This window comes from Chryseobacterium sp. UYP7, assembly GCF_056279225.1.
In genome coordinates this window covers 402,661-460,331 of sequence record NZ_JBWBQW010000001.1, presented here as the reverse complement: position 1 = coordinate 460,331, position 57,671 = coordinate 402,661, and the positions used below count along the sequence as shown (strand labels likewise).

General features: G+C 36.5%; 57 protein-coding genes and 1 tRNA gene (2 of these 58 only partly in view). 25 read left to right on the top strand and 33 right to left on the bottom strand.

Translation table 11 applies throughout. The features are described from left to right. Positions 1-54, top strand: the 3' end of a protein-coding gene (locus tag ACZ9HT_RS02185) for a YkgJ family cysteine cluster protein (RefSeq protein WP_476039197.1). 438 nt of this gene lie to the left of the window's left edge; the window shows 54 of its 492 coding nt (coding positions 439-492); the start codon falls outside the window, past its left edge; the stop codon is at positions 52-54. Positions 55-163: 109 nt separating this feature from the next. Then, the gene (locus tag ACZ9HT_RS02180) at positions 164-436 is read left to right on the top strand and encodes a hypothetical protein (RefSeq protein ID WP_476038793.1); all 273 of its coding nucleotides are present in this window, start codon (positions 164-166) and stop codon (positions 434-436) included. Positions 437-619: 183 nt separating this feature from the next. On the opposite strand, the gene gdhA is transcribed toward ACZ9HT_RS02180, so the two are convergent. The 3 genes from gdhA to ACZ9HT_RS02165 all read right to left on the bottom strand — a co-directional run bounded on the left by gdhA (position 620) and on the right by ACZ9HT_RS02165 (position 4,074). Continuing rightward, a complete protein-coding gene (gene gdhA / locus ACZ9HT_RS02175; protein ID WP_476038792.1) occupies positions 620-1,978 on the bottom strand; it encodes an NADP-specific glutamate dehydrogenase in 1,359 nt (452 codons plus the stop codon). Positions 1,979-2,164: 186 nt separating this feature from the next. Further along, positions 2,165-3,274, bottom strand: a complete 1,110-nt coding sequence (gene dprA / locus ACZ9HT_RS02170) for a DNA-processing protein DprA (RefSeq protein WP_476038791.1) — start codon at positions 3,272-3,274, stop codon at positions 2,165-2,167. Positions 3,275-3,306: 32 nt separating this feature from the next. After that, the gene (locus ACZ9HT_RS02165; protein ID WP_476038790.1) at positions 3,307-4,074 is read right to left on the bottom strand and encodes a rhomboid family intramembrane serine protease; all 768 of its coding nucleotides are present in this window, start codon (positions 4,072-4,074) and stop codon (positions 3,307-3,309) included. A 149-nt stretch (positions 4,075-4,223) separates the two neighbouring features. On the opposite strand from ACZ9HT_RS02165, the gene ACZ9HT_RS02160 reads away from it, so the two are divergent. Then, complete coding sequence (locus tag ACZ9HT_RS02160; protein WP_476038789.1) at positions 4,224-5,336, top strand: DUF3078 domain-containing protein; 1,113 nt, start codon at positions 4,224-4,226, stop codon at positions 5,334-5,336. A gap of 92 nt (positions 5,337-5,428) precedes the next feature. Further along, positions 5,429-5,935: a hypothetical protein gene (locus ACZ9HT_RS02155; RefSeq protein WP_476038788.1), complete on the top strand. Its 507-nt coding sequence runs from the start codon at positions 5,429-5,431 to the stop codon at positions 5,933-5,935. A 142-nt stretch (positions 5,936-6,077) separates the two neighbouring features. Here ACZ9HT_RS02155 and ACZ9HT_RS02150 read toward each other — a convergent pair whose 3' ends face one another. Both ACZ9HT_RS02150 and ACZ9HT_RS02145 read right to left on the bottom strand, forming a co-directional pair. Further along, positions 6,078-7,613, bottom strand: coding sequence for a YifB family Mg chelatase-like AAA ATPase (locus ACZ9HT_RS02150; RefSeq protein WP_476038787.1), 1,536 nt, complete (start codon positions 7,611-7,613; stop codon positions 6,078-6,080). A gap of 62 nt (positions 7,614-7,675) precedes the next feature. After that, positions 7,676-8,338, bottom strand: coding sequence for a murein L,D-transpeptidase catalytic domain-containing protein (locus ACZ9HT_RS02145; RefSeq protein WP_476038786.1), 663 nt, complete (start codon positions 8,336-8,338; stop codon positions 7,676-7,678). 188 nt (positions 8,339-8,526) lie between these two features. On the opposite strand from ACZ9HT_RS02145, the gene ACZ9HT_RS02140 reads away from it, so the two are divergent. Continuing rightward, positions 8,527-9,198 (top strand): hypothetical protein, encoded by a 672-nt coding sequence (locus ACZ9HT_RS02140; RefSeq protein WP_476038785.1) that lies wholly within the window; start codon positions 8,527-8,529, stop codon positions 9,196-9,198. 205 nt (positions 9,199-9,403) lie between these two features. Here ACZ9HT_RS02140 and ACZ9HT_RS02135 read toward each other — a convergent pair whose 3' ends face one another. The 8 genes from ACZ9HT_RS02135 to ACZ9HT_RS02100 all read right to left on the bottom strand — a co-directional run bounded on the left by ACZ9HT_RS02135 (position 9,404) and on the right by ACZ9HT_RS02100 (position 14,113). Then, positions 9,404-9,646, bottom strand: a complete 243-nt coding sequence (locus ACZ9HT_RS02135) for a GIY-YIG nuclease family protein (RefSeq protein ID WP_476038784.1) — start codon at positions 9,644-9,646, stop codon at positions 9,404-9,406. A gap of 118 nt (positions 9,647-9,764) precedes the next feature. Then, positions 9,765-10,007 (bottom strand): GIY-YIG nuclease family protein, encoded by a 243-nt coding sequence (locus ACZ9HT_RS02130; RefSeq protein ID WP_476038783.1) that lies wholly within the window; start codon positions 10,005-10,007, stop codon positions 9,765-9,767. 50 nt (positions 10,008-10,057) lie between these two features. Next, positions 10,058-10,132: transfer RNA gene (locus ACZ9HT_RS02125), tRNA-Val, on the bottom strand. A 53-nt stretch (positions 10,133-10,185) separates the two neighbouring features. Beyond that, a complete protein-coding gene (locus tag ACZ9HT_RS02120) occupies positions 10,186-11,424 on the bottom strand; it encodes a bifunctional folylpolyglutamate synthase/dihydrofolate synthase (protein WP_476038782.1) in 1,239 nt (412 codons plus the stop codon). A 191-nt stretch (positions 11,425-11,615) separates the two neighbouring features. Next, entirely contained in the window at positions 11,616-12,461 is an 846-nt protein-coding gene (locus tag ACZ9HT_RS02115; protein WP_476038781.1) for a ferric siderophore ABC transporter substrate-binding protein, read from the bottom strand. Positions 12,462-12,482: 21 nt separating this feature from the next. Further along, complete coding sequence (locus ACZ9HT_RS02110) at positions 12,483-12,878, bottom strand: ExbD/TolR family protein (protein WP_476038780.1); 396 nt, start codon at positions 12,876-12,878, stop codon at positions 12,483-12,485. Continuing rightward, the gene (locus ACZ9HT_RS02105) at positions 12,878-13,558 is read right to left on the bottom strand and encodes a MotA/TolQ/ExbB proton channel family protein (RefSeq protein WP_476038779.1); all 681 of its coding nucleotides are present in this window, start codon (positions 13,556-13,558) and stop codon (positions 12,878-12,880) included. The genes ACZ9HT_RS02110 and ACZ9HT_RS02105 overlap by 1 nt, the downstream gene beginning before the upstream one ends. A 93-nt stretch (positions 13,559-13,651) precedes the next feature. Next, entirely contained in the window at positions 13,652-14,113 is a 462-nt protein-coding gene (locus tag ACZ9HT_RS02100; RefSeq protein ID WP_476038778.1) for a hypothetical protein, read from the bottom strand. Positions 14,114-14,359: 246 nt separating this feature from the next. Here ACZ9HT_RS02100 and ACZ9HT_RS02095 point away from each other — a divergent pair, with 246 nt between their 5' ends. The 3 genes from ACZ9HT_RS02095 to ACZ9HT_RS02085 all read left to right on the top strand — a co-directional run bounded on the left by ACZ9HT_RS02095 (position 14,360) and on the right by ACZ9HT_RS02085 (position 18,979). Next, positions 14,360-16,150, top strand: a complete 1,791-nt coding sequence (locus tag ACZ9HT_RS02095) for a DUF885 domain-containing protein (RefSeq protein WP_476038777.1) — start codon at positions 14,360-14,362, stop codon at positions 16,148-16,150. 209 nt (positions 16,151-16,359) lie between these two features. Then, positions 16,360-18,597 (top strand): PAS domain S-box protein, encoded by a 2,238-nt coding sequence (locus ACZ9HT_RS02090; protein ID WP_476038776.1) that lies wholly within the window; start codon positions 16,360-16,362, stop codon positions 18,595-18,597. A 22-nt stretch (positions 18,598-18,619) separates the two neighbouring features. Next, complete coding sequence (locus ACZ9HT_RS02085; RefSeq protein WP_476038775.1) at positions 18,620-18,979, top strand: response regulator; 360 nt, start codon at positions 18,620-18,622, stop codon at positions 18,977-18,979. A 51-nt stretch (positions 18,980-19,030) separates the two neighbouring features. On the opposite strand, the gene ACZ9HT_RS02080 is transcribed toward ACZ9HT_RS02085, so the two are convergent. Next, positions 19,031-19,648, bottom strand: coding sequence for an endonuclease III domain-containing protein (locus ACZ9HT_RS02080; RefSeq protein WP_476038774.1), 618 nt, complete (start codon positions 19,646-19,648; stop codon positions 19,031-19,033). A 33-nt stretch (positions 19,649-19,681) separates the two neighbouring features. Between ACZ9HT_RS02080 and bcp the strand changes: the two genes are divergently transcribed. Continuing rightward, entirely contained in the window at positions 19,682-20,131 is a 450-nt protein-coding gene (gene bcp / locus ACZ9HT_RS02075) for a thioredoxin-dependent thiol peroxidase (RefSeq protein ID WP_476038773.1), read from the top strand. A 191-nt stretch (positions 20,132-20,322) separates the two neighbouring features. Here bcp and ACZ9HT_RS02070 read toward each other — a convergent pair whose 3' ends face one another. Further along, on the bottom strand, positions 20,323-21,543 hold the full coding sequence (locus ACZ9HT_RS02070) for an aminotransferase class V-fold PLP-dependent enzyme (RefSeq protein WP_476038772.1): 1,221 nt from the start codon (positions 21,541-21,543) through the stop codon (positions 20,323-20,325). Between the two features lie 133 nt (positions 21,544-21,676). Continuing rightward, on the bottom strand, positions 21,677-22,816 hold the full coding sequence (locus ACZ9HT_RS02065) for a serine hydrolase domain-containing protein (RefSeq protein ID WP_476038771.1): 1,140 nt from the start codon (positions 22,814-22,816) through the stop codon (positions 21,677-21,679). A gap of 111 nt (positions 22,817-22,927) precedes the next feature. Here ACZ9HT_RS02065 and ACZ9HT_RS02060 point away from each other — a divergent pair, with 111 nt between their 5' ends. After that, on the top strand, positions 22,928-24,241 hold the full coding sequence (locus ACZ9HT_RS02060; RefSeq protein WP_476038770.1) for a M48 family metalloprotease: 1,314 nt from the start codon (positions 22,928-22,930) through the stop codon (positions 24,239-24,241). Positions 24,242-24,255: 14 nt separating this feature from the next. On the opposite strand, the gene ACZ9HT_RS02055 is transcribed toward ACZ9HT_RS02060, so the two are convergent. From ACZ9HT_RS02055 to ACZ9HT_RS02030, 6 genes are all read right to left on the bottom strand, one after another. Further along, positions 24,256-25,788, bottom strand: a complete 1,533-nt coding sequence (locus ACZ9HT_RS02055; protein ID WP_476038769.1) for a hypothetical protein — start codon at positions 25,786-25,788, stop codon at positions 24,256-24,258. Between the two features lie 108 nt (positions 25,789-25,896). Beyond that, on the bottom strand, positions 25,897-27,438 hold the full coding sequence (locus ACZ9HT_RS02050; protein WP_476038768.1) for a glycine--tRNA ligase: 1,542 nt from the start codon (positions 27,436-27,438) through the stop codon (positions 25,897-25,899). A gap of 51 nt (positions 27,439-27,489) precedes the next feature. Further along, a complete protein-coding gene (locus tag ACZ9HT_RS02045) occupies positions 27,490-29,019 on the bottom strand; it encodes a T9SS type A sorting domain-containing protein (protein ID WP_476038767.1) in 1,530 nt (509 codons plus the stop codon). A 111-nt stretch (positions 29,020-29,130) separates the two neighbouring features. After that, on the bottom strand, positions 29,131-29,622 hold the full coding sequence (locus tag ACZ9HT_RS02040) for a hypothetical protein (RefSeq protein WP_476038766.1): 492 nt from the start codon (positions 29,620-29,622) through the stop codon (positions 29,131-29,133). 46 nt (positions 29,623-29,668) lie between these two features. Beyond that, positions 29,669-30,355, bottom strand: a complete 687-nt coding sequence (locus tag ACZ9HT_RS02035) for a potassium channel family protein (RefSeq protein ID WP_476038765.1) — start codon at positions 30,353-30,355, stop codon at positions 29,669-29,671. A 12-nt stretch (positions 30,356-30,367) separates the two neighbouring features. Next, entirely contained in the window at positions 30,368-32,119 is a 1,752-nt protein-coding gene (locus ACZ9HT_RS02030) for a TrkH family potassium uptake protein (RefSeq protein WP_476038764.1), read from the bottom strand. A 162-nt stretch (positions 32,120-32,281) separates the two neighbouring features. On the opposite strand from ACZ9HT_RS02030, the gene ACZ9HT_RS02025 reads away from it, so the two are divergent. Both ACZ9HT_RS02025 and ACZ9HT_RS02020 read left to right on the top strand, forming a co-directional pair. Further along, entirely contained in the window at positions 32,282-33,289 is a 1,008-nt protein-coding gene (locus ACZ9HT_RS02025) for a quinone-dependent dihydroorotate dehydrogenase (RefSeq protein WP_476038763.1), read from the top strand. Between the two features lie 74 nt (positions 33,290-33,363). After that, positions 33,364-33,717 carry a four helix bundle protein gene (locus ACZ9HT_RS02020; protein WP_476038762.1) on the top strand — a complete coding sequence of 118 codons (354 nt, stop codon included), beginning with the start codon at positions 33,364-33,366 and terminating at the stop codon, positions 33,715-33,717. 59 nt (positions 33,718-33,776) lie between these two features. On the opposite strand, the gene ACZ9HT_RS02015 is transcribed toward ACZ9HT_RS02020, so the two are convergent. Then, positions 33,777-35,021, bottom strand: coding sequence for a DUF445 domain-containing protein (locus ACZ9HT_RS02015; RefSeq protein WP_476038761.1), 1,245 nt, complete (start codon positions 35,019-35,021; stop codon positions 33,777-33,779). A gap of 297 nt (positions 35,022-35,318) precedes the next feature. Between ACZ9HT_RS02015 and msrB the strand changes: the two genes are divergently transcribed. Beyond that, positions 35,319-35,834 carry a peptide-methionine (R)-S-oxide reductase MsrB gene (msrB, locus tag ACZ9HT_RS02010; RefSeq protein ID WP_476039196.1) on the top strand — a complete coding sequence of 172 codons (516 nt, stop codon included), beginning with the start codon at positions 35,319-35,321 and terminating at the stop codon, positions 35,832-35,834. A gap of 117 nt (positions 35,835-35,951) precedes the next feature. Next, positions 35,952-36,134 (top strand): CPXCG motif-containing cysteine-rich protein, encoded by a 183-nt coding sequence (locus tag ACZ9HT_RS02005; RefSeq protein ID WP_476038760.1) that lies wholly within the window; start codon positions 35,952-35,954, stop codon positions 36,132-36,134. Between the two features lie 194 nt (positions 36,135-36,328). Here ACZ9HT_RS02005 and ACZ9HT_RS02000 read toward each other — a convergent pair whose 3' ends face one another. The 3 genes from ACZ9HT_RS02000 to ACZ9HT_RS01990 form a co-directional block, all read right to left on the bottom strand. After that, the gene (locus tag ACZ9HT_RS02000; protein WP_476038759.1) at positions 36,329-36,811 is read right to left on the bottom strand and encodes a hypothetical protein; all 483 of its coding nucleotides are present in this window, start codon (positions 36,809-36,811) and stop codon (positions 36,329-36,331) included. A gap of 33 nt (positions 36,812-36,844) precedes the next feature. Further along, positions 36,845-39,511 carry a TonB-dependent receptor domain-containing protein gene (locus tag ACZ9HT_RS01995; protein WP_476038758.1) on the bottom strand — a complete coding sequence of 889 codons (2,667 nt, stop codon included), beginning with the start codon at positions 39,509-39,511 and terminating at the stop codon, positions 36,845-36,847. A gap of 67 nt (positions 39,512-39,578) precedes the next feature. Beyond that, complete coding sequence (locus tag ACZ9HT_RS01990) at positions 39,579-39,953, bottom strand: hypothetical protein (RefSeq protein WP_476038757.1); 375 nt, start codon at positions 39,951-39,953, stop codon at positions 39,579-39,581. A gap of 141 nt (positions 39,954-40,094) precedes the next feature. Between ACZ9HT_RS01990 and ACZ9HT_RS01985 the strand changes: the two genes are divergently transcribed. Then, positions 40,095-40,856 carry a murein L,D-transpeptidase catalytic domain family protein gene (locus ACZ9HT_RS01985; RefSeq protein ID WP_476038756.1) on the top strand — a complete coding sequence of 254 codons (762 nt, stop codon included), beginning with the start codon at positions 40,095-40,097 and terminating at the stop codon, positions 40,854-40,856. Positions 40,857-40,910: 54 nt separating this feature from the next. On the opposite strand, the gene ACZ9HT_RS01980 is transcribed toward ACZ9HT_RS01985, so the two are convergent. Continuing rightward, positions 40,911-41,726, bottom strand: coding sequence for a GLPGLI family protein (locus ACZ9HT_RS01980; RefSeq protein WP_476038755.1), 816 nt, complete (start codon positions 41,724-41,726; stop codon positions 40,911-40,913). A gap of 146 nt (positions 41,727-41,872) precedes the next feature. Between ACZ9HT_RS01980 and ACZ9HT_RS01975 the strand changes: the two genes are divergently transcribed. The 9 genes from ACZ9HT_RS01975 to ACZ9HT_RS01935 all read left to right on the top strand — a co-directional run bounded on the left by ACZ9HT_RS01975 (position 41,873) and on the right by ACZ9HT_RS01935 (position 48,694). Continuing rightward, positions 41,873-42,202 carry a HesB/IscA family protein gene (locus ACZ9HT_RS01975; protein ID WP_476038754.1) on the top strand — a complete coding sequence of 110 codons (330 nt, stop codon included), beginning with the start codon at positions 41,873-41,875 and terminating at the stop codon, positions 42,200-42,202. A gap of 29 nt (positions 42,203-42,231) precedes the next feature. After that, positions 42,232-43,689, top strand: a complete 1,458-nt coding sequence (gene sufB / locus ACZ9HT_RS01970; protein WP_476038753.1) for a Fe-S cluster assembly protein SufB — start codon at positions 42,232-42,234, stop codon at positions 43,687-43,689. Between the two features lie 29 nt (positions 43,690-43,718). Then, positions 43,719-43,925: a DUF2683 family protein gene (locus ACZ9HT_RS01965; RefSeq protein WP_476038752.1), complete on the top strand. Its 207-nt coding sequence runs from the start codon at positions 43,719-43,721 to the stop codon at positions 43,923-43,925. Further along, on the top strand, positions 43,916-44,188 hold the full coding sequence (locus tag ACZ9HT_RS01960; RefSeq protein ID WP_476038751.1) for a Txe/YoeB family addiction module toxin: 273 nt from the start codon (positions 43,916-43,918) through the stop codon (positions 44,186-44,188). Before ACZ9HT_RS01965 ends, ACZ9HT_RS01960 begins: the two co-directional genes overlap by 10 nt. Before the next feature lie 4 nt (positions 44,189-44,192). Then, positions 44,193-44,936 (top strand): Fe-S cluster assembly ATPase SufC, encoded by a 744-nt coding sequence (gene sufC / locus ACZ9HT_RS01955; protein WP_476038750.1) that lies wholly within the window; start codon positions 44,193-44,195, stop codon positions 44,934-44,936. A 30-nt stretch (positions 44,937-44,966) separates the two neighbouring features. Next, positions 44,967-45,371, top strand: coding sequence for a four helix bundle protein (locus ACZ9HT_RS01950; RefSeq protein ID WP_476038749.1), 405 nt, complete (start codon positions 44,967-44,969; stop codon positions 45,369-45,371). A gap of 52 nt (positions 45,372-45,423) precedes the next feature. Further along, positions 45,424-46,743 carry a Fe-S cluster assembly protein SufD gene (sufD, locus tag ACZ9HT_RS01945; RefSeq protein ID WP_476038748.1) on the top strand — a complete coding sequence of 440 codons (1,320 nt, stop codon included), beginning with the start codon at positions 45,424-45,426 and terminating at the stop codon, positions 46,741-46,743. A 320-nt stretch (positions 46,744-47,063) separates the two neighbouring features. After that, on the top strand, positions 47,064-47,570 hold the full coding sequence (locus ACZ9HT_RS01940; protein ID WP_476038747.1) for a hypothetical protein: 507 nt from the start codon (positions 47,064-47,066) through the stop codon (positions 47,568-47,570). 197 nt (positions 47,571-47,767) lie between these two features. Then, complete coding sequence (locus ACZ9HT_RS01935) at positions 47,768-48,694, top strand: DUF4349 domain-containing protein (protein WP_476038746.1); 927 nt, start codon at positions 47,768-47,770, stop codon at positions 48,692-48,694. Between the two features lie 50 nt (positions 48,695-48,744). Here ACZ9HT_RS01935 and ACZ9HT_RS01930 read toward each other — a convergent pair whose 3' ends face one another. The 6 genes from ACZ9HT_RS01930 to ACZ9HT_RS01905 form a co-directional block, all read right to left on the bottom strand. Next, positions 48,745-49,731, bottom strand: coding sequence for a M28 family peptidase (locus ACZ9HT_RS01930; protein ID WP_476038745.1), 987 nt, complete (start codon positions 49,729-49,731; stop codon positions 48,745-48,747). A gap of 172 nt (positions 49,732-49,903) precedes the next feature. Continuing rightward, positions 49,904-52,021, bottom strand: a complete 2,118-nt coding sequence (scpA, locus tag ACZ9HT_RS01925) for a methylmalonyl-CoA mutase (protein WP_476038744.1) — start codon at positions 52,019-52,021, stop codon at positions 49,904-49,906. 144 nt (positions 52,022-52,165) lie between these two features. Then, positions 52,166-52,450 carry a hypothetical protein gene (locus ACZ9HT_RS01920; protein ID WP_476038743.1) on the bottom strand — a complete coding sequence of 95 codons (285 nt, stop codon included), beginning with the start codon at positions 52,448-52,450 and terminating at the stop codon, positions 52,166-52,168. A gap of 51 nt (positions 52,451-52,501) precedes the next feature. Beyond that, positions 52,502-53,587, bottom strand: coding sequence for a peptide chain release factor 1 (gene prfA / locus ACZ9HT_RS01915; protein ID WP_476038742.1), 1,086 nt, complete (start codon positions 53,585-53,587; stop codon positions 52,502-52,504). A 351-nt stretch (positions 53,588-53,938) separates the two neighbouring features. Then, entirely contained in the window at positions 53,939-54,226 is a 288-nt protein-coding gene (locus tag ACZ9HT_RS01910; protein ID WP_476038741.1) for a hypothetical protein, read from the bottom strand. Between the two features lie 136 nt (positions 54,227-54,362). Then, on the bottom strand, positions 54,363-56,429 hold the full coding sequence (locus ACZ9HT_RS01905; protein WP_476038740.1) for a choice-of-anchor L domain-containing protein: 2,067 nt from the start codon (positions 56,427-56,429) through the stop codon (positions 54,363-54,365). Between the two features lie 250 nt (positions 56,430-56,679). Between ACZ9HT_RS01905 and fumC the strand changes: the two genes are divergently transcribed. Next, positions 56,680-57,671: the 5' portion of a class II fumarate hydratase gene (fumC, locus tag ACZ9HT_RS01900; protein WP_476038739.1), read on the top strand. 391 nt of this gene lie beyond the right edge of the window; the window shows 992 of its 1,383 coding nt (coding positions 1-992); it begins with the start codon at positions 56,680-56,682; its stop codon lies off the right edge, out of view.

Sequence of the window (57,671 nt, the reverse complement as noted above, 5' to 3'; positions counted from 1 at the left end):
CCGGCTGCATTTGAGTTTGTAGAAAGAATTCAAAAAAATATAGAGAAGAAATAGATTAAAAAAACCTCTTAAAGTCTTATAATTAAAGTTAAAGTTAGCTTTTTGAAATACTTGCCTTAATTTCTCAGCGTTATTGGTGTATTAAAATTAAAAAAATAGGATTATGAAAAAGTTATCAATCGCAGTAGTTTTATTTGCTGCAAGTTTTACATTCGCGAAGGCACAAGTAACAGACTCAACAAGCAAAGTAAAAGTAGAAACGGCAGTAGTAGCTCCAGCAGAGATGGAAGCAGACACAACTGTAATGGCTCCAGCCACAGATGATGTTAAAATGGAGGCGATGAAGGAAGACCAAATGGAAGTTAAAGCAGACGTTACCGCGGACAAACAAAAAGCAAGAAAAGAAAAAAGAGAAGCTAAGAAATTAGTAGAGTAAAAAAATCAGAGAAGTAAAAAGAAAGAAGAATTCCTGCAGTTTTGCAGGAATTTTTTTGGATTTAGCGCAAAAATAAAAAGCATTGATCAACAATGCTTTTTATCCTTTCACTTTACTTTGTTCCCCTTAACCCGGGACAGGTTTTATCATAAAAATGTCCGGGAAATTTCCCGGACTTTTTATTTATACTACTCCTTGAGCTAACATAGCTTCTGCTACTTTTACGAAGCCGGCGATATTTGCACCTTTCACGTAATTTACATAGCCATCGTCCTCTTTACCGTAATCTCTGCAGGCTTTATGAATTCCGATCATAATTTCTTTTAATCGCGCATCAACCTCTTCAGATGACCAGTTTAAACGAATAGAGTTTTGCGTCATTTCTAATCCGGAGGTTGCAACACCACCCGCGTTGGAAGCTTTACCCGGAGAGAACAGGACTTTGCTGTCTAAGAAATAATTAATAGCTTCTAAAGTCGATGGCATATTTGCCGCTTCAGTCACACAAACTACTCCGTTTTCAACTAATTTCTGAGCGTCCTCTAAGAATAATTCATTTTGCGTTGCAGCTGGAATCGCGACGTCACATTTTACATCCCAAGGTCTTTTTCCTGCATGGAATTCTGCTTCCGGATGTTTTTTAATATAATCTTCGGCTCTGTTGTTCCCAGAAGAACGAAGTTCTAACAAGGTGTGAATCTTATCACCGCTAATGCCGTCTTTATCATAAATATATCCGTCTGGACCAGAGATCGTAACAACTTTTCCACCTAATTCTTCTACTTTTTTTACAACGCCCCAGGCAACATTTCCAAATCCAGAAACGGTAACGATCTTTCCTTTAAAGTCTTCGCCAATTGTTCTTAACATTTGCTCTGCAAAATAAACAACACCATAACCGGTTGCTTCCGGACGAATAAGGGAACCACCGTATGCTAAACCTTTTCCGGTAAGCACTCCTGTAAATTCGTTCTTGATTTTTTTATACTGTCCGAATAAATATCCAATTTCTTTCGCTCCAACACCAATGTCTCCAGCAGGAACATCGGTTTCAGGTCCTATATATTTGCATAATTCCGTCATGAAAGCCTGGCAAAAACGCATCACTTCCATGTCTGATTTTCCTTGTGGATCAAAATCAGCGCCTCCTTTTCCACCACCCATTGGCAATGTTGTTAAGGAGTTTTTGAACGTTTGTTCGAAAGCTAAAAATTTTAGAACAGATAAATTAACGGTTGGATGAAAGCGGATTCCACCTTTGTAAGGTCCAATCGCAGAGTTCATTTGAATTCTAAAGCCTCTGTTTACCTGAATTTCGCCTGAATCATCAACCCATGGAATACGGAAGATGATGGTTCTTTCCGGTTCCGCCATTCTTTCCAACAGTTTCATACCGTTATATTCTGGCCTGGTCGCAATAAAAGGAATTACAGTTACTGCAACTTCTTTTACGGCCTGCAAAAATTCCGGTTCGTTGGGATTTTTAGCTTCAATTTTGGCAATAAACTCCTGAATCTTTTGCTCTACGTTATAGTGTTCCATAAATGGGTGATTATTATTGTTAACAAATTTAATTTTTTTTTCAAAACTTGCAAGATAAAATTTCCAAATTGACAAAATATTAATAAAAATCCGTTTTATTTTTATTAAATTGATAATTTAGAGACTTATAATAACAATAATTGAATGTTAAGCCAATATCAATAAATTTTTAAAAATGCTTCAACGCTAAAGCGTAAGATATTGTCTTCCCGAAAGTGCTTTAATAAATCCCGAAATCTCAAGTTGAAGCAAATCAGGTAATATTTTATAGGCTGCAATATCAATTTTTTCCGAAAGTTCATCCAAAGAAATTGGACTTGTTTTATTGATTGCGTTTAAGATATTTTGTTGACTGTCTGAAAGTTGGATCCTAATTTCGGAACTCGGAAAAAGGTCTCCGGTTTTTTCGGTGTCTTTCATAAAACCAAGCTGTTCTGCTAAACCAGAAACGGTAGAAATGACGCCGGCTTTATTTTGAAAGATCAGTTGATTACAACCCTGGCTGAATTTGTCGGAAATTTTTCCGGGCAGTGCGTAAACTTCTCTGTTATAATTGAGTGCAAAAGTTGCAGTGCTTACAGAACCGCCACCAAAAGCCGTTTCTACCACAATCGTAGCCGGAGATAAACCTGCAATAACGCGGTTTCTCTGGATGAAGTTTTCCCGATCTGGTTTCTGCGAAGAGTTAAATTCGGAAAATAAAACACCGTCTTCCTCCAGGATTTTTTCTGCTAATTTTCGGTTTTTCGAGGGATAAAGGGTATGAAAGCCATGCGCCAAAACCGCAACTGTTGGTATTTTATTTTCGATAGAAACCAGATGAACTTCAGTATCAACTCCCAAAGCTAATCCGCTTACGGTGATAATGTTCTTCGTTTTTATCTCCTCAAAAAAATCGTGGATAAAATGTTTTCCGTAGGAAGTAATATTTCTGGTTCCAACTAAACTTAAAGGTTTCAAAGCAGCGTTGTAAATTCCTTTCTGGTATAAAATTGCGGGCGCATCTTCGCATTCATTAAGTAATGAAGGCAAATGATTTTGATGACGAAGATTGATCCTTATGTTTTCTTTCTCGCAAAATTTTAGTTCTAATTCCGCGAATTTTAAATGCTCCGGATTTCCTATCTCCAAAGAAATTCTTTTGCCGATTCCGAAAATGTTCTTCAGACCGGATTTCGAAAGATCCCACACTTCTTTTGCGGAACCAACTTCACCAATTAGTTTACGGAAAATAATATCGCCAATTAAAGGGCAATGTCGAAGGGCAACAGAATAAAGTGTTTCTTCCGAAAACATGCAGAATTTTTATCAAATTTATCAAAAAATATCTATTGTTTGCGGATTTCATCTAAATGATCCCAGATGTCATCTTTCTTTTTGTAAGGCAGATCCAGAAAATCATCAGGATGGTTTTCTTTGTAGTCCTGCCACAGTTTATCATCCTTTTCACTATAATAATTCGGAAATTCCCAAATGAAGCGGATGTTTTTCTCGCCACTTTTACGAAAAATAAAGGCCATAATTATTCCTACAATTGCTCCGGAAAGATGTGATTGCCAGGAAATTCTGCTCGGTACTTCCAGATTAGAAAATAGTTCTTCGGGCATTACGCCCCAAATTAAACTGCCGTAATAAAGCGCTACAACCAGCGAAACGGTGAGTAATTTCATATTCCACCGAAAAATTCCGCTAAAAAAAAGAAAGAATGCTAAAGTGTAAACAATACCACTCGCGCCAATAATGCAAACCTGATCAATTTCTCCAGTGAAAATATCTATTGGCGGAAGAAGCCAGACTAAAAAGGCTGTAACCAACCAACCCAGAAAGAATACTTTTTTCGCAATAAAAGAATAGAATTGAAAAAGCAGAAACATCAAAACGAAAATAGGAACTGAGTTTCCAAAGATATGTTCCAGACTCCCATGAAGAAAAGGAGAAAATAAGATACCTTTTAATCCTGATGGATTTAACGGAATTATTGCACCACTGCATCCATCAAATAATCCTAAATGTTGAAAAAGAAAACCCAGCCACATTGCAGCAACCATAAGGGTTCCGTACAGAACAGCTTTTAAATTTAGGGTTTGTTTAAACATTATTACATTTTGTCAAAACTATTGCCAAAAAAATTATTGAGTAAATATGGCTATAACTTTTAAGAAATTAATTGAAATTGAGACAAAAAGTGACAAATTTTATCCTGTAAGTTTTATGCTTTTGATTGTTTGCCTTAAATTTGTGGACTATGAAAAAGGTTTTTCTTGTTATTGCTTTGCTGTTTATTTGGTCGTCGCTCTTCTCTCAAAAAGATCGAAATATTTTAAAAGAAATAGATTCTATTTCTCAGAAAAGATGGGATTCTGTCGCACTTGATCTAGACAGTCTCGCGGATCCGAAACTGGTTAATTTCGACAGTCATTTTCGGGATACGATCGTAATTCGGGACAAAATAGTGATTTCTAATATCACCGATGAGATCCCAATTACACCCTACAACCTGCTGAAAATGAATGGTCCTATCAGATGGTTTTATTACGGCCAAAACAATTTGGTGTTCAATCAATCCTCGTTTTCTAACTGGAATTCCGGCGGAAATAACAATATTGGAATTATCGGTAAAATAAAATATAACCTGAGTTACAAAAAAGGGAAACATTTCTTAGATAACAACCTGCAATTAGGGTATGGATTTGTAGCTTCACAAGGCGAGGCATCCAGAAAAACAGATGATTATATTAATTTAATGACGAACTACGGTTATGATATTGGAAAGAACTTTTATCTCTCCACAGGTTTTCAATTCTTATCACAGTTTTCTGCGGGATATAATTATTCCTTGACTCCGGATCCAAATTTTGATGACCGTATTTCAAGATTTATGGCGCCGGGATATCTGAATGCCGGTTTGGGGATCTCGTACAATCCGAATGAAAATTTCCAGATTATTTTCCGACCGGTAAATGGCAAGTTTACTTTTGTTACCGATCCGGCTTTACAAGTAGCCGGTAAATATGGTTTGGACAAAGATGGACAAAGTGTACGTTCGGAAATCGGAACTTTAGTCAATATTCTGTACCGCATTAAAATTTACAAAGACATTAATTTTGTAAATCAAATCAATTTCTTTAGCAATTATATTTTCCACCCGGAAAGAGTAGATATTGCTTACAACGGGACTTTAAATATTAGATTTAATAAATTTATCTCTACTGTGGTGAGTTTAGATCTGCTCTACGATCACGACCAAATTCAGAAACTCCAGATGAAGCAGACGCTTGGAGTTGGATTTTCTTACAATTTAGGCTTCGAAAATAAGGAGAAGAATAAAAAATTAATTAAACCTTTCATCGCGGATTAGTGTAATCAAAGTCATAGAAGCTTTTTTCGGTTTTGAGAAAATTAGTGGCACGCGAATTGAAAAGTAGTTCCTTACAACTTAAAATTCACATTATGAAAAAGTTTTTTTTATCAGCACTTCTTTTAGGTGCTTTCGCATTTGGATACTCGCAATCAACCTATTACAATGATTATACGAACAGTGTAAACACTTTAAATTGGGAATCGGTTGCATCGAGCTTGATCCTTAATTCTACACAAAAACAGCAACTGTTGAATTTGAATAATCAATATCCAACGTACGATTCATGGAATAAGAAATATGCAAATCAACCTGAAAGATGGTCCACAGATCGGTATATTTCTATGCAAAGAATTATGGGTAATGACAAATACGCAAAATTCAAAAATAAATATTACAAAGGTCAAAATCCGGTAGCAGTTTATAATAAAAACAAGCATCACGATTCGCGTAAGAAACATTTAACGCACAAGTCAAAACAAAGAAAAAATTCTTACAAAGCGATGGATTACGAAAAAAGTAAAAAACGTGGCGACGGAAGTCATCTTTGGGTAAAAGGAAACGCGAATGGAAAAGGCCATAGTAAAGGTAAAAAATAATACAGTTTTTTACTATAATAATTTAACAACCGATTCAGGATAAAACTTGAGTCGGTTTTTTTATTTTTAGTAAGGCTCAAAAGCGCTGGTTTCAGAACGAGTAAAGAATTAATTATATTGTAATTGGCTCGTGTTTTATGAACTATACATTCCAAAACTCTCGATCCAGACTTCGATACTGAATCGCTTCTGCAATATGCGATGAGTTAAGATTTTCTGTCAATTCTAAATCTGCGATCGTGCGGGAAACCTTTAGAATTCGGTCATAAGCACGAGCAGAAAGATTCAGTTTTTCCATGGCAATTTTGATAAGGTTTTTTGAGGCTTCATCAAGTTCACAAAATTTTTCTATTTCTTTCGGACCCATTTGAGCATTGTAATGAATCTCAGTTTCTTTATATCTTTCGGTTTGAAGGTGTCTCGCTTTTAAAACACGATTGCGAATTTCATCACTTTGCTCGCCCTTTCTTTTATCGGCAAGCTGGTCAAATTCAACCTTCTGTACTTCAATATGAATATCGATGCGATCCAGAAGCGGTCCCGAAAGTTTGTTCATGTAGCGCTGCATTTCAAATTGCGAAGAAGTATTGTTCGGATCATCCGGAAAATAACCGCTCGGACTAGGATTCATGCTTGCAACCAACATGAAACTCGCCGGATAATTCACTGTAAATTTCGCGCGGGAAATGGTGACTTCGCGATCTTCAAGCGGCTGTCGCATGACTTCAAGAACGGTTCTTTTAAACTCAGGCATTTCATCTAAAAACAAAACACCGTTGTGTGCCAGAGAAATTTCTCCGGGTTGCGGATAACTTCCACCGCCAACGAGAGCAACATCTGAAATAGTATGATGCGGACTCCGAAAAGGTCGCACAGTCATCAGCGAAGTTTCTGTACCGATTTTACCAGCGACAGAATGTATTTTAGTGGTTTCTAAAGCTTCCTTCATTGTCAAAGGCGGCAAAATACTCGGAAGTCTTTTCGCAAGCATGGTTTTGCCGCTTCCAGGCGGTCCGATCAAAATAATGTTATGTCCACCGGCTGCTGCAACTTCCATGGCTCGTTTCGCTGTTTCCTGCCCTTTAACTTCAGAAAAATCGAAAGGGAAAAAGTTTATTTTATCCTGAAATTCTTTCCTTGTATCCAAAATGGTTCTTTCCAGTGGAATATCTTCATTAAAGAAATCAATGACCTCTTTGATATTTTCAATTCCGTAAACTTCAAGTTGGTCCACGATCGCAGCTTCGCGGATGTTTTGTTTCGGTAAAATAATTCCTTTAAAACCTTCTTCACGGGCTTTAATCGCAATTGGTAAAACACCTTTTATTGGTAGTAATCCACCATCTAAAGACAATTCGCCCATGATGATGTAATCGCCCAGTTTTTCAGCTTTAATTTGATCAGACGCAGCAAGAATTCCTAAAGCAATACTTAGATCGTAGGAAGAACCTTCTTTCCGCAGATCTGCCGGCGCCATATTGATGGTAATTTTTTTGCCCGGAATTTTAAAGCCCACATTTTTAAGCGCGGCAGAAATTCGGTAACTGCTTTCTTTAATAGCATTATCGGGAAGACCGACCAGGTGGTAGCCAACGCCGGAAGTGTCAACATTAACTTCAATCGTAATCGTTTGCGCAGAAACTCCATAAATGGCACTTCCATAGACTTTTACCAGCATGCTTTGTGTTTTGTATAAAATTAGTAAAAATTCGCGGATTGCTTGCGAACTTATTTCAGCGGCTAAATTTTATCATTATAAATCCACATTAAAACAGGTTTTGACGATGACTTTAACATTGGATCAATGATTTTAAAGCTTTCGTTAGAAATGGTAGGGCAACCCCAACCTTCAGGAGTTCCATTCGGAAAGATCTCTTCATCGGCAACCTCGTCCCAGGAATGAAAGACGATGAAACGTTTTAATGCATTACTGTTCGAATCTTCTAAACCATGCATCAGATATTTTATATGAACACCCCAATCGCTGTAAGCTCTCGCTCCAATTTTATATTTTCCAAGAGAAGTGCTGTGGCTGTCTTCAACATTGCTGAAGGAAGGGTTTTCTTTTGTTTCATCACTGCTCCACATTTGATCACCACAACCGTGACCTACCAGAAAACGATGCGTAATTTCTTTTTTCTTAAAATCCCAGATAAAAAATCTCTTCTTTCCGGAATGAATTTCCATGTCAATCAGAATACAGAAATCTTTATTCATTTTATTCTCTTCGCAAAATGCCAGCGCTTCTACAGCTTTCGAACTGTAATCTTTTAAAGCCACTTTCGGTTCTATGTTTATGCTTTCCGGAGGATTTGAAATTACATCATTCTTCTTTTCACTGCAGCTTAAAATTATTGTGAAAAGTAAAATCACTTTTAAAATTGGAGAATCGGTGAACACCATAAAAGTTTTTGTTTGAGACTGAAATATAGGAAAATTTGAGAAGCAGTTCTTGGAAAATAATTTTCGTCATTCATCAAAATCGCAGGATATTTGTCTGGATAGATTTCAACGTGGTATATATATTGCAAATCTTCTTAGTGATTAACGAAAGAATCAAAAAGAAAATTACTTAATTAAAAGACCGTACAATGAAATTTAGTGTAAAGATCAACAACGCAACAACTCTTGAAGAAATCGAAAATTATTGGAAAAATGAAGATTATATTATCCTTTTAGGCTTATTCGACTTTCCAGACGCGAATACGATTAAGGTAGAGAATTTAAGAGAAATGCTTTTTATGGCAATCAGTGATTTTGAGCCAAATGAAGCGGCGAAAATATTACTGACTTATAAGTTGTCAGAAAAGTTAAATGAAGGTCAAATCGATCAAATATCGAACGACATGCTGCTGGATAAGATCTGTGAGGAATATCCGGAGATTGATTTGCATTTCGATTTGTTTAACATCAACCAATTATTATTTAAAGCTTACAACGGAAAATTTCCTAACGCTAAAGCGACGATGGTGAAATTTTCAATTGAGGCAGTAGATAAATTCGAAGATGAATTTACAAAAGAGATTATTTTAAAAGCGATGAACCGCGGACTTTCTGACAGTAACATTATTAAAAGATTATTTTCTGAACAAATGTCTACCGATATACGTTTTCAAGAAGCGGAAGATATTTTATGGAAGTTAGATCAAGAAAAGGACAATAATTTTTCATTGATCACTTCCGAATACTGGATCAACAAGGATGAAATTATCGCCTCAGAATTTGAGGGCGAATGTCTGTTGGCAGAAATTAAGGAGGAATAGTATTCATCTTTAGGTTAACCCAAATTTTTGCTTAGTCCCCAAGTTTTGTGACTGATCCCAAGTTTTGTGACTGATCCCATAAAACATAGATTCCCTTTAAAACAAAAAAAACTCCTCAATTTCTTGAGGAGTTTTGGGTGGGCCCTGAGGGATTCGAACCCCCGACCGCTCCCGATTTAAATCGGGATGCTCTGAACCAAATGAATTAAGATCCGATAAGCTTTTGAATCATCGATTTACTCTTCCAGCTTTTTATTTGCTTTTCCCTGTTTAACGCTTCTGTTTTTGTTTCGAAAGTTTCGGTAAAAACTACGATCCAATCTTTAGTTTTCGCGGTGTAGCCTTTGTGATTGGATAAGTGCCGCTGGAGTCTTTCCTCAATATTAGAAGATGCTCCCACGTAATAGGAGTCCAAAATTTCGGAATAAAGAATATAAATGTAAAACATAAATTCCCTTTAAAACAAAAAAAAATCCTCAATTTCTTGAGGAGTTTTGGGTGGGCCCTGAGGGATTCGAACCCCCGACCGCTCCCGATTTAAATCGGGATGCTCTGAACCAAATGAATTAAGATCCGATAAGCTTTTGAATCATCGATTTACTCTTCCAGCTTTTTATTTGCTTTTCCCTGTTTAACGCTTCTGTTTTTGTTTCGAAAGTTTCGGTATAAACTACGATCCAATCTTTCGTTTTCGCGGTGTAGCCTTTGTGATTGGATAAGTGCCGCTTGAGTCTTTCCTCAACATTAGAAGATGCTCCCACGTAATAGGAGTCTAAAATTTCGGAATAAAGAATATAAATGTGAAACATAAATTCGCTTTAAAACAAAAAAACTCCTCAATTTCTTGAGGAGTTTTGGGTGGGCCCTGAGGGATTCGAACCCCCGACCCTCTGGGTGTAAACCAGATGCTCTGAACCAACTGAGCTAAGAGCCCGATTCCAGTATTTGATTTCTCAAATTTTGGTTCGGCAAATGTACAAAAATTTTCTACTTCTCCAAATTTTTTTCTAAAAATTCTCCCACTACAAAGTTACTTCCGCCAATAAAAATCATTTCATCTTTTTTAACATTCTGTTTTGCAGAAAGGTAGGCCTGTTGAACCCGATCAAAAATTTTATAAATTATTTTTGATTTTTTTAATAAATCTTCATAATCCTGCGGATGTCGACCTCGATTAATGTTTGGTTTGGCAAAATAGAAAATTGAATCGTTCGGAAGGATCTGCAAAACTTCATCGATATTTTTATCATTTACAAAACCGAGAATGATATGTTTAGACTTTGGAATGGAGTTGAGTTGGGCAAAAACCTCTTCCAAACCGGCTTGGTTGTGGGCGGTATCGCATATCGTTAAAGGATCATTTGAAAATTCGTACCAACGCCCAATGAAATTAGTGTTCTTGTGTACGCTTAAAAGTCCCCTCTCAATAGCTTCGGGGGAAATAGCAACTCCAAGATTTTGCAACTCTGTGATCAAAGCCAAAACTACTTTGATGTTCTTTTGTTGGTAATTTCCTTTAAGATCGGATCTATAATCGCTCTTAATAAGTGTGGCGTCGATGAAGTCCGCATTTTGTTCTGCTGCTTTTGCCTTGATGATATTGCGAACGGTTATATTTTCTGCACCGCTAATAACCGGAATGTTGGGTTTAATAATTCCGGCTTTCTCAAAGGCAATTTCTTCCAGGGTTTCGCCTAATATATCCTGATGGTCCAGCGCGACGTTTGTAATCGCGGAAACCAGAGGTGTAATAATATTGGTGGAATCTAATCTCCCGCCTAAACCGACCTCTATAATGGCATAATCCACTTTTTTTTGATGGAAATATTCGAAAGCCATAATCGTGGTAAATTCGAAAAAGGAGGGCGTAATTTCTTTCGGGAGATCTCTTAGTTTTTGAATGAAATCGTAAACAAATTCTTTGTCACAGTTTTCGCCATTGATCTTTATTCGTTCTGTAAAATCGATGAGGTGCGGCGAATTATACAAACCAATTTTATAACCAGCTTCCTGCAAAACGGAAGCAAGCATATTACTCGTAGAACCTTTACCATTGGTACCGCCAATATGGACGGTTTTTATTTTATCTTGTGGATGATCAAAAAGCTCGCAAAGTTTCATGATGTTTTGCAATCCGGGTTTGTAGGCTGTTGAACCACTATTTTGATAATTGGGGATCTGAAGAAAAAGCCATTCTACCGCTTCGAGATATACTTGGTTTGTCATACTGCAAAAGTCTCAAAAGTTTTTGGTTTGAGAAAAATAATTGAATTTTAATTAATATTTTGGGAGAAGCTGAAATTGCGCCCCTGATCGAACGGCCTGTTTGAGCTCTTTTTAGAATTTTTTTGAAAAAAAAGGGTAAAAAAGCGAGTAGTGAGAGCAGGAAATGTGCGCCCCAAATAAAAGTAGAGATTCTAGAAAGTTATTTGATACACGCCTGTTGATGAAGAGGTTGCGCGTTCCGCCTTCACGTATTTTTTGACCCAAGACACGGAGTTTGAGGAAACACACGCATCGGAAATACCACCCAAACGGCGTGCAGAAATCACATTCCCAGCTTTATCGACAGTGTAAGAAATATTAATAGTTCCGCTTGCCGTACAGTTGTGCGCCGGTTGCGCGCCGCCCCGACCCATAGTTCCCGGAATAAAGCCCACTAATTTACGGTCAACACCAATTTTGCTGTCGCCGTTTCCATCGCCACCCAGTGGATCGCCAGCGTTGCCGGTAGTGCCGTTGTTGCCCTGAGTTCCTGTTTTAGTACCGCGACCTTTGATTAAATTACCGATGGCTGCAGTTCCTTTTCCGTCGCCATTTCCGATCTTGGAATTTGCAGTAGTTGCTTTCGCAGCAGTTGTTTTGGCTGGAGTTGATTTTGTAGGTGTAGGTTTTGTCGACGTTTTCGCAATTTTTTCTACTTTGGGCGCAGAAACTTTGGTGTTATTTCCGGTTAAAACTTTTTCTTTTACGATCGGTTTCGCGGGTTCTACTTTTGGTTGTGGTAAAGTTTCCGGAATTTCAGTTTCTGTATTTGCGGCTAAACTTCCTTCCTGGTTTGCAGGTTCTTCAACTTGCGCTCCATTTTGTAAATCCCCGAAATTGATGAGCATCGTGGTGATCTCTTCCGGTTTTTCTGTAATTTTTGTGAATTTATAAAAGAAAATCCCCAGAAAAATCAACAGCGAGATGCCAAAAGTAAGCAGTGCGCTTCTCCTTTTGTCTTTCTCCTGATTTTTTTTATGTTGAATGACGTAATCCATCTTATTCTTTAGAAATTTATTTTATTCCTGAGTTGTCGCAATCGCTAAATTGTAATGATGTGTTTCTGCGATTGCCATTACAAAAACGACATCTTTGTGTTTTGTGTTTTCATCTGCCCGAATGGTAAAGGAAGGATTAGTTTCACCTTTTAAAGCATTCACCAACTGATTTTCGAGATCTTCTTTTGGAATCTCTTTATCGTTCACAAAATATTTGCCGTCTTCTTTGATCGTTACGGTCGAAGGATCCTGAACGCTTGGATTTGCTGCGTCAGCTTTCGGAAGTTTAACATCGATGGCACTTTGACTGATGGCGGAGCTTGTGATCATGAAAAATATCAACAACAGAAAAATAATATCTGTCATAGAGGCCATGCTGAATTCGGCGTTGACTCTGTTTCTTCGTTTCAATTCCATTATAACGGTTTGTTTAAAGCATCCAGAAATTCGTTAACATGCGTCTGAATTTTCAAAACCAAACGATCTACATTGGTTACCAGAATATTATAAAAAAAGTAAGCCGGAATTCCGATAAATAAACCAACTGCAGTGGTTGCCATTGCAGTGTAAATTCCAGAAGCCAACAATTTCGGGCTTACCGCACCGGTTACATTGGAGATTTCAAAGAAAGCCATGATCATTCCGACAACCGTTCCCAAAAATCCTAACATTGGTGCTGCTCCGGAAGCTGAGGCTAAAATATTTAGATTCTTCTCCAGTTTTGAAACTTCGAGTTGTCCCTGGTTTTGCATCGCGTTCGAAATATCAGAAATGGGTCTTCCGATCCTTGCTAAACCTTTCTCGATCATTCTTGCTTCAGGAGAATCGATGGTTTTACAATAATCCACCGCTGTTTGTATTTTTCCTTCCTGTACAAAATCTTTAATATTTTCCAGAAAATTTGGAGTGGCTTTCGAAGCTCTTTTAATAAAGAAGAATCGTTCTAAAAAGATATAAAGCGCCAAAATCCCTAAAAGAAAAATAGCGATCATGATCACATTTCCGACAATTCCGCCGCTGAAAAGAATTTCCCAAAGCGAGAAAACGTGTTTTTCGGTTGTAGTGCTGATCACTTGAGTTGGTGTTTGTAAAAACATTTTTTAGTTTTTGATATTAAAATTGAACGGCAAAAGTACCTTAATAGTATAGCATTTAAGGTGTTTTTTGAATGAGCGGTCTAAATAGATGAATTAATCTTCCTCTACCAAAATTTCATCAGGTTTAAAATGACATTTTAGTTTGAAAGGAATCGGTTCCCCAGATGCGGTATAGAAATCATCGATATTCCCCTTCCAGCAAAGCTGCAGTTCATCTTCGCTGTTTTTATCGAAAGACAGTTCGCTTTCATATAAGTAGGCGTCCTCGTCATCGAAAAGGTCAACTTCTGTATACGAATCTTCGGCGGTATCTGTGATCTCGAAAGTTTTCCCGGCCAATTCGTCATCTTCAATCGGAAATTCAATAATATCCAGCGAAATTTGAGGGAAATTGTATTGTAGAGAATCATCATCAACATGGTCTAAAGAATCATCGGTAATGATTTCAACTTCCAGAAAATGTTTTTTATTGCTGTAAACCGCTTTGCAGTAAGTGCTTTTGATGTGATATTTAAGGGTTTCTTCAGGGTGGTAGATTTTTAAAATCCCTTTCATTTTTTTAGAAAAAAGTGTTAAATAATTGATTTTGAAACTGATTCAACAAAGATAAAAAATTGATTGACAGTGCAAAATTTATTATTAATTTTTTAAAGTTGTAAATGCAAAACACTGGTTTTTATTATAACGGAATCTTAGTCAACTGCGCTGTTACACAGGTATTTGAAGTAAAATTCATCTTCGCGATTTAAACCTTTAAACTTTAAACAAAAACAATTAATTTAGCCTATTCAAAATACGACAATGAAAAACCTGTTTTTTAAATCTCTTTTTGGATTTTTTATAGTGGCGAGTTTATGCTCCTGCAAAAAGTCTGATTCCCCGCTTACCAAAGAAACGCCAGCTGATCTGGATTCGATCGCGGCGAATTACTACGAACAATATTTGAAGCTTTATCCGCTGGAAGCTACGGCTCAAGGTGACTTAAGATATAATGATCAATTGCCGATCAATATCGACAGAGATTTTATTTCGGGAGAAATTACTTTTTATAATTCTGTTCAGAATCAGCTGAAAAAAGTGGATTATAAATCACTGAGCGATGATAAAAAGACGGTGTATAACGTTCTTGATTATACTTTAAAAGATAAAATTGAACGCTACGCTTATCATCCGGAATATATTCCATTCACACAGTTTGGAGGATTGCCCTTGGATTTTCCTTTGCTTGGAAGCGCAGAAGGCAGTCAGCCTTTTAAAACAGAAAAAGATTACGAAGACTGGTTGAAGAGAACAGATAAATTCCCGGAATGGATGGACGCTGCTATCGAAAACTTTCGGGAAGGAATTACGTATCAATATGTGTTGCCGAAGAAGCTCGTTGCGAAAATGATCCCGCAGATGAAATCTCCGGAAATCATTACGCCGGATTTTACGAAGAACATTTTCTACGGACCGATTAATAAATTTCCGAAAAATTTCACTTCAGAGCAAAAAGAAAAGTTTACGAAACTGTATCAGGAGATGATCACGACGAAAATCATCCCGTCCTACAATAAAATGGCTAACTTTTTAGAGGCTGAGTATTTACCGAAAGCCAGAGATTCAGACGGAATTAATACGCTACCCAGAGGAAATGAGATCTATGCTTATTATGCAAAAAGCTGGACCACGACGAACAAAACACCCGAAGAAATTAATAAAATTGGTTTAGAACAGGTTGCAATGTTGCGTGGCGAAATGGAGAAAGTGAAAAAACAGCTGGGATTTAGCGGAACGGTGGATCAGTTCATCAACTTTGTAAAGACCGATCCGAAAGCGATGCCGTATAAAACAGATAAAGAAGTAATTAATGCTTTTAATGGGGTTTTAACGAAGATCACTCCAAAGCTGAAAACCATGTTCAGTGTCACTCCAAAAACACCTTTTGAAATTCGACAGACGGAGAAGTTTAGAGAAAACAGCGCGAGTGCAGAATATATTCCCGGAACCCCAGATGGTAAAAGACCCGGAATATTTTATATCCCACTTCCGGATCCCACGAAATTTAATGTAACCTCGGGTATGGAATCTCTGTTTTTACACGAAGCGATTCCCGGCCATCATTATCAGGTTTCCCTTCAGCAGGAAAACACATCGTTGCCTAAATTTATGCGCTTCGGCTGGTTCGGCGCTTATGGCGAAGGTTGGGCACATTACTGCGAAACTTTAGGTCCGGAGTTGGGCTTATACACAGATCCTTATCAAAAAATGGGTTACTTAAGCGATCAAATGTTGCGTGCGGTTCGGCTTGTTGTTGATACGGGTTTGCATACCGGAAAAATGAGCCGGGAAGAAGCAATCGCTTATTTCCTTACCAATATTTCTTATGATGAAGCCGGAGCAACAGCAGAAATAGAGCGGTATATGGCGATGCCGGGACAGGCGTTGTCTTACAAAATTGGATCTTTGAAAATTCGGGAATTACGCGATAAATACCAGCAGGAGTTGGGAAATAAATTTAGCTTGGCAAAGTTTCATGATGAAGTTTTAAATCAAGGATGTCTGCCTTTAGATGTTTTGAACCGAAAAATGGAAAACTGGGCAAAAAAATAGTAGTCTAATTTCAAATAAAATATAAAAATCCGTTGAGATATTCGACGGATTTTCTATGAATTTTAGTGATGCTAAGTTTTCTGTCTCATTGTAATAAAATACTAAATATTTACTGTTTATGATTGTAATTTCATAAATCAAATTCGAAGTATTTTATTAATTGATTAAAATATTTGAGTATTTTTACTCTTCAAAAAAAGTAATATTTCATGGATGAAAATGGGCTGCTTTCTCTTTTTTACAATAGTGAGAATGTAATCGAAAACGTTTTGCAGAAAACACCATTCGGATTTTCGTTGATCAACGAAGATTACGTTTTTGAATTTGCGAACGAAGCCTGGCTGAAAATTGTCCAAAAAAGAAAAGAAGAAGTATTAGGAAAGACCATGTTCGAAATTTTTCCGGAAACTGAAAAATATCTGCTTTCCATTTTCGAAAACGTTAAAGTTACCAGACAACCATTTTACGCACCGGAGCAGAGCGTGAAGTTAAAGCGGGAAGGCTTATTGCAGGATGTTTTTTTCAATTTTGTTTATCAGCCTATTTATAGTGACAGCGGGGATCTGCAATATTACGCCACCGTTGTTATAGAAGTGACCGATCTGGTAAGCACCAAAAATAAAATTAAAGGTGACGAGGAGCGTTTGCGGCTCGCTACCGAGAGTTCCCACACAGCGACTTGGGATTTTAATATAAAAACGCACGACATTATTCATTCCCCCTATTTATCGAAAATTTTTGGATATGAAGAAATGGAAATGCTTTCGCACCAAATGATGCGGAGTCATCTTTCTGCCGATGACCGTACCAATATTGTTGAAAAAGCTTTTGAACAGGCATTAGAAACGGGGCTTTATGAATACGAAGCCCGTATCACCGATAAGAAGGGAGTCGAAAAATGGATCGCCACCAACGGTAAAGTTTTTTTCAACGAAGATGGTGAACCTAGCCGAATGGTGGGTGTTATGCAGGATATTACCCAGCGGAAAGTAAGCGAAATTCTTCTCCAGCAAAGCAATCATCAACTCAATACTGCGATGGACGCTACCAAGTTGGGGAGATTTGACATGGATTTTGAAACCCAGCAGAAATATAATTTTTCGCCCCGATTTTTAAGCATTTTGGGTTACGATCCCGAAACAGAAGATATTAGTTCCGAAGTTTTTGAAAAGCACGTTCACGAAAATTACCTTGAAGCAAGAAGCCAAGCTTTAAATAAAGCGAAAGAGACTGGAGATCTGTTCTATGAAACCAAAATTATTTTAAGAGACGGCACCGAAAGATGGATAGAGATCTATGGAAGACTCTTGGAGCCGATCGATGGTCGAAAAGCTTATGTTTCCGGTACGATCAGAGATATTACCGAAAGCAAGAATTACGAAAGAGATATTAAAGAAAGCGAGCAGAAATATCGTTTTCTGGCAGATGCAATGCCGCAAATCGTCTGGATCGGGGAAAAGGATGGGCGACTTTCTTATTTCAATCAGGCAACCATGGATTATTCAGGGAAAAATTATAATGAATTTGTTGAAGATGATGGCTGGCTCGATATTGTGCACCCAGACGAAAAAACAGAAAATGTACGTCTCTGGTTGAAAAGCGTTCGTACCAAAAAACCCTTTATATTCGAGCACCGCTTTAAAAACAAAGATCATGAATACCGCTGGTTTCTGAGCCGCGCTTTTCCTGAACTTGATGAAACTGGAGAGGTTCGCAAGTGGGTGGGAACAAGTACCGATATAGATGATATGAAGCGCCAGGAAAAACTGAAAAATGATTTTATTAAAATGGCAAATCATGAACTGAAAACTCCGGTTACCACTATAAAAGGTTATGTTCAGCTTCTAAAAAAAATGCGTGGAGATTCCGATGATAAATTTCTGGTCAATTCTTTAAATACGATTGAAAACCAAGTGAATAAACTCAATTTATTGATCGGTGATCTTTTGGATATTTCGCGCATGGAAACCGGAAATCTGCCTTTAAATATGAAAGAGTTTTCTCTCTTAGGACTCGTGACAGAAACCATACAAGACATTAAAGCTGCAGAGCAAAGTCATCAAATAAATTTTGAACTGAACTATCCCACAGATGTTGAAGTTTATGCCGACAAAGACAGGATCACACAAGTTTTAAATAATCTTTTAACGAACGCTATTAAATATTCGCCAGGTTCCAAAGTCGTGAATGTGGAGCTTTTTGTGGACGGAAAGTGCGCTGTTCTTTCTGTAGAAGATTTTGGAATTGGAATGGATAAAGACGAATTGACGAGAATTTTTGAGCGTTTTTACAGGGTTTCCGGTGATGACGAAGAAACTTTTCCCGGTTTTGGAATTGGCCTCTTCATTGTGAAAGATATTTTAGAAAGACATCGCGGTAAGATTTGGGTAGACAGTAAGAAAGACGAGGGAAGCACCTTCTTTTTCTCGCTGCCATTAGAAAAATAATAAAGACAAACGAGATATAATTATGGAAATTTTAGTTGTTGATGATAACAAAGATATTTGCCTGCTCATCGAAAGCATACTTCTGTCAGATGGTTACGACGTAGAATCCTGCTGTAATCCACTGGAATTTGGGTCTATTATGAAAAAGAATAATCCAAAACTGATCATTACCGATTTGCTCATGTCGGGCTACGATGGGCGAACTTTAACAAAAGAGATCAAAGGAAATAAAGAAACAGAACACATCAAAATTATGATGATGTCGGCACATCCAGATGCTAAAAAACTGAGCGAAACGGCGGGTGTTGATGAATTCTTAACAAAACCCTTCGAGATTGATGACCTTATTCATAAAGTGGAAAAGCTCTTGACTCTTGGCTAAAATTCACTTCCTTAAAATAAAGCTTCTGATACAAAACTACTTTTCAGGTCGTTACATGAATAACATTTTGGTCAAATAATCTTTGTCCTGATTTCCTCTCGCCGGCGAATATTCTCTGCCGTAAAAGATGATCTGAAGGTGAAGTTTATTCCATGTTTTTTTCGGAAAAATTTTCTTCGCATCATTTTCTGTTACCACCACATTTTTTCCGGACGTTAATTTCCACTGGATCATTAAACGGTGTATATGAGTATCGACAGGAAATGCAGAAACGCCAAAAGCCTGACTCATGACCACAGACGCGGTTTTATGTCCAACTCCCGGAAGATCTTCCAGCTCTTCAAAGGTTTGAGGTACAATTCCGTCATGTCTTTCTACCAGAAGCTCCGCCATTCTCTTCAGGTTTTTAGCTTTTGTATTGGCAAGACCGATCTCTTTAATTAGATATTTAATTTCCTCCACTTCTAAATCTTTCATTTTAAAGGCGTCACCGGCAACTTCAAAAAGTTTGGGAGAAATCTGATTCACTTTTTTATCGGTGGTTTGGGCAGAAAGTGCCACTGCCACTAATAAGGTAAATGGATCATGATGATCGAGTGGAATGGGAACTTCGGGATATAATTTTTCCAGTTCTGCCATGATAATTTCTGCTCTTTGCTTTTTCGTCATTTTAAGTCTAAATTTGAAACAAAATTAAACATTATGTTGAAAGTAGGCGATCAATTACCAGAATTCGAAAGTTTTAATCAAGAAGGTGAACCTGTGAGATCTCAGGATTTTCTGGGTAAAAAACTCGTTGTCTTTTTTTATCCAAAAGCAAATACGCCGGGTTGTACCGCAGAAGCATGTGATATTAATGATAATCTCGAAAACTTAAAAAAGGAAGGTTATCAGCTGATAGGAATTTCTGCAGATCCTGTGAAAGCGCAAAAGAAATTTCATGAAAAATTCGGGTTTCAATATCCTTTAATTGCGGATGAAACCAAAGATATCGTAGAAAAATTCGGAGTTTGGCAACTGAAAAAATTTATGGGCAAAGAATTTATGGGAATCGTAAGAACCACTTTTATTTTTGATGAAAAAGGAATTTGCACCCGCGTTATTGATAAAGTAAAAACGAAAGAAGCTGCGGCTCAAATTTTAGAGCACTAAATTTTTTTACGACAAAGAATTTTTAACCACAAAGTCAAAAAAGTTTTGCGTTAAATTTCTTATGTAAAAAGATCACAAAAGAAATCTGCGTAATCCGCGAAATCTGCGAGAAATAAGAAGAGGCACTGCATTTCCAATGTGTCAAAAACATAGCACTCTTTGCGAAAAAACTTTGTGCTTTTGCACGAAATCTAGCCTAGCATCCGTTGTGCTTTTTTCACGCCTTCTGCCAAGACATCGATCTCTTCAAAAGTATTGTAAACCGCAAAACTCGCCCGAACTGTTCCGGCGATCTTAAAAAATTCCATAATAGGTTGCGTACAATGATGACCCGTTCTCACCGCGATTCCAAGTTTGTCTAAGATCATTCCAACATCGGAAGCAATCCCAATCCCTTCCAGATTGAAAGAAACAACGCCGGTTCGATCGGCTTTTTCTCCGTAGATTTTTAGACCTTCAATTTCTAATAATTTTTTCTGAGCATACTCGAGCAAAGCGTTTTCATGCGTTTGTAAATGTTCGTGACCTATTTTTTCTATAAAATCTACGGCGGTTCCTAAAGCAATATTTCCCCCAACATTTGGCGTTCCGGCTTCAAATTTAAAAGGCAGATCTGCGTAGGTTGTTTTCTCGAAAGAACACGTCGCAATCATTTCGCCACCGCCGTGAAAAGGATCAATTTTTCTTAGAATTTCTTCTTTTCCATACAAGATTCCTGTTCCCATTGGGGCGTACATTTTATGTCCGGAAAAGATGAAGAAATCACAGTCCATTTTCTGAACGTCAATTTTGAAATGTGGAACCGATTGAGCACCATCAATAACAATCATCGCATTAGAATTCGCCCGTGTTTTAGCGATAATTTCTTCGATAGGATTTATAACTCCTAAAGCATTGGAGACTTGATTCAGCGAAACGATCTTCGTTCTTTCATTCAAATTCTGATCTAAAAAATCAAGTTGAAGAATTCCATTTTCGTCCATAGGAATCACTTTCAGTTTCGCACCGGTTCTTTCGCAAAGCATTTGCCATGGCACAATGTTCGAGTGATGTTCCAGGTAAGAAATAATAATTTCGTCCCCTTCTTTTATTGTATTGGTAAGCGCATAAGCGATGAGGTTAATTCCTTCCGTCGTGCCTTTGGTAAAAATAACTTCAAAATCATTTTTAGCATTGATGAATTTCTGGATTTTTCTACGGGAAATTTCCATTTCCTCTGTCGCTAACTGACTTAAAGTATGAATGCCGCGATGAACATTTGCATTAATTTCAGTGTAATATTTTTCCCAGCTTTTAAGAACGGAGATCGGTTTCTGCGAAGTAGCCGCATTATCGAGATAAACTAAAGGTTTACCATTCACTTTTTGCGAAAGAATAGGAAACTGGCTGCGAATATTTTGAATGTCGAACATGTGTCTTATTTAGAATCCTTCAAATTTACGGAAATTATAATTGAATACCCTCTCGCAATCCCATTAAACAAAATAGAAAAAGCCTATTTGTATATCGCAATTTTTCAGATATCGGCGCTTTGCAGTTTATTAATTAATGAAAGTTTTCTACTACTTGATTTACTAAAAACTCAACCTGTTGCGGACGTCCTTTTGAATCCTGAGGTTGGTCTTTGTAAGTTCCGGTGCGCACGATGATGATTTGTTTTTCTGGAATAACAATAATGTATTGTCCGTATAATCCCCAAAAATAATAGTGTTTTATGGCAGCGTCGTTATTGATCCAAAGTCCCATTCCATATGCGCCGTTGGATAATTTAGTCGGAGTTCGCATTTCGTTGATGAAATTTTCATTAAGAATTTGTTCCGCTCCAACTTTGCCATTATTCAAAAATAACTGACCGAGTTTTGCAAAATCCCGTGAGTTAGAATGAATGCAGCAGAATGTTTTCTCCATGTTGAAATCGTCCGTGCTCCAGTTTGCATTCTGTTCCATTCCGAGTGGTTTCCAAAACTTTTCCGATGCATATTCTGCGAGTGTGGTATTCATCGATTTTCTTAATGCAAATCCTAAAAGCTGTGTGGCGCCACTTTGATATTCAAACTGCGTTCCCGGCTCATTTTTAAAACCGCGCAGAAGAACGGCTTCTTCCAAAGATTTGCCATAATACGCTTTGGCATTTTGAAGAAAAGGATTTTTATAATCCTCCGTCCAGTTTAAGCTTGCTTCCATTTTAGCTAATTCGCCGATCGTTAAGTGTTTGCCGTACTTAACATTAGAATAATTCGCAAAAAAATCGGAATATTTCTGATTTAAACTTGCAATTTTCTTTTCCTCGATGGCTTTTCCTAACAGCATTACCGTAAACCCTTTCGCCATAGAAAAGGAGTTTGTGTTAGAATTTTGGGTATAACCGTCCCAGTATTCTTCGTGAAGTAATTTGCCATTTTTAATAATTAGAAATGAGGCGGTATTCGAATTTTTTAAATCTTGAACTAAAGTTTTCGGCAAAGGTTTTTTGTTGTACAAAGAATCCAATTCCCAGGGGATTCCTTTTCCTTTAGCGATGATATGAGACTTGAAGTTGATGCCGTCGTCGATCGTGGAGCCGCTTTCGCCGCGTAAATATGTCTGCCGGATTCCGCGAAACAGATAATCGTAACCGAAAGCGTAGGTGAGCGCAATAATTCCAGCCAAAGAAAGAAGAACACCCTGAATAATTTTTTTTATCATACTGAAAATTGAAGGACAAAATTACTGCTAAATATCTATATGAAAATGATTTAGAAAAACACTTTCCGAATAAAAGAAATATGTATTTTTGTTTAAGACATCTTCGAATCAATGAATAAAAAATATATTTTCTTCCTTCTATTTTTGATGGTATTTTCCACTGCAAGTTTTGCGCAGGAATATAAACCAATCGACACGGCAGATTTTCCGCAGCGCAAAGCGTTTCTGGACCGGTATAAAGTCCTTAATGAAAATTACCTGAAGGGTTTGAAAGCTAAAAATCCTGGAAACACAGGAAGGGAACTTGCGAAAAACTATTCTGAATTTCAGGAACAGTTTAAAAAAGAAATTAAGAACCGCGACTACGTTTTCAATTCAGATTTTTCTGATAAGATTCAGCAGTATTTTATACAGTTAAAATCAAAAAATCCAAACGTTCCGGATCATATTAAAATTTTGGTTGCGAGAGACAATACACCGAATGCATTTTGTGTGCAAGACGGAGTTTTTATCGTAAACATGGGGCTTTTTAACTGGATCGATAATGAAGATCAACTGATCGCCATTTTAGGTCATGAACTGGGACATCAGCTATTGAGTCATTCCGAAAATTGGCAGAAAAAATTAATTCAGGAAGAAACAAATACAAAAGCTCAGGTTTCCGCAATTTCACTTTCAAAACTTAATAAAACGGAGCAAGCCTTTAATCTTTTTAAAAATCAAGTCTACGGATCAAGTATCTATCGCAGGAAAAATGAATCGGAAGCAGATTCTATCGGTTATGTCATGTATAGAAATACTGGTTTGAAAAAATCTGAATATATCAATTCACTACGTAATCTTCAGAAGTTTGATACCATTTCTCCGAAGTTGATCAAAGTGGAAACCTACAAGAAATTATATAATTTACCCGATTTTCCTTTCAAAGAAAAATGGTTGAAGATGGAAGATTTTTCCGCCTATAATTATTCAAATTATAAAGAGAAACTCGATAAAGACTCCATTTCTTCTCATCCTGAAATCGTGGAAAGAATCAATCGCCTGGAGAAAAATTTCCCGGACCTCAGCAAAGAAGAAGCCGCTGTGAAAAGTGATAATCCAAACTTTTTGTCCTTAAAGAAATTAGCTCGCTTTGAAATTCTGCCGAACTTCTACCATTCCGAAGATTATGGTTTAGGAATTTATACCGCGATGCAATTTTTGCAGGATGGTGAAGAAGAAACTTATAACAAAACCTGGTTGGGTAAAAACTTCGAGAAGATTTACGAAGGCCGTAAAAATTACAATCTGAACCGTTATTTAGATCGCGTTGATCCTAAAAACCAAAGTGAAAGTTATCAGCAGTTTCTCAATTTTATGTGGAATTTAAGTTTAGATGACATTAAAAATATCGCTGAGTTTTACCATAAAAGAAATCCGTCGTAACGGATTTTTTATTTTTAATAGTTCAGTCTTTCTAAACGGATTTTGTTGAATTTTTCTTTTTCGTTGATTTCACGCAGCAAAATATAACCTTCTTTCCCGACGTACGGATAAACAAGAAAATCTTCTTTCGCCGATATCGGAACCATTTCCTGATTGAATTTTCCGTCGATTAAGGTATTGATATATAGATTCCAGTTTTTCTCTTTGGTCGATTCATCCTTTTGGTAATCACGGTAAAAGAAAACGACATCCTCGCCATTGTTTAAATATTGAGAGAACAGATAGTCCGAATTTGCCCACTTTGTTTTTTCCTTTTCAAAAATTTTCACGCCCGAAATATTGAAATCTTTATCGGTATAAATATAAACGAGATCGGTTGTTTTCGGCGCGGAATATTCACCTTCAGCTTTATATTTTTCCATCAAAATTCCAATGCTTCCATCTTTCATAAAATAGGCATCTCTTGGATCCAGAAAATAGCCTTTTTCTAAATAACCATTATTGGTTAAATTTTTAATGAAGGGCTTTAAAGATTCGTACGTGATTTGTTTTGTGTCGACTTCAAAAGTTTTTCGATCAATCAATAATCTGGAAAATCCGGTACTCAAATATCCGCTGTCTTCATAATTTCTACCCAGAATTACAATTTTGTCATCGAAAGTTTTATCGTTGCTGATCCGACCGAAACTATAACTGCTCATTCGATTTATTCGGTCCATTGTATTTTTTGCAAGTCCCGTGATTTCTTTTTTGTGAATTTCTTTGCCGGTTTTCATATCCAGAATGAGGAGTTGAAAAGTCTTCTCTTTTTTATTATTGTTTTGAAGCAAAGCATAAATGTAGTTTTCATCTTTCTCCAAAACCGTTAATTCCTCATTAACTTTTTTATCACCGCTCGTATTGTATTGATAGCGCCAAACTTCTTTTTTGTTATCATCGAACTTGATGAGATTATTGTTGTTGATGTAATTGCCGTAATTATTAAATTCTAAAACCAAACTTCCACCTTCTTTAATCTCGTAATAGAAAGAGAGATAATTGTAGCCTTTTAATTTTTTTTCTTCACGATCCTCTTTTTCATTGGCTTTAACGTTTTTAGGTTCAGTTAATTCCGTGAAATTTCCATCCTTGTAGTCATAATAAATTTTGTCTTTGATGGTGTTTTCTTTAAGGTCGATAATTTTACTTCTCGGAATAAAAAAATCTTTATTCTTTACCACAAAACGGTCAATTTTGCTTGGTTGCAAAACAATTTTTCCTTGGAAATCCATGAATCCAAAATAACTTTTTGCCGTGATGTCGCCTTCAAACTCTTTGTTCGCAATTGGATTTAAGTTTTTATCCAGAATAACATACTCAAATTTCTTTGTTTTATCACCTGAATTACCGTAACCATAAAGCGTGAAATAACCGAATAGATTTTCCTTTTGATCGAACAGCGCATTAAAACCAAGGTAATCGCCTTTCGCCAGATCTGCCAGATTTTGTGATTGACCAAACATAAAAACCTGAGAAATAAAAAAGAAAAGAAAATATAATTTTTTCATAGAATTTAAATTTTCTCAAAGATAGAAATTAGATCGAATCAGAAGCCTTTCCAATAAAAAAAGTTCCAGATTTCTCCGGAACTTTTCAGTAATAATATTTTTTGAACCTTAAATCTTAGAAAGTAAATTTCTGAAATTCGTTTTCTCATCAATAATTCTGCGTAGATCTGCAACCGCAACTCTTTCCTGTTTCATCGTATCTCGATCTCTTAAAGTTACGGTGTTGTCGGTTAGAGAATCGTGGTCGATCGTTATACAGAAAGGCGTTCCGATCGCGTCCTGGCGTCTGTAACGTTTTCCGATCGCATCTTTTTCCTCGTAGAATAAATTGAAATCATACTTTAAATCATTGAAAATAGTCTGCGCATATTCTGCTAAACCATCTTTTTTCATTAAAGGTAAAATCGCCGCTTTATAGGGAGCCAAAGCGGGTGGAAGAGAAAGAACAGTTCTTTCTGAACCGTCTTCTAGAACTTCGTCTTTCAAACAGTTAGAGAAAATTGCCAGGAACAACCGGTCTAAACCAACGGAAGTTTCTACGACATAAGGAACATAATTTTCATTTCTTTCCGCATCGAAATACTGTAATTTTCGTCCGGAATGCTTTTCATGAGCACTTAAATCGAAATCGGTTCTGGAGTGAATTCCTTCCAGTTCTTTAAATCCGAACGGGAATTTAAACTCAATATCTGCAGCTGCATTTGCGTAATGCGCCAATTTTTCGTGATCGTGGAATTTATAATTATCCGCACCTAAACCTAAAGCCAAATGCCAGTTCAAACGTTTCTCTTTCCAGGTTTCATAAAAACCTAATTCTGTTCCGGGAGGTACAAAATATTGCATTTCCATTTGTTCGAATTCGCGCATTCTGAAAATAAACTGTCTCGCAACGATCTCATTTCTAAAGGCTTTCCCAATTTGAGCGATTCCAAAAGGTAATTTTTGACGGGAAGTTTTCTGAACATTTAAAAAATTCACAAAAATTCCCTGCGCAGTTTCCGGTCTTAAATATAAATCAGTCGCGGAATCTGCAGACGCGCCTAACTTTGTTCCGAACATTAAGTTAAACTGACGAACATCCGTCCAGTTTTTAGAACCCGTATCTGGATCGGCGATTTCTAATTCTTCAATTAATGCTTTTACATCGGCAAGGTCCTCATTTCCAAGGGATTTCGCCATTCTGGAAAGGATAGCATCTCTCTTTTTAATGAGTTCTAAAAATCTAGGATTTGTTGATGCAAATGCTGCTAAATTAAAAGTTTCACCAAATTTCTTTTTTGCTTTGTCAATTTCTTTTTGAGCTTTATCATCTAATTTTGCGCAATAATCTTCGATTAAAACATCGGCTCTGAACCGTTTTTTCGAATCTTTATTGTCTATTAAAGGATCATTAAAAGCATCAACGTGACCAGAAGCTTTCCAAATTGTTGGATGCATAAAAATGGCAGTATCAATTCCGACAATGTTGTCATTCAGCTGCACCATTGCTTTCCACCAATATTGTTTGATGTTGTTTTTTAGTTCTGCTCCATTTTGTCCATAATCGTAAATCGCCGAAAGACCGTCATAAATTTCACTCGAAGGAAAAATAAAACCGTATTCTTTCGCGTGCGAAATTATTTTTTTGAAAACATCTTCCTGTTTAGCCATCGTTTTTAGAATTTGTGCAAAAATAGGGAAATTGTACTGATATTATTATCTCTATTTTTTAATAACTTTTCTGGTAAAAAATTTATTTCGGGAATCCAGTATATTTAAGATATAAGTTCCAGAGGTTAAAGTCTTTAGATCTAATGTTGAAGTATTTTTCTTCGTAATTAGTAACTTCCCATCAATAGAATATACTTTAACGGACTGAACAAGTTCTGAAAAATGCATCAGATCTATGGTAGGATTTGGATAAATAGAAAATGATGAATTGGAGTAGCTGTTTACCGCTAAATTTTGCGGGTTCAGTTTAACAACCCAATAATCATAGCGTCCTAAATTCCCGGTAATATCACCGTCAATTGAAGCTGAATATGCTAAGAATGTATAACTTCCATCAACATTTTGAGTTATTGATTCTGCAGAATCATCCTTATTCCCTCCAAAAGCTTTTTGCCATTCAATAGATCCAGTTGTAGAAATTTTTATGATCCAGGCATCAATAAAATCACTTGTGCCATGATAACCGGAAACATCACCATTATTAGAATTTGTATAACCCGCAATTACATATCCACCGTCAGTTGTGTTTTTGATAGAGCGGGAACCATCAGTTCTACTCCCACCGTATGATTTTTGCCATTCCAGAATTCCTGAATCGGAAATCTTAACGATCCAGACGTCACCTTGACCTTTATTTTCGGTAACATCACCAGTAGAAGAAGTAGAAAGTCCCGTAACTAAATATCCTCCTGAAGCACTTTCAATTATTGATTTTCGACTATCCAGATTTTCTCCTCCTAAGGATTTTTGCCAAATTATTTCTCCCGTACTGCTAATTTTTAAAATCCAGAAATCTTCATTACCGTGATTATTAGAAACGTCACCATTCGTTGAACTGGAGTCTCCTGCTAACACATAATTTCCATCCGAAGATTGGATGATCGAATTTGCAAATTCATAACCGCTTCCGCCATAACTTTTTTGCCACTGTTTATTGCCAAAACTATCGATCTTCAGAACCCAATAATCATTATTGCCATGATTGTTTGTAATGTCTCCATTTACTGAATAAGAATAGCCAGCAACAATATAACCACCATCATTTGTTAGTGCGACAGAGTTGGCGATATCTACAGAGGATCCACCAAATGTTTTTTGCCAAACCAACTCTCCGTTTTGATTCAGTTTAACAATCCAAAAGTCACTTGTTCCGTGATTACCAGTAACATTTCCGTTGTTGGAATTGGTATATCCTGCTAAAATATAACCTCCATCAATAGTCTCTTTTATGTCATAAAGAATTTCATCACTACTTCCACCGTACAGTTTTTGCCAAACTAATTCGCCCAAACTATTTGTTTTAACGATGTAATAATCCTTCCCACCATGATTACCAGACAAAGCATTATCACTGGAACTTGAACTTCCCGCCAATACAAATCCACCATCAGAAGTATTTATAATAGATTCTCCAAATTCATCGGAAACGCCACCAAAATTTTTCTGCCATTCTACTGGTGGTATTTGAGATGATAAAAATTGTATAAATATGATTGATAAAAGAGTAAATGTTAATTTCATAATGTGAGATTGTTTTTATTATAAACAAGTAGCAATAATAGTAAAAAAATAATATTGTCAGATTAAAAATACTTATTGTCTAGTTTCGTTGCCAAATAAATTTAATTGTTTTTAGAAATTATAACTCAAAGCCAAACCATTTCCCTCAGTTTCTACTTTAAAATAAGGCTGAAAAGCAGTTTGATCACCATTTTCTAAGGCAATTGCTTTCTTTGCATTTTTATTAGCAGCAATCGCAAAAGGAATTCCGATTCCGACCAATCCGATACCGATTCCAATTAATGTTCCAGCACCTTTTTCCTTTTCTACTTTTACTGTTTGAGCACTGCCATTAACAGTTATGGTTTTATTTGTCCCCTGCAAAGCTTTTGCGATGCCAAATCCTAAAGTAAAACCTCCCGTATATGCGAATAGTTCGCCTACTGTTTTATTGGTTCTTGCCTTTTTAAAATAATTTTTAGCTTCCGCATTTTGGAAAACCTCGTCATATTTCGAATATTTATATTCCATACCGTCTTTTACGATTTTATTTTTTTTAAGACTTACTTGAGAAAATGCAGATTGAAAAGAAAGAGCCAAGCCCAAAAATAGAATTTTTTTCATTGTTTTTTTGATAATTATTGAAATTATAAGTGTTTCCTATATTGAATTAATTGTTTTTGATGAACTTTTTGATATCCTCATTTTCTCCATAAATCACCAGAATATCAGCGCTTTCTAAAATAGTATCGGTGGTCACGACGCCCTGTATCTGATTGACCCGCTTCGCTTTTCCGAAAATATTCTTCTCAGCTATTCTTTTAATGATCGTTACACAAACCAGATTGTAATTCGTTCTAAATCCAACCTGCTCAATGGTTTTACCGACAAGTTTATCAGGAATCGCAATTTCTGCTATGCTGTAATTAATGCTGAGTTCAAAAGAATCTACCAATCCCTTCAGCGATAACTTTTTCGCCCAGCGTTCGGCGCTTTCATCTTCCGGGTGAATAATGGTTTCCACATCCATGGCTTCTAAAATCGTTTCATGAATTGGCGTAATTGCGCGACTGATAATACGGTTCGGATGCAGTTTTTTCACCATCGCGGTGGCCATAATATTGGCGCCAGTATCTTCACCAATGGCGATGATGACGATGTCGGTATCTTTCCAGGGGAGTCCGGCCATTGTAAATTCATCTGTCGCATCAAGACAAATTGCGTAGGAGATTTTTTCCTTTACGGCTTCAACTTTAGCGATGCTGTTATCAATACCGATCACTTCGCTGCCTAATTTGGTTAGTTTTTCCGCAAGTGAAAGTCCAAAATTACCTAAGCCGATGACAATATACTTCATGTTTTTTTTAGTTTAATTAATTAAGATTTCCTCTTTCGGATATTGGTAATTGTAATATTTCTCCCGCTTCATCATGGCGATCAGTAATGAAAACATACTTACTCTACCGATAAACATCATGGAGATGATGATGACTTTTCCGGCAGGCGAAAGGTTAGGAGTCGTGCTAATACTTTGACCCACCGTCGAAAAGGCAGAAAATGCTTCGAAAGCTAAAGTCAGTAAATCTTTATCCGGCTCTGCAATAACAAGCAGAAAGATCCCTAATCCCAAAACAAATAAAGAAAGTGCAATGATTGCGAAGGCTCTTCTTATTGAGTGTTCCCCAATTTCCCGACGAAAGATTTCTGTTCTTTTTTTTCCTTTTGCGAGACTGATGACATTTAAAACAGCGATCGCAAAAGTACTGGTTTTGATTCCACCACCGGTCGAAGCTGGCGAAGCACCGATCCACATTAAAAAGATGCAGATCATTAAAGTCGGTGCAGAAATTAAATTAACATCTACAGTGTTAAATCCGGCCGTTCTGTTGTTTGCAGAGATGAAAAATGCTTCAACCCAAGCGCCAAAAGCAGAGTGGTTTTTTAGGGCACCATCATATTCGAAGAAATAGATCAACACCGTTCCGAAAAAGAGGAGTAGGAACGTAGTTGTCAGAATGATCTGGGAATTCAAATTGATGACCCAGGGTTTATGGTGAAATTTCTGTTTCGTAAAAATAGAAAACATGAAATTTCTGATCAGCGTTTTTAAATATTTGTAGACATTATATACAATCGGAAATCCAAGTCCTCCGAAAATAAAAAGCGTCGCCACCGTAAAATGCAGTCCGTAATTAAATTGGTAACCAGGCTCGTATAAATTATTACTTAGTGTAGAAAATCCCGCATTACAAAAAGCCGAGATGGCGTGAAATATAGAAAAAAATATTCCTCTGTTTACCGAACCGTTCAGTAAAGAAAGATCCAAAGTAGAGTAGATCAAAATTGCACCTAAAGCCTCGATGATCACGGTGATAATAATTACTCGTTTTAAGGTGCTGAAAACTTCTCCCAATTTATTAGAACTCGTCATTTCGCCCAGACTAATTTGGTTTTCATAAGACGAACCGCCACGAAAAAAGTAACTGAAATAACTAGCAAAAGTCATAATTCCCAAACCACCAATTTGAATGAGCGAGATAATAATGATCTTACCAAATAAGGTAAAGTCTTTGGAGGTATCTAAAACAATAAGTCCTGTAACGCAAACCGCACTCGTGGCCGTGAAAAGTGAATCTAAAGGCGTAATCCCATTAACAGTCGCATTGGGCATCATCAGCAGTGCTGTTCCCAACAAAATAATGGCAATAAAACTCAGGATAAAAAGTTGCGCCGGATTAATAAATGTCCTTTTAAAATTGATATTCAGACTGGAGAAATCCCGAATGAAACAGAGAACGATCAAAACATACAACAACCGCAGACTGAAGAATTGAAAAGTGCGCGTTGGGGAAAAGTTATATTCGATACGCGCCAGATAATATACTATTATTGAAATAGTTACAAGAATTTCCAGAGGCCATAATTTCCTTGTATGCGGACTTTTCTTGTACAAATTATAATACAATATGTTAAAAAGGGTCAGAATAAAACTTAAATCGTAAAAATAGATAATTTGACTGCGAAACAGAAATTCGTCGAAAAAGCCAGTCTCCACAATCATGATCAACACCGCTAGAAGACTTGTATAAAAAGAAAAGAGATTGAGTTTTTTATTCCACATGAGTTAAAGTAAGCTATAAAGATATTTTTTAGAAATTTAATTACTACGAATGTAAATAAATTTCAAGGAACACGGCGAAAAAGCAATTTAATAAAACAAATTCCAGAAAGCTTTTAAGACTCCTGACTAATTTGCTTATTTTTGTAACCAACCCTCAGTTTTATGTATAAATCGATTATTCGTCCCGTTCTTTTCAAATTCGATCCGGAAGAAGTGCATTATTTTACTTTTTCAGTTTTAAAGAAATTTCCTTTTTTAGCAAAAATTTTTCTTCCAAAACCAATCGAAGACAAAAGATTGGAAAGAGAAGTTTTCGGCTTGAAATTTAAAAATCCGGTTGGTTTAGCCGCAGGTTTTGATAAAGATGCGAAAATGTTCAACGAACTTTCCAGTTTAGGATTTGGATTCATCGAAATCGGGACTTTAACGCCGAAACCTCAAGACGGAAATCCAAAAAAAAGATTGTTTCGTTTAAAAGAAGATTCTGCAATCATCAACAGAATGGGTTTTAATAATGGTGGAGTAGATGCAGCGGTAGAAAGGTTAAAGAAAAATAAAAATGTTCTTATCGGGGGAAATATTGGTAAAAATAAAATTACTCCTAATGAAGACGCAGTCAACGATTATATCATTTGTTTCGAAAAATTATTTGATTATGTTGATTATTTTGTGGTGAATGTAAGTTCGCCGAATACGCCAAATCTACGGGAGCTTCAAGACAAAAAACCGTTAACAAAATTGCTTGGAACTTTACAGGAATTGAATTTAACGAAGAAAAATCCAAAGCCAATTCTTTTAAAAATCGCGCCGGATTTATCGGATGATCAATTGTTGGATATTATCGACATTATAAAAGAAACGCAAATTGCAGGCGTCATTGCAACAAACACGACACTTTCCCGGGGGCATTTAACTTCAGAAAATAAAACTGAAACAGGTGGGCTTTCCGGAAAACCTTTGACGAAAAGGTCTACAGAAGTCATTCGATTTCTTTCTGAAAAAAGTGGAAAAGCTTTTCCTATTATTGGCGTTGGCGGAATCCATACCGCGGAAGATGCTTTAGAAAAACTGGAAGCCGGCGCAAGTTTAGTGCAGTTGTATACAGGATTTATTTATGAAGGACCGGAATTGATTCAAGAAATTAATATGAAAATTTTAAAAGGTTTGTAGTCTGAAGTCAGGGGTCCGAAGAGTAAAGTAGATCTTTTTAGAAAGTGTTTTTTGAAAAATTTAAAAATTATATTATGGCATTTAAGTTTGAAAAATTAAGAGTTTGGCATATTTCTATGGATTTCGGAGAGCGTATTTTTCAAATATCTTTGACATTGCCAGACCATGAAAAATTCAACTTAACTTCGCAAATAAGGAGAGCTTCAGATAGTGTCGCATTAAATATTGCAGAAGGTTCTACGGGACAAAGTAACGCAGAATTTAGAAAATTTCTAGGTTATTCTATTCGTTCACTTGCCGAAGTTGTAACTTGTTTATATAAATTAAAACGAAGAAAATACATTAGTGAAGACGATTTTACAAAATTGTATGATGAGGCATTTCAATTAATGAATCAGATTGTAGCATTAAAAAATAGTTTAAACTAAATTAATTTCAACTATTGTTCAGTCCCCAATTCCCGACTTCCAACCCCCGACTTCGGACTTTAAATAAAAAATTCCGTCACCGTATAAATGATCAATCCGACCAATCCGCCTACAATCGTTCCATTAACGCGGATGAACTGCAGATCTTTACCAACTTCCAGTTCCAGTTTTTCGCTCAGCTCTTTTCCTTCCCAATTTCCGACCGTTGAGCTGATTAATACTCCGAACTGATGTGTGTTTTTCAAAATGTATTTGTACGCGGTAACGCGGATCCAGTGATCAATTTTATTTTGAAATTTCTCGTCGGTCTTTAAATTTTGCGAGAGTTCTGAAAGATTTTTTTGGATGTAATTTTTTAGAGCAGAGTTCTCTTCTTCTAATTCTTTCGACAAAGATTTCTTGATGGAATTCCAGATGTCGGTCGAATACTGCGTGATCTTTTCGGTCGTTAGAAAATCGTTTTTAATGGTTGAGAATTCTTCAACCCATTTTTCTTCTGTTTTAATTTCGTTCGAAAAAGAATACAGTTTATCGGTAATTTCTTTTCGTAGAGAATGATTTTCGTCAATTTCAACTTCTTCAAAATATTTAGAAAGTCCGCTCGTAATTTTATCTGCAATATTATCATCAACAAACTTTGGGATCAAAAAGAAACTTTCACTTTTCACTCTTTCTTTTACCATTTCCTGATTGTTTAAAACATATTCCTTGATCTGTTTGGAAAGATTCGTGATAAAACGCTGGTGATCATTTTTGTCGAGAACATATTCAAGACCATTTCCAATAATTAGATTAATCTTCACGTCACTCGTCATTTCCTTTGCTTTTTTACCAATGAAGTTCACGACTTCCGTATCATCTAATTTATTCAGAATATCCAGAATAATATTAGAAACTTCCTTCATCAAATTTTGTTGGTTGCGTTCTTTCGAAAGCCAGTCACCGACGAAATTAGAAATTTTGATCTTCTGAATATAAGGACGAATATTTTTCGGAGACAGAAAATTATCTACAACAAAGTTTCCCAGATTGTCGCCAATTTTCTCTTTGCTGTTCTCAATTAAATTGGTGTGCGGAATTCGAATTCCAAGCGGATAATGAAAAAGTGCAGTAACTGCAAACCAGTCAGCCAAAGCTCCGACCATCGCAGCTTCGGAGAAAGCGCGAATGTAACCGATCCAGTGCGCCGGATTTTTCTTTTCTAAAATCGTCATGACTATAAAAACAAGGGCCATCAAAACAAAAAGTCCTGTGGCAAACATTTTATAGTTCCGTAATTGTATTTTTTTCTGCTCGTCGTTCATTGATTCAAATTTAGGGATTTTAAAATTTTATTAGTCCAATTTTGTCAACAACTCTTTTAAATTATTTTGTCTGTCTTTTTTAAGTCAAATTTAAACATGAAATTAAATGAGTCTCCTTAGTAATCCTATTATTCGTGGCAAACCTTTTGTTGCTAAAAATCGTACATTAATTGGTAGCAAATATTCTTGAAATCTGAAAAATTTAGAAAAAGGATATTAATAATGCAATTAACCTGCAATTCAATTTAAAATTTTATGAAACCAATTATTTTTTTACTATTCTGCCTCTCGATGCAGATGTGCTCACAAGTAAAACAACCCGAAAAATCTAATCAGATTAAAAATTCAACCACTATGGAAAATTCGTCCACACCAAAAGAAAACCCTTATTATTCCCGAACAGACCGAACAAAATTAAATGTTCCAAACTCTGAATGGAAGAAAATATTAAGCCCCGAAGTTTATGCCGTTTCTCGTGAAGCTGAAACAGAAAGACCAGGAACAGGAAAGTATAATAAATATGATGAGTTAGGAGATTATTACTGCGTGGTATGTGGAAATCATTTATTCCGCTCTGACTCCAAATTTTCTTCAACCTGCGGATGGCCAAGTTTTTTCGAAGCTGACAAAGAGGGAGTGATTTACAAAAGAGATTCAGCCTACGGAATGGAAAGAACTGAAGTACTTTGTAAAAGATGCGATTCCCATTTAGGACATGTTTTTAACGATGGTCCACCACCAACTGGAACGCGGTTCTGTATGAATTCTGTCAGTTTAGAATTTGTTGCAGATAATGCAGCAACTGCAAAATAAGAATTACCTTCTGAAAATAAAATTGCTTAAAGATGAATTTTTCTTTGAGCAATTTTTGTCCTCAACATTAAAATTGAATTTTCTTAAAATAAATTTATCCTACTAATTCATCAAACCATGTTAGAACATTTTTTTACTTGTCCTTACTGTTGGGCAGAAATTTCTGTCCTTTTGGATCCTTCCGTTTCAAATCAAACTTACATAGAAGACTGCGAAGTTTGTTGCAATCCCATAGAATTGCAGGTGAGTTTTGATAGTGAAGAATTAACTGGATTTGAAGCGCGAGATATTGAGCAGTAAAATTTAAAAAAAATCTAAGCGTAATTGTTAGCGAAGCTAACTACTGCTTTGTTTAATGAAATTTCAAATAAAGCCCAAAGAGAATTGGGTTGAGATTCTGAGTTTATTAACGAGTTGTCCGACTTTAGGATTTATAGCACAAAAAAATGCAGCGAATATAACGCTGCATTTTTTTTAGGTCATTTTCCTAAACATTAAGTCAAAGGCGCGCCAACCTGTAGATCGCAACGGTGATAAGCTTCACCATGCGCGGGATTCAAAGCTGGTTTCGGTCCGCTTATTTCCATTGGCGCTGCAGATGAGGAAACAGAAGGAGCGATCGGACTTGTATTAAATCCAGGTGCTGAATTTGGTTGCACTGGTAAAACCTGCGGTGCTGTACTTTGTGGAGCACTATCAATCGGCGCACCTACTGCAATATCGCAACGGTGAAACGGTTGTCCATGTTCCGGATTTAAAGATGGTTTTCGATCTGGAGTATTTGCGGCAATTGCAGTTCCATCAACTTGAGTAGCGATTTGCGTGTTTTCAGTTGTTGAAGTCCCAGCTGTTGTGTCGGCTTTCACCGAATCACTTTGTTGAACCGTCGTATCAGTTGTTTCCTGAACTGCAGACTGCTTTTTATCACATGAATAAAATAATGCGGCACTTGCTATTAATAAGGGTACTATTTTCATTTTTTCTACTTTTTTCAAAAATAAGGAATTTTATTATAACGTAAAATCTACTCCCAAATAAACATTGGCAGACATGATTGGACCATAAACCATTCCGGCATCAAAGTAATTTCCGAAAGGATTTTGAGCTTCAATGATAGGATTTTTTTGAGTGTATCCTGTTAAATTTTCGCCACCAACATAAACCCGAATGCTTTTATTAAAGTTTCTGGAGATCTGCGCGTTCAATGTTGCGTAGCTTTTCGAAAATTCAGGTAATCTAAATTCGGCAGGATTAGAATTTAAGTTGGGTAATTTTTGCTGACCGATCAATTGAAGCGTCGAATCAAAATTCCAGAACGCACCTTTTTCTGTTTTATCGGTAGAGTAGGAAGCATTAAAAAATCCTCTGTTTTTTGCCATAAACGGAATTGATCTTTTTCCTCCAACAAAATCTGCCTGAACATCGTAATATTTATATGCAACACGGAGATCTAAATTTTTTGCAGGCGTGAAATCTAATTGAGTTTGAAAACTGTTCGCAAAAGACTTTCCATTCAAATTATAGAAAACAATTTTCTGTGGCGAAACGTCAAGATCTGCCAAAACCTGATCCTGGAAATCTGTTCTGAAGAAATCTGCTACTACACTTGCTTTTCTATTGAATAATTTGAATTCCTGATGAATACTCGCTCCGTAATTCCAAGCGATCTCGGGTTTTAAGCCGTAAATTTCCCCGCCATTTCCTAAGATTTCAATTTGTCGGTTGGAAGCAAAATACTGCTGACTTTCCGCAAAAACATTGGCGGTTCGGAAACCTCTTCCTGCAGATAAACGAAGGATTGTTTTCGGAAGGAGATCATATTTAAAGTTAACTCTTGGCGTAAACTGAGTCCCAGCTAAATTATGGAAATCCGTTCGAACTCCTGCAACCAAAGTATATTTAAGTCCTGTTAAAGTATATTCGAAAAATACGCCGGGAACGGTTTCTGTTCTTTTATAATTTTGAGTCAAATAATCTTCATCGTATTTGTCGTATAAAAAACTTGCACCCGTTTTAAATTTGTTATTCGTGTTTCCGATAATACTTTCAAAAACTAAATTAGAGTAATAGGTATTTTGATTTCCCCAATAATTTCTATGGCCAAAAAAACTATTCTGTTGATGCGTTGTGAACTGGTTCATCCAACCAATACTTTGATAAGGTTTTCCTTTGAAAACGTAACCGGTTTTGTTCCAGACCTCAAATCGGGTAAGATCGATTCCTACACCGTACGCGGTTTGTTGGGAACGATCAATCTTTTTATCGAAAGCTGTTTGTCCGCCGAATCTTTCATCTTTTACAAAACTAACTCCGAAATGAGAACCAAATCCAGAATTTTCCAGATCATTGTAATTTAAAAGATAAGCGGCGTTAATTTGATTTCCGGTAGGTTGATCTAAAAATCCGTCATCGTTAGAATCTGTTCTTCCTAAAGTCGCATTTCCATGAAGGAGAATGGATTGATTCCATTTTTCACTGAGTAAAGATGTTGCGGTAATATTGGTTTCAACTCTTCCGTTTGCATCAGCAAAAACATTGAGTGTGGTTTCCGGTTTTTCCGTCGCTTTTAAAAGTTCGGTATTAATTTGTCCCGTAATACTTTCGTAGCCATTAACCACGGTGCTTCCACCTTTTGTTAATTGAATTCCACCAATCCATCTTCCCGGAATTAAATTTAAACCATAAGGTGCCGCTAATCCACGAATCGAAGGCAAAAGCTCTTTCGTTAACGCCGTATATTTCTGATCAAGTCCCAACATTTTCAGTTGTTTTGTACCCGTTACCGCGTTGCTGAAAGACACATCAACCGTTGCATTGGTTTCAAAGCTTTCGGAGAGATTACAACACGCAGCTTTCAATAATTCTTTGGATCCAATATTAAAGGTTAAGCCTGCGTCTTTCTTATTTAAAGCGGTTGCGTCGGCGAGTTTAAGTAGTTTCACTTCTTCAATGGATTTTTCATGATCATCTGCATTTGTAGAAATTTCTTTTTTCCCAGCAGGAGCTTCTTCGGTATGAACTAAAGCACTTTTTACACCCAAAGGTAATTCGCGGTCATAAAGACAACAGTCTGGAAGGTTTTTGTACATGTCATCTTTTGCCAGATATTTTTCGTTGTCGTGACCAACTTCTGCAATTTTTTTCAAAATCAAATTTGCTGACGTTTTTGCAGGATCAAAGTTGAGTGTTACCATTTGCGTTTCCGGATCCCAGCTGGAAGAATCAGCGCCACTACTTGCAGCAGCCTTTTCTATTCTCGCTCTACAGGAACTGCAATTCCCGCGAACATAAAACTGGTTTTCTTTTTTTACGGGTTGATTAAAAATTGCTTCTTGAAGAACAGAAGACTCTCTTTCGTAATGACAGCAGGAAGGAAGTTCATCATAAACAGAAGTTTCTGCAGTATACTTTTCGTTGTCGTGGCCAACTGCTGCGATATTTTTCAGAATCTCGTCTGCCGAAGTTTTAGCGGCGTCGAATTGTATTTGGAGTTTTTGACTTTCTATATTCCAGTTCGCGGATGTTGCTCCGGTTTTTTTGGCGGAACTTTCGATTCTTGCTTTGCACATTACACATTTTCCTTTTACTAAAAAGGTATCATTAGTCAAAGTTTGTGCGGATAATAGAGAAAAGAAGAAGACTGAAAAAAGCAGAACGCTTTTAAGTAAAATTTTCATTTTTAATTTCAATTAATTTAATAAAGGATTTGCCAAAAGAACGTTCTTTCGGCTGTCAATCAATAAATTAACTGAGTTTTGGCGGTTGCCAAATATTTTGAATGGTAGAAGTGAAATAAGGAATTCCGTAATCGAAATTTAGTTTTTTAACAAAGAAATGTTGCGGTAAAATAGAAGGTACTTCGGGCGAAATAAAGTTGGTAACACAATGAATGGTGCACGAATTACAAGTATTACAATCGTCACCACATTTGTTTTTATCGGAATTTTTCTTAGAATCTTTAGAATGACAGGTTGAATCTTCTTGAGATTTGCAACATTCTTTTTTACTTGATTGATGACTGCATACCTGTTCTATACCTTGCGCAGACACAAGTTGCTTCGGAAGAATAAAAACTCCCAAACCTAAAATTATTAAAAATATTTTCAGTGTTTTAAACATGCGCCTGCAAATTTACTAAAATTATATGGTATTGTAAAAGGTTAAACTTTCTTAAAATAAAGTTAAAAAATAATGATTCAATAGGCTGATAATTAAATAATTGTATTTTTGCCCGACCAAAATCATTTAACATAATATATAATGAATAAATTCCTTTTATCATTAATTTCTGTCTTTTTAGTTTCAACATCGTTTTACAAACCCGATCCTAAAACCATTAATACAGAAAAGCATCTAAAAGTTGAACCTTTAAAATCAGTCTCAAAAACAGAAACCAAAACCTTTGCAAATGTTGCGGAAGAAATTTACTCTTCCATTGGTTTCGAAAATATCAACAAATTGAATCCCGAAGCTTTTTACAAGGCTTATTTAGGTTTTCAAAATTTAAAAAAAGCGGGAAAATTACCTGCAGAGGCTTATCTGTTAACTATTTGTGACTTCTCTTTATCCTCAACAGAAAAAAGACTTTGGGTAATTGATCTGAATGAACATAAAATCCTTTTTAATTCACTGGTCGCACACGGCAAAAACACAGGTGACGAATTTGCGCAGAAATTTTCGAATACAGAAAGTTCTTTACAAAGCAGCCTTGGATTTTATGTTACCGAAAGCACTTATAATGGAAGCAACGGTTACTCTTTAAAGTTAGAAGGAATGGATTCCGGATACAACGATGCGGCTTTACAGCGTGCGATAGTGATGCATGGAGCAGATTATGTGAGTGAGAATTTCATCAAATCACAACATCGAATTGGCAGAAGTTGGGGTTGTCCGGCGGTTCCGCGGGAATTAGCTGAACCGATCATCAATTCCATCAAAGGAAAAAATTGTCTTTTCATTTATTATCCAGACAATCAATATCTTTCGAATTCAAAATGGTTAAAGCCGAGCGAAATTATTTAGAATAATGATCACACAAAAATCCCGATTAGCTAAATGTTAATCGGGATTTTTTAATTAATTTAATTCAATCGGATTGTTATTTTTCTTCGCCTCTTCTTTTAGGCGGTCTTCCATTTGTTTCCGCTGATTCGGATCAGCATTTCTCATTGGTGCACTTATTCTAGCTGAACTCATCGACGCTTGCATAAAGGAAACGGGATCTTTTTTGAATAAGGCATTTTGTTTCTCGAAATCTTTTCTCTTCACTTTAACCAGATTTCCACGCTGGGCTAAATCAGGCATTGCTGAAATCTTTTTGGTTTCTTTCAGATCAAAAGAATAATCATCTTTCGAATCTTCCACTTTCACAATTAAACCTGGAAGACCAGAAAATTTATAAGGTCCGTCTTGAAAAGGAATTTCAGTAGTAAACCACGCAAACCAAGTTCTGCCGGCAAATTGAGTTTCTGCTTTCTGCGTTTTGTATTCACCGATCGTTGCAGTTTCCGGTAAGATTTTCCACTCCATCGGTCGGTTTTCGTCATAGGAATATTGATCTCTTGCAATTCTGGAGTTAAAGGTTTTAGTTCCTGTTTTAGCATTCTTTTCAATGGTAAAATCAATGTTGGAGCGCAAACTTTCCATTTGATTTCTGTCAAAATTAAAACTTCCCGTCTGGCGGGCGCGGGAAAAAATTGAATCTCGCTTCACCCGTTTTTCACCATAGAAAAGTGATTTTTCAGGATTAACATCCAGATAAGCATTTTCTGTTTTTACATTATTCCGGTTCGTAGAATCCAGTTTCATAGAAACCTGATAAACGAAACGTGTGGCTTGAGCGAAGATTATTTGAGTGCATAATCCTAAAAAAAGAATTGCGATTTTTTTCATTGAATTTTATTTGGCGTTTTGATGAAATTGTTTGTACGAAGTTAAATTTTCGTCTATGCAAAGAATAGATAAATATACCGCTACGAATTTGAAGTTCATTATATTATTAGTAATTTTGCAATCTAAAATAAGTCTAAATAAAAACAATGATAAAAGTAAGCGATCACGCAAAAGAAAAAGCCATTCAGTTAATGACTGAAGACGGTTTTAAACCTTTTGAAGATTATATAAGAGTCGGCGTTAAAAGCGGCGGTTGTTCCGGTTTAGAATACATGTTGAAATTTGATAACGAGAAAACAGAATCAGATCAGGTTTTCGAAGACAACGGCATCAAAATTATTATCGACAAGAAATCCATTCTATATCTTGCAGGAACAGTATTAGAATATTCAGGAGGTTTAAATGGAAAAGGATTTATTTTTAATAATCCTAATGCAAATAGAACTTGCGGTTGTGGAGAGAGCTTCTCTTTGTAGTCACAGTTTAATGTTCAAAATTAAGAGTTATGGCATCAGTTACAAAATATACAGAAGACGATCTACGCGTCGATCTTGAAAATCAAAAGTACGAGTACGGATTCACGACAGACATCGAATACGATGATTTCCCTATCGGTTTATCTGAAGAAATTGTGCGAATGATTTCTGCAAAAAAAGAAGAACCGGAATGGATGACCGAGTGGCGTTTGGAATCATACCGGATCTGGTTAAAAATGGAAGAGCCGGAATGGGCGAATGTGAAATATGAAAAAGTTGATTTTCAGTCAATTAGATATTATGCAGCTCCCAAAGTGAAACCCGAATTGGCCAGTTTAGATGAGGTTGATCCGGAGTTACTGAAGACTTTTGCAAAACTCGGAATTAATATCGAGGAGCAAAAGAGACTGTCTGGAGTAGCTATGGATATCGTAATTGATTCAGTTTCGGTAAAAACTACCTTCCAGAAAACATTAAAGGAAAAAGGAATTATTTTCTGTGCGATCTCTGAAGCAATCAGAGATTATCCGGATTTGGTTCGTAAATATATTGGAAAAGTCGTTCCAAGAGGCGACAATTATTACGCAGCTTTAAATTCCGCAGTTTTTTCTGACGGAAGTTTCTGCTACATTCCAAAAGGCGTTAAATGTCCGATGGAGCTTTCGACCTACTTCAGAATTAATCAATCAGGAAGCGGACAGTTTGAAAGAACTTTACTAATCGCCGATGAAGGAAGTTACGTTTCCTATCTTGAAGGTTGCACGGCACCGGCGAGAGATGAAAATCAATTACACGCGGCTGTTGTAGAATTATTTGCAATGGATGATGCTGAAATTAAATATTCAACCGTACAAAACTGGTATCCCGGAGATGCTGAAGGAAAGGGTGGAGTTTTCAATTTCGTAACAAAACGCGGAATTTGTGAGAAAAACGCAAAAATTTCCTGGACACAAGTTGAGACCGGTTCCGCTGTAACCTGGAAATATCCAAGCTGTATTTTGAAAGGTGACAATTCAGTAGGGGAATTTTATTCCATCGCTGTAACCAATCACCATCAGTATGCAGATACGGGAACCAAGATGATTCACATTGGCAAGAATACCAAATCAACGATCATTTCCAAAGGAATTTCTGCAGGAAAATCAAACAATTCGTATAGAGGCTTAGTGAAAATGATGCCTTCTGCAAAAGGAGCACGTAACTTTTCGCAATGTGATTCTTTATTAATGGGTGATGAATGTGGCGCACACACGTTCCCTTACATCGAGGTTAAAAATCCAACAGCACAATTGGAACACGAAGCAACCACTTCAAAAATCGGTGAAGATCAAATCTTCTATTGCAACCAAAGAGGAATCAGTACAGAAAAAGCAATTGCTTTGATCGTCAATGGTTTCGGAAAAGAAGTATTGAACAAATTACCGATGGAATTTGCAATCGAAGCTCAGAAATTATTAGAAATTTCTTTAGAAGGAAGTGTCGGATAAATTTTTTAATTTTAAAGAAAGTTTTAGATATGGAAATTGTTCTGAAAAAAGTGAAGGAAAAAGATCTTGAGGTGATTAGATCGCTTGCAAATGCTTTGGGTTTTGAAGTGGAAAAAAAAGAAAAAAGTCCATATGATCCAGAGTTTGTTAAAGAGATCCTGAAAGCAGAAAAAGACATAAAAGATGGAAAGGGAGTAAAAATAACCATGAAAGAAATAGAAGATTCATGGAAATAATATTTTCGCCTAAAGCTGAAAAAGATTTAGAGAATTGGGCTAAAGCCGGTAATAAAAGTATTTTAAAAAAAATAACAGCATTGATAAAGGATATTCAAAGTCATCCTTTCACGGGGATTGGAAAGCCGGAACAATTAAAATATGAACTGTCAGATCGATGGTCTCGACGAATAGATAGAGAGCATCGTCTTATCTATAAAATTACAAACGAGAATACAATAGAAATTTTAAATATTTTGTCTTTGAAAGGACATTACAAATAGCAATATGTTAAAAATTAACAACTTACACGCAAGAATCCAGGAAGGAGCAGAAATCTTAAAAGGAATCAATCTACAAATAAATCCAGGTGAAGTTCACGCGATCATGGGACCAAACGGTGCCGGAAAGTCAACGCTCGCCTCAGTGATTGCCGGAAAAGAAGAATACGAAGTGACCGATGGTGAAATTCTTTTCGAAGGAAATGACATTATCGAAGATGCGCCGGAAGATCGGGCTCACAAAGGAATTTTTATGTCGTTTCAGTATCCGGTAGAAATTCCGGGAGTTACAGTAACCAACTTCATCAAAGCTGCCATCAACGAAAACCGAAAAGCAAAAGGTTTAGAAAATATGCCGGCTAAAGAGATGTTGGCCTTAGTGAAAGAGAATTCAGAGAAACTAAGCATCAAAAGAGATTTTCTTGCACGTTCTTTAAATCAGGGATTTTCTGGGGGAGAGAAAAAGCGAAACGAGATTTTCCAGATGATGATGCTAGATCCTAAATTGGCTATTCTTGATGAAACCGATTCGGGATTAGACATCGATGCTCTTAGAATTGTTGCCGATGGCGTAAATTCTTTCAGAAGCGAAGGAAATGCTGTCTTATTGATCACGCACTATCAAAGACTTTTAGATTATATTCAGCCAGATTTTGTACATGTTTTAGCAGATGGAAAAATCATTAAAACCGGCGATAAATCCTTGGCGCTGGAATTAGAAGAAAGAGGATACGATTGGCTACTTAATTAATTTGAGATTTGATGTTTGAAATTTGATATTATGCCAACGATAAAGAACTTCGAAGATCTAGAAATTTGGCAGAAATCAAGAATACTTTGTCAAAATATAGATAGGTATTGTCTCAAAAATAATAAATTTCAAAAACACGATCAAAATCAAATCGATCGCTCTTCTGCTTCCGTAATGGATAATATTGCAGAGGGTTTCGAAAGGGAAGGAAACAAAGAATTTGCCAATTTTCTTACCATGTCGAAAGGTTCTGTAGGAGAAGTTCACTCGCAATTAATTAGAGCATTCGATAGAAATTATTTAGATGAAAGTACTTTTTTAATGCTTAAAGATGAATCTATCAATATGTCGAAAATGCTCTCAGGATTTATTAATTATCTGAAAAATTCGGAACATAAAGGGAATAAATTTAATAGGAATAATGAAAATGGATGATGTTTGAGGATAAAAATATCAAATGTCAAACGTCAAATATCAAATATACAAAATGGCTCTATTAGAAAATATACAAAACAATCACGCGGCTTTTTTAGATACGCTTCAACACCGTTTTCTGGATGAAAAACGAAATATCGCACTGAAGAAATTCTTTGATTTCGGTTTTCCTACAAAAAAAGACGAAGAATATAGATACACGAACTTAAGAGAGATCACGGAGAAGGATTATAACTTTTTTCCCACAGAAGCACATACAATTTCAAAGGATAAAATTGATGAACTGCATTTAGGCGAAGAATTTTTCGACTGGATCGTCTTTGTTAATGGTCAGTTAAAGAAAGACTTGTCTAAGATTTCTATCGAAAACGCAGAACTTTTATCTTTCAATTTTGCTTTGAATGATCCGAAACACAAAGATGTTTTCGATCAGTATTTTAATACGATCGCCGATCAGGAATTAGCTTTCACCAACTTGAATACAGCATATTGTAAAATGGGATTTTTCCTGAAAGTTCCAAAGAATGTCGTGATCGAGAAACCGATTCACATTTTCTATATCTCTCAGAATCAAGACGAAAACACGATTTACAATACCCGTAATTTACTTATCGCCGAAGAAGGTTCCAAAATCGAAGTGATCGAAAGTCACCATAATTTTGATGATAGTTTCGTTCTTACGAATTCCGTTACCGAAATTTTCGCTCACCCAAATGCTAAAGCAGACTGGCATAAATTGCAGAACGACAGCAATACGTCCTTCATGATCGATCATACTTTTGCAAAACAGGAGCGCGACAGTTTAACAACAGTGAACACCTTTTCTTTTGGTGGAAAATTAGTGCGTAACAATCTGGATTTCATTCATAACGGAGAAAATATCAACTCTTTTATGAACGGAATTACGATCATCGACGACGATCAATTGGTCGATCATCACACCGCGGTTCATCATAAAACACCGAATTGCGAGAGTTACCAAAACTACAAAGGAATTTTCAAAGGGAAATCTCACGGGGTTTTTAACGGTAAAGTTTTCGTAGATAAGATCGCGCAGAAAACCAATGCTTATCAGCAAAACAACAATATTTTACTGGAAGAAGGATCAACCATCGATACCAAACCACAGCTTGAAATTTTTGCAGATGATGTAAAATGTTCCCACGGTTGTACGGTTGGACAACTCAATGAAGATGCGTTGTTTTACCTTCGCGCACGTGGAATTTCCAAAAATGAAGCGCAGGCAATGTTACTGTTTGCCTTTGCGAACGATGCTATGGAGAATATTGATATTCAACCGCTTAAAGTGAAAATATCTAAATTGTTAGCAGAAAAGCTAGAAGTAGATATGGAGTTCGAAGATATTTATTAGGGTCTCGTCCTTAAGACGAGAGGTCGCAACGGGAAATTTTAAATAAAATTCGTTTTTACTCGAATAAAAAATCATCAATAGAAACGGGCTTCAGCCCGTTTTTTCTTTGAAGTAAAGAGTTGGCTAGCCAAAACGTACAGTTTCAATAACTTCAGGCGGTTAAAAAATTCAGTTAAAATTTTTTTTATTTTTGCCCCTTTGCTAAGTGAAACGCCATTGTGACCGTAATTTTAACCAATATTCAATAATATTCCTTTGCGTCTTTGCGTTAAAAAAGATATAACAAGTTATCATGGCGTGACATACTCAAATCTTTTTAAATGAATTTAGAACATATCAAAGATCATATTAACGCCTACAAAGAACACAACCAGATTTTCGATGCAGCTCATTACCTCATTGAAACCTTTGGCCTGGAAAGTAAAAACTTCGCCGGCTTTAGTTTTCGTCCGGAATTAGAACCCCACAAAATGTTACTCACCACAGAAGGAATTCTCGGAGAGAAACAAATGGTCAAGATCCCAAAAAACCTCTTTAATTTCGATTTGAACTTGGTTGCAAATATGATCGCGCATGAAATGCTGCACGTTCGTCAAAAATCGTCGGAAACTTTAGTAGAAGACAAAAATGAAAGAGAATTCCAAGCCTATTCGGAAATGCTTTTTCATAAAGAATTCCCCCTCGTTCCCGATGTTTCTGATTTTCATAAAAAATTCTTCGGCGAAAAAGCTTTAGAATATTACAGGAGAATGGGCGAAAATTCAGGATTGCAAAAAAAATATGCAGCACAGAAATTAGAAGTGGAACATTTTATCGCTTCTCTTTAAGATAAAATAATTTCTTTATCCTAAAAATTGTTACAAAATTTAGATTTTTACTTGTAAAGCATTTTGTAAAACAATTTTAAATACTGATTTTCAATACTTTATATTTTACTAAACATTTACATCTTTTTTTCAAAGATTTATTTTTATTCCGGGATAGTTTTACTTCATCGAAAATTAACCAATTAAAATAAATTAAGATGAAAAAGATTATTCTAACATTCGTTACCGTTTTTACGCTGGTTGCCTGTAATAAACAAGAAGGTACAACTTCTGAAAATGCAGATTCATCAATGATTACAGCAGATTCAAGTTCTGCAAATATCGGAGACAGTATTCAAAAACCTTTACGTAACAATATCGATTCTACCGCAACAATTATAAAAGATACTGCAGTAGTTAAAATTGAAGTTTTAAAGGAGGAGAAAAAATTACTGACTGAACAAGTGGCGAAAGCAATGGATTCTTCCACAAGATCTTCTATTATTTCTGAAATAAAGATCACCCAGCAAAAAATAGATTCTGTTAAAAGTAGAATTGCCTCTACCAGAAAAAAACAAAAGGTGACGCCGCAAATCATTAGAGAAACGAAAGTTATTTATCGCGAAACTCCTAAAAAAGAAGTTGTAGAGCGGACACCAAAAATTACTAAAAAAGGAGCACTGGAAATTGTTGTTAATGACTTAGAAATTGCTCAGCTTTCAACCAAAGAACAGATCAGTAAATACGACGGAACGATTAAGAGCGGGCAAATATCAAGCGACGGAAATAAGCAATTCAACTATTTTCAAATTAGTGTTCCCTTAGATAAATCGGATTATTTCATCAAAGATCTGGAGAATAATGTGGGAAAGATCACCTACAGAAATATTGAAATTACGGGAGAACAATACGCAAAAAACTCAGTTTGTAGTTTGGAGATTACGTTGGTCAATAATTCCGATCTCGCCTCGATCGCTGCAACACCAAAATCGTTTGGCGGCCGAACTTTGGGTGCAGTTGGAACCGGCTGGAAAGTGATTGAAGAAATATTTCTCTTTCTACTTCCCTTCTGGCCTGGCTTTTTAATTGGCGGCGCTGCTTATTACTTCTTAAAAAAGAAAAAAACTGAGGAAGCAAATCAATAGTGTTTTAATGATCATCCGTCTCAAATATAAAATTCTGGGACGGACTTTTTTTATTGCGTTAAGGCGTAAAACAATCCATCAATCACCTTGCACATTCTCGGAATATCAAGTGTTTCTACAGTATCCGTTGATTCATGATAATTTTTATTTCTGAAAAAAGAAGTGTCTGTCAACATGAGAGCGCTGAAGCCAAATTGCCAGTAATTCAGATGATCCGAGAAATCGATGCCTTTTACGAACTTCGGAGCAGTGAATGTTTCGGTTTTTATCTGTCCCGATTTTTTAAAATTTTTATTAAATTGGTTTGCGAATTTCCCCGCATTAAGAGATTTAACAATGGTTATAAAGTCACCTTTGTTACCATAATACCAGGATAAAATTCCCAGCGGGTAATCCTGAGAATTTTCGGAGTCATTAAAATAGCCGATCATTTCTACGGAAACCATTCCGAAAATATCGATATGGTGATCTTTCAAATATTTTGCGTGCACGTAACTTCCCATATTTTCGGTGCGAAAGTAGGGTGGTTCTTCTAAAGTGTAGGCAACAAGATCAATTCTGTATTTCAATTTTTCGCCTTTTAACAGTCTTGCCACTTCTAAAAGAGCCGTTGTGCCGGTGGCGTTATCATCTGCACCGTCCTGATCTCCACAAACATCGTAATGCGCGCCAACGATTATTCTTTCTTTATTTTCGGTTCCAAAAGAAGCGATCACATTTTTATAGACGATCCCCTCGACTTCAAATTCCTGAAAGGAAACACTGTCGGAATAATTTGAGAAATCATGCTTAATGTAATTCGCTATAGAATCAAGTTGGACCAAGTTTTTATAGTTTCTGAATTCTGGGATATCAGTTAAGGCAAGAAGGTGGTTTTTTACCAGAGCAGCGTCTGATTTTTTTGACAGATTTTGTGGAGGATACTGCGATTTGTACAACTGGAGAGAAATAAAAACAATAATAATAATGAGAACTAAGATTAAAAAAAATATCTTTTTTCGCGAGAATATATTTTTTGGTGCTGTAGCGTTTTTCATGTTTTGTGCTGATTTACTTTGAAAGATAATGAATAATAACATTCTATACTGAAATTAATCGGTACAGCTATTTTTATTAAAAAATAAAATATAACGCAATTAAAAAGGAAACCTTTATTTGGTTTCCTTCTTTTTTTTGAATTTTATAAAAATCATAAAAAAATTATCTGAGCTACTTAATCATTCTCTCCAAAATCTCACACGCGGATTTCGGTAGATTAGTTCCCGGTCCGAAAATAAAATCGGCACCGTTTTCATAGAGAAAAGTATAATCCTGTTTTGGAATCACGCCTCCGACAACAATTGTAATATCTTCTGCTCCGAGTTTTTTCAGTTCGGAAACGACTTCGGGAACAAGATATTTATGTCCAGCCGCTAATGAAGAAACGCCCAAAATATGAATGTCATTTTCTACAGCTTGTTTCGCTACTTCTGCGGGAGTTTGAAATAATGGAGCGACATCAACATCAAATCCCATGTCGGCAAAAGCCGTTGCGACTACTTTTGCACCGCGATCATGACCGTCTTGTCCCATTTTTACGACCATGATTCTTGGTCTTCTTCCTTCCTGTTCTTCAAATTTTTCTGTTAAAGAAAGTGCTTTCGGGAAGTATTCGTTTTTACTTGCATTCATGGCGTAAACTCCTTGTATGGTTCTGATATTCGCTTTGTACCGACCGAAACTTTCTTCCATCGCGTCGCTCATTTCTCCTAACGTCACTCTTCGTCGAGCGGCTTCGATGCAGATTTCTAAGAGATTTCCTTCTCCAGATTTTGCAGATTCTTTTAGTGTTTCTAAAATTTCTGAAACGTGATCTGCATTCCGATCTTTTTTTATTTGATGTAATCTTTCGATCTGTTTTCGCCGAACTTCAGAATTATCAATATCTAAAATATCCAGTTCCATTTGTTTTTGGTTGGACTGAAACGAATTAACACCGATGATAAATTCCTCGCCGCTATCGATCTTAGCTTGTTTTTTTGCAGCAGCTTCTTCGATTCTCATTTTTGGAATTCCGGCTTCGATGGCTTTTGTCATTCCGCCTTCCTGTTCCACTTCATCGATGAATTTCATGGCTTCATCGATCATTTGCTGGGTTAAACTTTCTACCAAATGACTTCCACCCATTGGATCTACAACGTCGCAAATTCCACTTTCCTGCTGTAGAATTATCTGCGTATTTCTGGCGATTTTCGCAGAATAATCTGTCGGTAAAGCGATGGCTTCATCTAAAGCATTCGTGTGTAAAGATTGTGTTCCACCCAAAGCGGAAGATAATGCTTCGATGGTTGTTCTTGTGATATTATTGAAAGGTTCCTGTTCTGTTAAACTCCAACCTGAAGTTTGGGAATGGGTTCTTAAGGCTAAAGATTTTGGATTTTGCGGATTGAATGGTGTTAAGAGATTTGCCCAAATATATCTTGCAGCTCGCAGTTTTGCAATTTCCATAAAATGATTCATTCCAATGGCCCAGAAAAAAGATAAGCGCGGTGCGAAATCATCGATCTTCATTCCGGCTTTTATTCCGGTTCTTACGTATTCTAAACCGTCGGCTAAAGTGTAAGCCATTTCCAAAACTGGTGTCGCGCCAGCTTCCTGCATGTGATATCCTGAAATTGAAATAGAATTGAACTTCGGAATATTTTTAGAAGCATATTCGAAAATATCTGCAATAATTTTCATTGAAGGAGTTGGCGGATAAATGTAAGTATTCCGCACCATGAATTCTTTTAGAATGTCGTTCTGAATGGTACCTGAAAGCTTTTCCTGCGAAACGCCTTGTTCTTCGGCAGCGACAATATGAAAAGCTAAAACTGGTAAAACAGCGCCGTTCATTGTCATCGAAACCGAAATTTCATCCAATGGAATTTCATTAAATAAAATTTTCATGTCTTCCACAGAATCTATTGCTACGCCTGCTTTTCCTACATCACCTTCAACTCGGGGATGATCGGAATCATAACCGCGGTGAGTCGCCAGATCGAAAGCTACGGAAAGACCTTTTTGCCCGGCCGCTAAATTTCTTCTGTAAAATGCGTTAGATTCTTCGGCTGTAGAAAATCCGGCGTACTGACGGATCGTCCAAGGTTTTTGAACGTACATTGTTGAATACGGTCCGCGTAAATACGGCGCAACTCCGGCAGAATATTGTTTTTCTGTAAGAATTTTTGAATCTTTTTCGGTGTAGGAAGATTTCATTTCCAATCCATCTTTTTCAAAAAAATAGGGAAGAATCGCTTCTGATTTCAGAGAAAAGTCAGGGTTTCGGTTTTGGATGGTCTTGCGCATGGAATTGGGTTTTATAAAAAGTAAAGTTACAAAATTCGAACTTCGAAAAATAAGCAAGATATATTGTTCGGAACGTTTACATGTAATAGTAATAATAAAAAACCCGCAAATAATTGCGGGTTAAAGAAAACTAGAAGTTTTTACTTATTTTGTAATATTACCGTCGCCATCGGTAGCGTCTTTTGCTCCTTCTTTTACAGATTGTGCACCATCTTTAATAGCCTCATCTGCTGAGTTTTTTGCATTTTCTGCTGCATTATTAACAGCATTTACGGTAGAGTCATTAGAAATAGGCATCGAATCGTTATCAACAACAACTACTGCAGCAGTTGTATCGATGTCTGAATTCATGTCTGTAGTTTCTGTTTTTTTACATGATGTTAAAGATAAAACACCTACTGCTCCTAAAAGAAAAATTGTTTTTTTCATAATACGTTAATTTTAAAATTTTGTCAAAGATATTAAATTATTATTATTTGGTTAATAATTATCTTCTTCACCTTTCATTTTCTCAGCATTTTCTGCCATAATCACGGCATCAATCATTTCCTGAATATCACCGTTCATGTAAGCATCTAAATTATAAGTTGATTTTCCAACTCTATGATCTGTCACTCTTCCTTGCGGATAATTGTAGGTTTTAATTTTTGCGGAACGGTCACCCGTTGAAACCATTGATTTTCTTTGTGCAGCGATATCTCCAACAGATTTTTGAACCTCGATATCGTATAATTTTGTGCGAAGCATTTCCATGGCTAATTCACGGTTAGCCAACTGAGAACGAGCCTGTTGGCAAATAACCACCATGCCTGAAGGTTTGTGCGTTAACTGAACTTTTGTTTCTACTTTATTTACATTTTGTCCACCTGCACCTCCGGATCGGGAAGTCTGCATTTCAATATCGGCGGGATTTAATTCAAAGTCTATTTCTTCAGCTTCCGGAAGAACGGCAATCGTAATTGCAGAAGTATGAACTCTTCCCTGAGATTCGGTTTCTGGAACTCGCTGTACACGGTGAACTCCGGATTCGAATTTCATAATACCATAAACGCCGTCACCTTCTATTTTTATAATTAATTCTTTATAGCCTTTTGAAGCTTCGTTAGCATCGGTGATTTCGTGTTTCCAGCCTTTTGTTTTGAAGTACATTGCGTAAGCTCTGTAAACATCTTCCACAAAAATTGCAGCTTCATCACCTCCTGTTCCGGCACGAAGTTCAACGATCACATTCTTGTCATCGGTCGGATCTTTCGGAATTAAAAGAACTTTCAACTCTTCTTCAAAACCAGGAATTCTATCCATGGCTTCATATTTTTCGAGTTTTGCCATTTCTACAAATTCCTTGTCGGAACCATCTGCAATAATTTCGTCGGATTCTTCGATTGTTGTTAGAGCCTGCGTATATTGATCGAACACGGCAACGATTTTTCCTAAATCACTATATTCTTTATTTAGTGTTGAATATTTCTTTTGATCAGAAATGACTTCGGGTTGTATAATGAGATCCGCAACTTCGTTGTAGCGTTGTTTTATGGCTTCGAGTTTGGGTATAAGTGACTTTGACATTTCTGAATTTTTGTGGTTGCAAAGGTAGTGAAAAGTTGGAAGATGGAAGTTGGGAGAGGAAAGTTGTATAATATAAAAATGCATTTTTATTTATCGCATATTTGTAAAGTTTTTAAAAAATTTTCGGGGAAGAAATGTACTTTATTCTAGCCCGGAGCGGAACGGCATCCTTTTGCGGAACGAAGTGAAGGAAAAGATAGAGTGTAGAGCCGGTACGATATTTTAAAAGATGCGGAACTTTGTTGCTCCCAATAAAAAATCAGTCCCTAAAAAATAGGAACTGATTTATATATATGATTTTGCTTTGCGATTGCTTGTCCCGGAATTAAAGTGGGAAAGCAATGACATCAACTAGTGATGACCGTGATTGTCGTGGGTATGAAGAAATGGACCATGCCCTTTTGGATCGCTGAAAATTAATTCAACACCTTCCTGCTCTGTCATTATTTTTCTTCGTACTTCCTCCGGATCGAAAGGTTTAGTTTTCCCGAAATATTCTAATAACCCTGATGTTAACCAGATTGGAATTACATATCCGAAAAACATGAAAATACACCAGAATCCAATTAGGAACATGCATATGAAATACATAGTCCAAAGGAACTGGTAGAAAGGCCAAAATGATGATAACAATAACATTGTAATAGATTTTAGGCAAAAATAGGATAAATTTTGGTTGCTACAAAAGATTTACCGCTGATTTTTATTAATTATTTCTGTACCCAGGCATTTATCTGACCAGATCATTGAAAACTCCATTAATTTATGGATTCGATCAATTTCTATTCTTAACCATAATCCATCCTACTTTTTGAACTGCTTTTCCAGTGACTGGATCTGACCATGATGTTTGATACCAATAAGACGATGTTGGAATGTTAGATTGTAGATATTTTCCTCTCCATACAGGTGTTGCAGGAGTTGCACGAAATACTTCTTTACCATATCGATCAAAGATCAAAGCATTAAAATTTTCGTATTTGCTGAAGGCTGTGAAATCGACCTCTTCATTGATACCATCAAAGTTAGGAGTTACAATGTTGGAGATATAAAATGTGTAAAAGTCTACGGCAGCAATGAAACATGAACTTCCTTCAACACGCACCGCTATGGAATAATTGGTATTAGGAAGAACGCCGATAAATGTATTTGAATTTGACCAGCTATTGCCACCGTCGATCGTATATTCCAGATTATCCAGCTGTGGTTTTTTGGTATTAATGGTGAGTGTAGTATTTCGATATAAAATTTCCTCAATTACGGGTATCACTGTATAAGATGCCACCGCAGAAAAAGAGGTTGTACAACCGCCATTTTTAATGGTTACATTGTAAGTGCCACTTTCTGTTACACTAATGGTTTGACTTGTTTCACCAGTACTCCAGAGATAACTGTAATTTACTCCGGCTCCTGCATCTAAAGATCCGCTGGAACCCTCACAAAAGTGAATATCTTTTAGGGTAGAAACAATTTTGGGAACTACATTGATCGTAATAGAAGTTGTATTTCCCTGACACCCATCGATGAAGCTACCAGTTACGGTGTAGGTTGTTGTACTTGTAGGCCTGAAAGTTCTCGTATTTTCTGTCCCCTGTAAACCTGAAAAAGTATATAGATCTGCACCAGAAGCGGTTATTATAACGGATTCACCATAACATATTGTAGTCTTTGAAGCGGTGACAGATATTACAGGTGGTGGAACAATTTTTAGCTCTATTTCTGCTTCCTGGAGGCAAACTGATGTTGGAATTAAAACGACCACCTTGTAAATCCCTGTTTGTGAGGCAGTGTAGCTGCCAGAAGTGGCACCTGTAATAATATTGCCGTTAAAGTACCATTGGTAAGTTACGCCGGGTGTCGGGACTTCTGCATTTAAAATCTGTGATTTTCCCGAACAGATACTAACAACAGGTGGGAGTAAATTTCCTGCTTCATCATTTATTGATACTCCAACTTTAAAAGAGCCTGCTTTCAGAAATACACCGCTGTCGTATTCATAATCAGAATAATCTGCCAAAACCATTTTGATATGATAAGTTTTTCCAGGAATTACAGCTGCAGTTGCGGTGAGTGGAATAGTTCTGCCCCGAAAATTTGTTTCTATTTCGGGATCATTATCTCCTACGTAATATTGGGTGTTATTGGCTATGCAACTTTGGTTTTCTCTATGAATATTATCAACTCCTACAGCTCCACGACCATTCGGGATTACTGCCATATTTACATATTCTGCATCGCCTTCTTTTTTAATCAGCAAAGCGAATCCATCTTTAAATTCACAGGAAAAATCTCCCATATATTCTTCTGAAGCAAAAATGTAGGTAAAGGAAAGCCGGTTAGATAATGGAACAAAATCGAATTCGATGTAGGAGGCATCATTAAGAAAATTATTTTGATATTCCAGTGCTTTTGCCAGATCTTTGTCTCCTCCTGTATATAAAATTCCACAGATTGGCCGATAGACGTAAAAATTTCCAATATATTTAGCATAACCTGTAGAAAGTACGATGCCTTCATCAAATGGAAATGCAGTCGCAGCTTTATTAAAATATCCCCAAGATCTCCTTCCATCCTCTACACTAAGTCTCGGTGAAACTTTTACATTCGATATTTTTCCTACACAAATGGAATCATTCCCTATTAAAACTTTTTTAACTAATTTTTCTATATCAAAGCTGCTTTCAGGATACAAACTGGTGTTTGTTGCCATAAAATCAGCAGTTTTCATACTTTCATCGTAAGCTGGCTGAATTCCCATTTTTTCAGGATATGGCGGTTTACACCGTTGCGCACTGGAATAACACAAGATGAAAAGAAATAAAAAAGTAATATACTTATTCATATGTAGTACAACAAAGTTTACGGAATTTTATTTATTAAGGGAAAGATATTATAAATATAATAATTATGCAGTAATTTTAATAATTTGTACTTTCGTGGTGCGATATTATAACTCCAAGATTAAGAAAAATAATATATTTTTTGACCTTTAAATGTACAAAATCTTAGAATTTGTTTTTATAAAAATGTTGAAATTAACATTTGGAGTCACCGCAAAAATATTTAGTCATATTCATAAATAAAATAAAACAATGAATTACAGAACAGAAAAAGACACAATGGGCGATGTGCAGGTTCCTGCAGATAAATTCTGGGGCGCTCAAACAGAACGTTCCCGAAATAATTTTAAAATTGGTCCGGAATCATCAATGCCGCACGAAATTATTGAAGCTTTTGCCTATCTGAAAAAAGCGGCCGCGTTTACGAATGCTGAATTAGGCGTTCTTACTAACGAGAAAAGAGATATGATCGGTAAAGTTTGCGAAGAGATCTTAGAAGGAAAACTGAACGATCAGTTTCCGCTCGTGATTTGGCAAACTGGTTCCGGCACGCAGTCCAACATGAATATGAACGAGGTTATTTCTAACAAAGCGCATGTAAATAATGGCGGAACTTTAGGAGATAAATCAGAGATTCACCCTAATGATGACGTTAATAAATCGCAGAGTTCCAACGATACTTTCCCAACTGCGATGCATATTGCAGCCTACAAGAAAGTAGTTGAACATACTTTGCCGGCGGTAGAAAAACTAAGAAATACCTTAAACGAAAAAGCAGAAAGTTTTAAAAATATTGTGAAGATCGGAAGAACCCATTTAATGGATGCAACTCCTTTAACTTTAGGTCAGGAATTTTCCGGTTATGTAGCACAACTGGATTATTCAATGAAAGCAATCTCCAATACTTTTGATCATTTGCAGGAAATTGCATTGGGTGGAACAGCAGTTGGAACCGGTTTGAATACGCCGGAAGGTTACGATGTTTTGGTGGCGAAATATATTTCGGAATTTACGGGTCTTCCATTTGTGACGGCACCGAATAAATTTGAAGCTTTAGCCGCTCATGACGCAATGGTAGAAAGCCATGGTGCGCTGAAACAATTGGCAGTTGCGCTTTATAAAATCGCTCAGGACATTCGTTTTCTGGCATCTGGACCGAGATCTGGGATTGGAGAAATTCATATTCCGGAAAACGAGCCAGGTTCTTCGATCATGCCTGGGAAAGTAAATCCGACCCAAAATGA

Coding starts and splice junctions, on each gene's coding strand:
- ACZ9HT_RS01920 (WP_476038743.1), bottom strand. CDS start 52,450: ATGAAAAAAACAATTTTTCTTTTAGGAGCAGTAGGTGTTTTATCTTTA.
- ACZ9HT_RS01935 (WP_476038746.1), top strand. CDS start 47,768: ATGAAAAAGATTATTCTAACATTCGTTACCGTTTTTACGCTGGTTGCC.
- ACZ9HT_RS02020 (WP_476038762.1), top strand. CDS start 33,364: ATGGCATTTAAGTTTGAAAAATTAAGAGTTTGGCATATTTCTATGGAT.
- msrB (WP_476039196.1), top strand. CDS start 35,319: ATGTGCTCACAAGTAAAACAACCCGAAAAATCTAATCAGATTAAAAAT.
- ACZ9HT_RS02135 (WP_476038784.1), bottom strand. CDS start 9,646: ATGTTTTACATTTATATTCTTTATTCCGAAATTTTGGACTCCTATTAC.
- ACZ9HT_RS02015 (WP_476038761.1), bottom strand. CDS start 35,021: ATGAACGACGAGCAGAAAAAAATACAATTACGGAACTATAAAATGTTT.
- ACZ9HT_RS01940 (WP_476038747.1), top strand. CDS start 47,064: ATGAATTTAGAACATATCAAAGATCATATTAACGCCTACAAAGAACAC.
- ACZ9HT_RS02040 (WP_476038766.1), bottom strand. CDS start 29,622: ATGAAAAAAATTCTATTTTTGGGCTTGGCTCTTTCTTTTCAATCTGCA.
- ACZ9HT_RS02070 (WP_476038772.1), bottom strand. CDS start 21,543: ATGTTCGACATTCAAAATATTCGCAGCCAGTTTCCTATTCTTTCGCAA.
- dprA (WP_476038791.1), bottom strand. CDS start 3,274: ATGTTTTCGGAAGAAACACTTTATTCTGTTGCCCTTCGACATTGCCCT.
- ACZ9HT_RS02055 (WP_476038769.1), bottom strand. CDS start 25,788: ATGAAAAAATTATATTTTCTTTTCTTTTTTATTTCTCAGGTTTTTATG.
- ACZ9HT_RS02140 (WP_476038785.1), top strand. CDS start 8,527: ATGAAATTTAGTGTAAAGATCAACAACGCAACAACTCTTGAAGAAATC.
- ACZ9HT_RS02045 (WP_476038767.1), bottom strand. CDS start 29,019: ATGAAATTAACATTTACTCTTTTATCAATCATATTTATACAATTTTTA.
- ACZ9HT_RS02180 (WP_476038793.1), top strand. CDS start 164: ATGAAAAAGTTATCAATCGCAGTAGTTTTATTTGCTGCAAGTTTTACA.
- gdhA (WP_476038792.1), bottom strand. CDS start 1,978: ATGGAACACTATAACGTAGAGCAAAAGATTCAGGAGTTTATTGCCAAA.
- ACZ9HT_RS02000 (WP_476038759.1), bottom strand. CDS start 36,811: ATGAAAATAGTACCCTTATTAATAGCAAGTGCCGCATTATTTTATTCA.
- ACZ9HT_RS02155 (WP_476038788.1), top strand. CDS start 5,429: ATGAAAAAGTTTTTTTTATCAGCACTTCTTTTAGGTGCTTTCGCATTT.
- ACZ9HT_RS02090 (WP_476038776.1), top strand. CDS start 16,360: ATGGATGAAAATGGGCTGCTTTCTCTTTTTTACAATAGTGAGAATGTA.
- ACZ9HT_RS01965 (WP_476038752.1), top strand. CDS start 43,719: ATGGAAATTGTTCTGAAAAAAGTGAAGGAAAAAGATCTTGAGGTGATT.
- sufB (WP_476038753.1), top strand. CDS start 42,232: ATGGCATCAGTTACAAAATATACAGAAGACGATCTACGCGTCGATCTT.
- ACZ9HT_RS02165 (WP_476038790.1), bottom strand. CDS start 4,074: ATGTTTAAACAAACCCTAAATTTAAAAGCTGTTCTGTACGGAACCCTT.
- prfA (WP_476038742.1), bottom strand. CDS start 53,587: ATGTCAAAGTCACTTATACCCAAACTCGAAGCCATAAAACAACGCTAC.
- ACZ9HT_RS01930 (WP_476038745.1), bottom strand. CDS start 49,731: ATGAAAAACGCTACAGCACCAAAAAATATATTCTCGCGAAAAAAGATA.
- ACZ9HT_RS02115 (WP_476038781.1), bottom strand. CDS start 12,461: ATGGATTACGTCATTCAACATAAAAAAAATCAGGAGAAAGACAAAAGG.
- scpA (WP_476038744.1), bottom strand. CDS start 52,021: ATGCGCAAGACCATCCAAAACCGAAACCCTGACTTTTCTCTGAAATCA.
- ACZ9HT_RS02050 (WP_476038768.1), bottom strand. CDS start 27,438: ATGGCTAAACAGGAAGATGTTTTCAAAAAAATAATTTCGCACGCGAAA.
- ACZ9HT_RS02160 (WP_476038789.1), top strand. CDS start 4,224: ATGAAAAAGGTTTTTCTTGTTATTGCTTTGCTGTTTATTTGGTCGTCG.
- ACZ9HT_RS02085 (WP_476038775.1), top strand. CDS start 18,620: ATGGAAATTTTAGTTGTTGATGATAACAAAGATATTTGCCTGCTCATC.
- ACZ9HT_RS01905 (WP_476038740.1), bottom strand. CDS start 56,429: ATGAATAAGTATATTACTTTTTTATTTCTTTTCATCTTGTGTTATTCC.
- ACZ9HT_RS01910 (WP_476038741.1), bottom strand. CDS start 54,226: ATGTTATTGTTATCATCATTTTGGCCTTTCTACCAGTTCCTTTGGACT.
- ACZ9HT_RS01990 (WP_476038757.1), bottom strand. CDS start 39,953: ATGTTTAAAACACTGAAAATATTTTTAATAATTTTAGGTTTGGGAGTT.
- ACZ9HT_RS02030 (WP_476038764.1), bottom strand. CDS start 32,119: ATGTGGAATAAAAAACTCAATCTCTTTTCTTTTTATACAAGTCTTCTA.
- ACZ9HT_RS02150 (WP_476038787.1), bottom strand. CDS start 7,613: ATGCTGGTAAAAGTCTATGGAAGTGCCATTTATGGAGTTTCTGCGCAA.
- ACZ9HT_RS02060 (WP_476038770.1), top strand. CDS start 22,928: ATGAATAAAAAATATATTTTCTTCCTTCTATTTTTGATGGTATTTTCC.
- ACZ9HT_RS02145 (WP_476038786.1), bottom strand. CDS start 8,338: ATGGTGTTCACCGATTCTCCAATTTTAAAAGTGATTTTACTTTTCACA.
- ACZ9HT_RS01980 (WP_476038755.1), bottom strand. CDS start 41,726: ATGAAAAAAATCGCAATTCTTTTTTTAGGATTATGCACTCAAATAATC.
- ACZ9HT_RS02065 (WP_476038771.1), bottom strand. CDS start 22,816: ATGATAAAAAAAATTATTCAGGGTGTTCTTCTTTCTTTGGCTGGAATT.
- ACZ9HT_RS02105 (WP_476038779.1), bottom strand. CDS start 13,558: ATGTTTTTACAAACACCAACTCAAGTGATCAGCACTACAACCGAAAAA.
- ACZ9HT_RS02100 (WP_476038778.1), bottom strand. CDS start 14,113: ATGAAAGGGATTTTAAAAATCTACCACCCTGAAGAAACCCTTAAATAT.
- ACZ9HT_RS01995 (WP_476038758.1), bottom strand. CDS start 39,511: ATGAAAATTTTACTTAAAAGCGTTCTGCTTTTTTCAGTCTTCTTCTTT.
- bcp (WP_476038773.1), top strand. CDS start 19,682: ATGTTGAAAGTAGGCGATCAATTACCAGAATTCGAAAGTTTTAATCAA.
- ACZ9HT_RS02035 (WP_476038765.1), bottom strand. CDS start 30,355: ATGAAGTATATTGTCATCGGCTTAGGTAATTTTGGACTTTCACTTGCG.
- ACZ9HT_RS01985 (WP_476038756.1), top strand. CDS start 40,095: ATGAATAAATTCCTTTTATCATTAATTTCTGTCTTTTTAGTTTCAACA.
- ACZ9HT_RS02130 (WP_476038783.1), bottom strand. CDS start 10,007: ATGTTTCACATTTATATTCTTTATTCCGAAATTTTAGACTCCTATTAC.
- ACZ9HT_RS02110 (WP_476038780.1), bottom strand. CDS start 12,878: ATGGAATTGAAACGAAGAAACAGAGTCAACGCCGAATTCAGCATGGCC.
- ACZ9HT_RS01960 (WP_476038751.1), top strand. CDS start 43,916: ATGGAAATAATATTTTCGCCTAAAGCTGAAAAAGATTTAGAGAATTGG.
- ACZ9HT_RS02120 (WP_476038782.1), bottom strand. CDS start 11,424: ATGACAAACCAAGTATATCTCGAAGCGGTAGAATGGCTTTTTCTTCAG.
- ACZ9HT_RS01975 (WP_476038754.1), top strand. CDS start 41,873: ATGATAAAAGTAAGCGATCACGCAAAAGAAAAAGCCATTCAGTTAATG.
- ACZ9HT_RS02095 (WP_476038777.1), top strand. CDS start 14,360: ATGAAAAACCTGTTTTTTAAATCTCTTTTTGGATTTTTTATAGTGGCG.
- sufC (WP_476038750.1), top strand. CDS start 44,193: ATGTTAAAAATTAACAACTTACACGCAAGAATCCAGGAAGGAGCAGAA.
- ACZ9HT_RS02080 (WP_476038774.1), bottom strand. CDS start 19,648: ATGACGAAAAAGCAAAGAGCAGAAATTATCATGGCAGAACTGGAAAAA.
- ACZ9HT_RS02025 (WP_476038763.1), top strand. CDS start 32,282: ATGTATAAATCGATTATTCGTCCCGTTCTTTTCAAATTCGATCCGGAA.
- sufD (WP_476038748.1), top strand. CDS start 45,424: ATGGCTCTATTAGAAAATATACAAAACAATCACGCGGCTTTTTTAGAT.
- ACZ9HT_RS02005 (WP_476038760.1), top strand. CDS start 35,952: ATGTTAGAACATTTTTTTACTTGTCCTTACTGTTGGGCAGAAATTTCT.
- ACZ9HT_RS01950 (WP_476038749.1), top strand. CDS start 44,967: ATGCCAACGATAAAGAACTTCGAAGATCTAGAAATTTGGCAGAAATCA.